The sequence below is a fragment of the Pseudoalteromonas sp. T1lg22 genome, from assembly GCF_002964645.1.
In the GTDB taxonomy this organism is placed as follows: domain Bacteria; phylum Pseudomonadota; class Gammaproteobacteria; order Enterobacterales; family Alteromonadaceae; genus Pseudoalteromonas.
Genome location: NZ_PQBY01000010.1, coordinates 212,545 through 270,215, shown reverse-complemented (window position 1 = coordinate 270,215; position 57,671 = coordinate 212,545). Strand labels below are relative to the sequence as shown.

The 57,671-nt window shown below is 50.9% G+C and carries 48 protein-coding genes, 4 tRNA genes and 2 pseudogenes (2 of these 54 only partly in view); 43 read left to right on the top strand and 11 right to left on the bottom strand.

Annotation, left to right across the window (positions count from 1 at the left end; genetic code table 11):
• The 3 genes in view from C2M24_RS07080 to C2M24_RS07070 are tightly spaced (at most 9 nt apart) and all read left to right on the top strand, a layout consistent with a single transcriptional unit that may run on beyond the window.
• Nucleotides 1–516: the 3' portion of a YdbH domain-containing protein gene (locus C2M24_RS07080; protein ID WP_158683706.1), read on the top strand. It extends 1,920 nt beyond the left edge of the window; 516 of the gene's 2,436 nt are visible here — the last part of the coding sequence; the start codon falls outside the window, past its left edge; its stop codon occupies nucleotides 514–516.
• A gap of 4 nt (nucleotides 517–520) precedes the next feature.
• Nucleotides 521–706, top strand: coding sequence for a YnbE family lipoprotein (locus tag C2M24_RS07075; protein WP_425416044.1), 186 nt, complete (start codon nucleotides 521–523; stop codon nucleotides 704–706).
• Nucleotides 707–715: 9 nt separating this feature from the next.
• Nucleotides 716–1,036, top strand: a complete 321-nt coding sequence (locus C2M24_RS07070; RefSeq protein ID WP_105200832.1) for a YdbL family protein — start codon at nucleotides 716–718, stop codon at nucleotides 1,034–1,036.
• A 272-nt stretch (nucleotides 1,037–1,308) separates the two neighbouring features.
• On the opposite strand, the gene C2M24_RS07065 is transcribed toward C2M24_RS07070, so the two are convergent.
• Complete coding sequence (locus C2M24_RS07065) at nucleotides 1,309–2,265, bottom strand: methylenetetrahydrofolate reductase (RefSeq protein ID WP_105200831.1); 957 nt, start codon at nucleotides 2,263–2,265, stop codon at nucleotides 1,309–1,311.
• A 474-nt stretch (nucleotides 2,266–2,739) separates the two neighbouring features.
• Between C2M24_RS07065 and C2M24_RS07060 the strand changes: the two genes are divergently transcribed.
• On the top strand, nucleotides 2,740–5,613 hold the full coding sequence (locus C2M24_RS07060; protein ID WP_105213762.1) for a M16 family metallopeptidase: 2,874 nt from the start codon (nucleotides 2,740–2,742) through the stop codon (nucleotides 5,611–5,613).
• A gap of 51 nt (nucleotides 5,614–5,664) precedes the next feature.
• Here the strand turns inward: C2M24_RS07060 and srmB are convergent, their stop codons facing one another.
• Entirely contained in the window at nucleotides 5,665–6,897 is a 1,233-nt protein-coding gene (gene srmB / locus C2M24_RS07055; RefSeq protein ID WP_105200870.1) for an ATP-dependent RNA helicase SrmB, read from the bottom strand.
• Between the two features lie 38 nt (nucleotides 6,898–6,935).
• Here srmB and C2M24_RS07050 point away from each other — a divergent pair, with 38 nt between their 5' ends.
• Complete coding sequence (locus C2M24_RS07050) at nucleotides 6,936–7,661, top strand: tRNA1(Val) (adenine(37)-N6)-methyltransferase (RefSeq protein WP_325034810.1); 726 nt, start codon at nucleotides 6,936–6,938, stop codon at nucleotides 7,659–7,661.
• A 21-nt stretch (nucleotides 7,662–7,682) separates the two neighbouring features.
• Here C2M24_RS07050 and fldB read toward each other — a convergent pair.
• A pseudogene (gene fldB / locus C2M24_RS07045) lies at nucleotides 7,683–8,200 on the bottom strand (flavodoxin FldB).
• Between the two features lie 91 nt (nucleotides 8,201–8,291).
• Between fldB and xerD the strand changes: the two are divergent.
• The 19 genes from xerD to C2M24_RS06950 all read left to right on the top strand — a co-directional run bounded on the left by xerD (nucleotide 8,292) and on the right by C2M24_RS06950 (nucleotide 27,233).
• A complete protein-coding gene (xerD, locus tag C2M24_RS07040) occupies nucleotides 8,292–9,206 on the top strand; it encodes a site-specific tyrosine recombinase XerD (protein ID WP_105200828.1) in 915 nt (304 codons plus the stop codon).
• A gap of 112 nt (nucleotides 9,207–9,318) precedes the next feature.
• Entirely contained in the window at nucleotides 9,319–10,056 is a 738-nt protein-coding gene (gene dsbC / locus C2M24_RS07035; RefSeq protein WP_105200827.1) for a bifunctional protein-disulfide isomerase/oxidoreductase DsbC, read from the top strand.
• Nucleotides 10,057–10,310: 254 nt separating this feature from the next.
• Nucleotides 10,311–12,044, top strand: coding sequence for a single-stranded-DNA-specific exonuclease RecJ (gene recJ, locus C2M24_RS07030; RefSeq protein WP_233999510.1), 1,734 nt, complete (start codon nucleotides 10,311–10,313; stop codon nucleotides 12,042–12,044).
• 147 nt (nucleotides 12,045–12,191) lie between these two features.
• Nucleotides 12,192–13,290, top strand: a protein-coding gene (gene prfB, locus C2M24_RS07025) for a peptide chain release factor 2 (protein WP_105200826.1) whose coding sequence is annotated in 2 segments (ribosomal slippage) — nucleotides 12,192–12,266 and nucleotides 12,268–13,290 — 1,098 coding nt in all. Because the reading frame shifts where the segments join, the coding sequence is not laid out codon by codon here.
• 29 nt (nucleotides 13,291–13,319) lie between these two features.
• The gene (gene lysS / locus C2M24_RS07020) at nucleotides 13,320–14,855 is read left to right on the top strand and encodes a lysine--tRNA ligase (RefSeq protein ID WP_105213760.1); all 1,536 of its coding nucleotides are present in this window, start codon (nucleotides 13,320–13,322) and stop codon (nucleotides 14,853–14,855) included.
• A 295-nt stretch (nucleotides 14,856–15,150) separates the two neighbouring features.
• Complete coding sequence (locus C2M24_RS07015; protein WP_105213759.1) at nucleotides 15,151–15,339, top strand: hypothetical protein; 189 nt, start codon at nucleotides 15,151–15,153, stop codon at nucleotides 15,337–15,339.
• Between the two features lie 176 nt (nucleotides 15,340–15,515).
• Nucleotides 15,516–15,608 (top strand) — tRNA-Ser (locus C2M24_RS07010).
• A 37-nt stretch (nucleotides 15,609–15,645) separates the two neighbouring features.
• Nucleotides 15,646–15,722, top strand: a tRNA-Arg gene (locus C2M24_RS07005).
• Between the two features lie 47 nt (nucleotides 15,723–15,769).
• Nucleotides 15,770–15,846 (top strand) — tRNA-Arg (locus tag C2M24_RS07000).
• A 43-nt stretch (nucleotides 15,847–15,889) separates the two neighbouring features.
• Nucleotides 15,890–15,966 (top strand) — tRNA-Arg (locus C2M24_RS06995).
• A gap of 966 nt (nucleotides 15,967–16,932) precedes the next feature.
• Complete coding sequence (locus C2M24_RS06990; protein WP_105213758.1) at nucleotides 16,933–17,916, top strand: competence protein CoiA family protein; 984 nt, start codon at nucleotides 16,933–16,935, stop codon at nucleotides 17,914–17,916.
• Between the two features lie 94 nt (nucleotides 17,917–18,010).
• Nucleotides 18,011–18,709 (top strand): hypothetical protein, encoded by a 699-nt coding sequence (locus C2M24_RS06985; RefSeq protein WP_105213757.1) that lies wholly within the window; start codon nucleotides 18,011–18,013, stop codon nucleotides 18,707–18,709.
• A 588-nt stretch (nucleotides 18,710–19,297) separates the two neighbouring features.
• Entirely contained in the window at nucleotides 19,298–20,713 is a 1,416-nt protein-coding gene (locus C2M24_RS06980; protein WP_105213756.1) for an SH3 domain-containing protein, read from the top strand.
• On the top strand, nucleotides 20,710–21,819 hold the full coding sequence (locus C2M24_RS06975) for a mandelate racemase/muconate lactonizing enzyme family protein (RefSeq protein ID WP_105213755.1): 1,110 nt from the start codon (nucleotides 20,710–20,712) through the stop codon (nucleotides 21,817–21,819). The genes C2M24_RS06980 and C2M24_RS06975 overlap by 4 nt, the downstream gene beginning before the upstream one ends.
• The gene (locus tag C2M24_RS06970; protein WP_233999509.1) at nucleotides 21,816–22,583 is read left to right on the top strand and encodes a L,D-transpeptidase family protein; all 768 of its coding nucleotides are present in this window, start codon (nucleotides 21,816–21,818) and stop codon (nucleotides 22,581–22,583) included. The genes C2M24_RS06975 and C2M24_RS06970 overlap by 4 nt, the downstream gene beginning before the upstream one ends.
• Nucleotides 22,584–22,601: 18 nt before the next feature.
• The gene (locus tag C2M24_RS06965) at nucleotides 22,602–24,260 is read left to right on the top strand and encodes a sodium:solute symporter (RefSeq protein WP_105213775.1); all 1,659 of its coding nucleotides are present in this window, start codon (nucleotides 22,602–22,604) and stop codon (nucleotides 24,258–24,260) included.
• A complete protein-coding gene (locus C2M24_RS06960) occupies nucleotides 24,253–25,113 on the top strand; it encodes a BadF/BadG/BcrA/BcrD ATPase family protein (protein ID WP_158683705.1) in 861 nt (286 codons plus the stop codon). The genes C2M24_RS06965 and C2M24_RS06960 overlap by 8 nt, the downstream gene beginning before the upstream one ends.
• Before the next feature lie 13 nt (nucleotides 25,114–25,126).
• Nucleotides 25,127–26,071, top strand: coding sequence for an N-acetylmuramic acid 6-phosphate etherase (gene murQ / locus C2M24_RS06955; protein WP_105213752.1), 945 nt, complete (start codon nucleotides 25,127–25,129; stop codon nucleotides 26,069–26,071).
• A complete protein-coding gene (locus C2M24_RS06950; RefSeq protein ID WP_105213751.1) occupies nucleotides 26,064–27,233 on the top strand; it encodes an exo-beta-N-acetylmuramidase NamZ family protein in 1,170 nt (389 codons plus the stop codon). The genes murQ and C2M24_RS06950 overlap by 8 nt, the downstream gene beginning before the upstream one ends.
• Nucleotides 27,234–27,285: 52 nt before the next feature.
• Here C2M24_RS06950 and C2M24_RS06945 read toward each other — a convergent pair whose 3' ends face one another.
• Entirely contained in the window at nucleotides 27,286–28,131 is an 846-nt protein-coding gene (locus tag C2M24_RS06945; RefSeq protein ID WP_105200815.1) for a MurR/RpiR family transcriptional regulator, read from the bottom strand.
• A gap of 361 nt (nucleotides 28,132–28,492) precedes the next feature.
• Here C2M24_RS06945 and pbp4b point away from each other — a divergent pair, with 361 nt between their 5' ends.
• Nucleotides 28,493–30,946 carry a penicillin binding protein PBP4B gene (gene pbp4b, locus C2M24_RS06940; RefSeq protein WP_105213750.1) on the top strand — a complete coding sequence of 818 codons (2,454 nt, stop codon included), beginning with the start codon at nucleotides 28,493–28,495 and terminating at the stop codon, nucleotides 30,944–30,946.
• A 196-nt stretch (nucleotides 30,947–31,142) separates the two neighbouring features.
• On the opposite strand, the gene C2M24_RS06935 is transcribed toward pbp4b, so the two are convergent.
• Together C2M24_RS06935 and lysA are read right to left on the bottom strand one after the other, a co-directional pair.
• Nucleotides 31,143–34,160 carry a carboxypeptidase regulatory-like domain-containing protein gene (locus C2M24_RS06935; RefSeq protein ID WP_105213749.1) on the bottom strand — a complete coding sequence of 1,006 codons (3,018 nt, stop codon included), beginning with the start codon at nucleotides 34,158–34,160 and terminating at the stop codon, nucleotides 31,143–31,145.
• A gap of 293 nt (nucleotides 34,161–34,453) precedes the next feature.
• Complete coding sequence (lysA, locus tag C2M24_RS06930; RefSeq protein WP_233999507.1) at nucleotides 34,454–35,677, bottom strand: diaminopimelate decarboxylase; 1,224 nt, start codon at nucleotides 35,675–35,677, stop codon at nucleotides 34,454–34,456.
• 130 nt (nucleotides 35,678–35,807) lie between these two features.
• Here lysA and C2M24_RS06925 point away from each other — a divergent pair, with 130 nt between their 5' ends.
• The 3 genes from C2M24_RS06925 (at nucleotide 35,808) to C2M24_RS06915 (ending at nucleotide 39,156) form a co-directional block, all read left to right on the top strand.
• Nucleotides 35,808–37,187 carry a Na+/H+ antiporter NhaC family protein gene (locus C2M24_RS06925; protein WP_105200811.1) on the top strand — a complete coding sequence of 460 codons (1,380 nt, stop codon included), beginning with the start codon at nucleotides 35,808–35,810 and terminating at the stop codon, nucleotides 37,185–37,187.
• Between the two features lie 94 nt (nucleotides 37,188–37,281).
• Nucleotides 37,282–37,788, top strand: coding sequence for a DUF3087 domain-containing protein (locus C2M24_RS06920; protein WP_105213747.1), 507 nt, complete (start codon nucleotides 37,282–37,284; stop codon nucleotides 37,786–37,788).
• 174 nt (nucleotides 37,789–37,962) lie between these two features.
• Nucleotides 37,963–39,156, top strand: a complete 1,194-nt coding sequence (locus C2M24_RS06915) for an NRAMP family divalent metal transporter (RefSeq protein WP_105213774.1) — start codon at nucleotides 37,963–37,965, stop codon at nucleotides 39,154–39,156.
• Between the two features lie 2 nt (nucleotides 39,157–39,158).
• Here the strand turns inward: C2M24_RS06915 and C2M24_RS06910 are convergent, their stop codons facing one another.
• On the bottom strand, nucleotides 39,159–40,358 hold the full coding sequence (locus C2M24_RS06910; RefSeq protein WP_105213746.1) for a vWA domain-containing protein: 1,200 nt from the start codon (nucleotides 40,356–40,358) through the stop codon (nucleotides 39,159–39,161).
• Nucleotides 40,358–41,202: pseudogene (locus C2M24_RS06905) on the bottom strand (AAA family ATPase). Before C2M24_RS06905 ends, C2M24_RS06910 begins: the two are co-directional and overlap by 1 nt.
• Before the next feature lie 141 nt (nucleotides 41,203–41,343).
• Here C2M24_RS06905 and C2M24_RS06900 point away from each other — a divergent pair.
• The 11 genes from C2M24_RS06900 (at nucleotide 41,344) to rpoS (ending at nucleotide 48,951) form a co-directional block, all read left to right on the top strand.
• Nucleotides 41,344–41,820, top strand: a complete 477-nt coding sequence (locus tag C2M24_RS06900; protein ID WP_105213745.1) for a DUF2947 family protein — start codon at nucleotides 41,344–41,346, stop codon at nucleotides 41,818–41,820.
• A 79-nt stretch (nucleotides 41,821–41,899) separates the two neighbouring features.
• Nucleotides 41,900–42,556 (top strand): hypothetical protein, encoded by a 657-nt coding sequence (locus C2M24_RS06895; protein WP_233999506.1) that lies wholly within the window; start codon nucleotides 41,900–41,902, stop codon nucleotides 42,554–42,556.
• On the top strand, nucleotides 42,556–42,846 hold the full coding sequence (ftsB, locus tag C2M24_RS06890; RefSeq protein ID WP_105200806.1) for a cell division protein FtsB: 291 nt from the start codon (nucleotides 42,556–42,558) through the stop codon (nucleotides 42,844–42,846). The genes C2M24_RS06895 and ftsB overlap by 1 nt, the downstream gene beginning before the upstream one ends.
• Before the next feature lie 17 nt (nucleotides 42,847–42,863).
• Nucleotides 42,864–43,562 (top strand): 2-C-methyl-D-erythritol 4-phosphate cytidylyltransferase, encoded by a 699-nt coding sequence (ispD, locus tag C2M24_RS06885; RefSeq protein WP_105213743.1) that lies wholly within the window; start codon nucleotides 42,864–42,866, stop codon nucleotides 43,560–43,562.
• A complete protein-coding gene (ispF, locus tag C2M24_RS06880) occupies nucleotides 43,559–44,038 on the top strand; it encodes a 2-C-methyl-D-erythritol 2,4-cyclodiphosphate synthase (RefSeq protein ID WP_105200804.1) in 480 nt (159 codons plus the stop codon). The genes ispD and ispF overlap by 4 nt, the downstream gene beginning before the upstream one ends.
• Nucleotides 44,035–45,117 (top strand): tRNA pseudouridine(13) synthase TruD, encoded by a 1,083-nt coding sequence (gene truD, locus C2M24_RS06875; RefSeq protein ID WP_105213742.1) that lies wholly within the window; start codon nucleotides 44,035–44,037, stop codon nucleotides 45,115–45,117. Before ispF ends, truD begins: the two co-directional genes overlap by 4 nt.
• Nucleotides 45,095–45,853, top strand: coding sequence for a 5'/3'-nucleotidase SurE (gene surE, locus C2M24_RS06870; RefSeq protein WP_105200802.1), 759 nt, complete (start codon nucleotides 45,095–45,097; stop codon nucleotides 45,851–45,853). Before truD ends, surE begins: the two co-directional genes overlap by 23 nt.
• Complete coding sequence (locus C2M24_RS06865; protein WP_105200801.1) at nucleotides 45,843–46,481, top strand: protein-L-isoaspartate(D-aspartate) O-methyltransferase; 639 nt, start codon at nucleotides 45,843–45,845, stop codon at nucleotides 46,479–46,481. The genes surE and C2M24_RS06865 overlap by 11 nt, the downstream gene beginning before the upstream one ends.
• 9 nt (nucleotides 46,482–46,490) lie before the next feature.
• Nucleotides 46,491–47,069 carry a YqaA family protein gene (locus C2M24_RS06860; protein ID WP_105213741.1) on the top strand — a complete coding sequence of 193 codons (579 nt, stop codon included), beginning with the start codon at nucleotides 46,491–46,493 and terminating at the stop codon, nucleotides 47,067–47,069.
• An 18-nt stretch (nucleotides 47,070–47,087) separates the two neighbouring features.
• Nucleotides 47,088–47,909 carry a peptidoglycan DD-metalloendopeptidase family protein gene (locus C2M24_RS06855; protein WP_105213740.1) on the top strand — a complete coding sequence of 274 codons (822 nt, stop codon included), beginning with the start codon at nucleotides 47,088–47,090 and terminating at the stop codon, nucleotides 47,907–47,909.
• Nucleotides 47,910–47,973: 64 nt separating this feature from the next.
• A complete protein-coding gene (rpoS, locus tag C2M24_RS06850) occupies nucleotides 47,974–48,951 on the top strand; it encodes an RNA polymerase sigma factor RpoS (protein ID WP_105213739.1) in 978 nt (325 codons plus the stop codon).
• Nucleotides 48,952–49,023: 72 nt separating this feature from the next.
• Here rpoS and mutS read toward each other — a convergent pair whose 3' ends face one another.
• A complete protein-coding gene (gene mutS, locus C2M24_RS06845) occupies nucleotides 49,024–51,618 on the bottom strand; it encodes a DNA mismatch repair protein MutS (protein ID WP_105213738.1) in 2,595 nt (864 codons plus the stop codon).
• 24 nt (nucleotides 51,619–51,642) lie between these two features.
• Here mutS and C2M24_RS06840 point away from each other — a divergent pair, with 24 nt between their 5' ends.
• Nucleotides 51,643–52,149 (top strand): CinA family protein, encoded by a 507-nt coding sequence (locus tag C2M24_RS06840; RefSeq protein ID WP_105213737.1) that lies wholly within the window; start codon nucleotides 51,643–51,645, stop codon nucleotides 52,147–52,149.
• Between the two features lie 93 nt (nucleotides 52,150–52,242).
• Nucleotides 52,243–53,292 carry a recombinase RecA gene (gene recA, locus C2M24_RS06835; RefSeq protein ID WP_105190628.1) on the top strand — a complete coding sequence of 350 codons (1,050 nt, stop codon included), beginning with the start codon at nucleotides 52,243–52,245 and terminating at the stop codon, nucleotides 53,290–53,292.
• Between the two features lie 128 nt (nucleotides 53,293–53,420).
• On the opposite strand, the gene C2M24_RS06830 is transcribed toward recA, so the two are convergent.
• Nucleotides 53,421–54,578: a DcaP family trimeric outer membrane transporter gene (locus tag C2M24_RS06830; RefSeq protein WP_105213736.1), complete on the bottom strand. Its 1,158-nt coding sequence runs from the start codon at nucleotides 54,576–54,578 to the stop codon at nucleotides 53,421–53,423.
• 304 nt (nucleotides 54,579–54,882) lie between these two features.
• On the opposite strand from C2M24_RS06830, the gene acs reads away from it, so the two are divergent.
• The gene (gene acs / locus C2M24_RS06825) at nucleotides 54,883–56,823 is read left to right on the top strand and encodes an acetate--CoA ligase (RefSeq protein ID WP_105213735.1); all 1,941 of its coding nucleotides are present in this window, start codon (nucleotides 54,883–54,885) and stop codon (nucleotides 56,821–56,823) included.
• A 92-nt stretch (nucleotides 56,824–56,915) separates the two neighbouring features.
• On the top strand, nucleotides 56,916–57,569 hold the full coding sequence (locus C2M24_RS06820) for a response regulator transcription factor (RefSeq protein WP_105200794.1): 654 nt from the start codon (nucleotides 56,916–56,918) through the stop codon (nucleotides 57,567–57,569).
• A 70-nt stretch (nucleotides 57,570–57,639) separates the two neighbouring features.
• Here the strand turns inward: C2M24_RS06820 and purU are convergent, their stop codons facing one another.
• Nucleotides 57,640–57,671 carry the 3' portion of a formyltetrahydrofolate deformylase gene (gene purU / locus C2M24_RS06815; protein ID WP_105213734.1) on the bottom strand. It continues 802 nt past the right edge of the window, so only the last 32 of its 834 coding nucleotides appear in the window; its start codon lies off the right edge, out of view; its stop codon occupies nucleotides 57,640–57,642.

Sequence of the window (57,671 nt, the reverse complement as noted above, 5' to 3'; positions counted from 1 at the left end):
CGTTTTGCCTTGGATAAACTCTATTTAACTGGGCTGGAAAAGGAACGCAAACCGGCCCTGCTGCGCCTTGATGGGATCCGTGCCGAAAATGTTTTGGCCCTGGAGCCACAGCAGGGCATTAGTGTGAAAGGGTTGTTGGCCGCAGAGTTGCCGCTGCGTTTTAACGAGCAGGGGGTGAGCATAGAAAATGGCCGTATCTATTCCCAGGCCGCGGGCAAGCTGACCATAGATAACAACGCCGCCTTTAATGCGGTCAAGGAGCAGCAGCAACAGTTAGGGCCCATGTTGGCCATGTTGGAAAACTTGGATATTAACAGTATTAATGCCGATGTTGATTTAACCCATGATGGTTGGTTAACTATGGCGATGCAACTAAAGGGAGAAAATCCCGAGCATCAACAAGAAGTTAATTTTAACTATAATCATCAGGAAAATATCTATACCCTATTCAGAGCGCTGCGCTTAAGTGACGAAATCACCAAAAGAGTAGAGCGAGAGTATCAAGCGAAGGAGTAAAGCAATGAGTACGCGAATGCTGGTGGCCTTGGTCGGCGCGTTAACCTTAATGGGCTGTACCCATAAGGTCGAGGTGGAAAGTAAAGAGCCGATCACCATCAACCTAAATGTTAAAGTGGATCATGAAATCCGCGTTAAAGTAGACAAAGAGCTCGATGAGCTTTTCGGTGACGACAGCGAGCTATTTTAGGAGGCGAATATGAAACTAGTTAAATGGACCATGTTACTCAGTGCGACCATGTTGGCCTTTAGTGCTTGGGCGCTAACCTTAGATCAGGCTAAGGATCAGGGCATAGTCGGTGAAACCAGTACTGGTTACCTAGAGTTGGTGCACACCTCTGCCGAGGCGCAGCAGTTGATCACCGAGATCAATGCTAAGCGAAAGGCCAAATACCTGGCCATGGCCAAGAAAAACGGCATTAGCCTAAGTCAGGTTGAAGCTCTGGCTGGTGCTAAAGCCATTGAAAAGACTGCCGCCGGACACATGGTTAAGGTCGATGGCCAGTGGCGTAAAAAGTAACAACCAAGCACCTATAAAAAAATAAAAAAAAACAGCGCTATGCAGAACATGGCGCTGTTTTTTTATGGGCAAAAGAAGGTTACCAATTCACTTAAATAGCTAATCATTCTAGCGGGCTAAATATCATGCTAACTGTGTTGGAATTTTTCTATGTAGAATAACTACATAAGAAAAATCCCGCCTTGTTATCATATCATTTATCCAGCGCTATCTCTGATCACATACTTAACAGAATTGGTATGATGGGTAAATCGCTAATGTTAGCTTACGGCTTAAGCGATAAGGCGCTCAGCCAGGCTCAGCTCCATGGTTGCTTTAAGCAAACGGTAAAGATTAATCGACGCATCGATCTCTTCTTTACGGTTGGTTAAAGACTCAATATTCAAGCCTAAAGGCACGCCTAAATGGGCACAGCTGCGCAGAATTAAATCCAGGTTCTCGCGGCAAATCCGCACCGATTCACTTAAGGTGTTGTCTGCATCGAGCATACGCCACTTGGTCGCCTCAGGTACGGAAATGCCTAACCACTCCATAAAATCCAAGGTGGTTTCACCGCCGCAGGGCGTAAAGGTGAGAATAATACGTTGCGGTGTCAGACCTTGCTGGCGACAACTGCGGGCATAACTGGTGATCAAATCTATGGTCGCTTGCGCATTGTAGACAGCTTGCGAGATAAAGAACTTACAACCTTGCTCCGTCTTCGTCAGCAGACGCTCGTGTTCATTACCCTTGCTGGCATGGCGCTCGGCTATGGTTACACCACCTAAAAAGAAATCATGGTCGTGTGCATCAATATGGGTATAAGCATCATTTAGGCTTAGTTTAACTTCACCGGTTGAGGATGGGCTGCCGACCAACACCAGGTTATTAAGTTTATATTCCTGATAGGTGGTATCTAACCACTGATTAAACTCACCGGCGCTGCGCTGGGCAACGCTCTTATAAGTGATCACATCGAGTTGCGACAAGCGACGTAGTAAGCCACTGTAATGACGCGGGTCTATGGTCTCTTTAAACGGGAAAGGGCGAGGTACATTGGTGCGACTGCTTTCATCCTGAATGTCATAAACGATAACACCGTCGTACTCGATTTCATGCAAGCGACCCAATAGCTTCTCGGCAATGGCCTGCAGCTTACCATCGTCCGTACCTGTCTTCGGTGGTGTAGTGCCGATAAGGTATACCCCTTGGCGGGGGTCTTCAATTTTCTCTTGCAGTGTTAGCGCCATGATCCTCATTCCCATATGCGGTTAATGGAATCACTATAACAGCCATTTAGACGTCTAAACAGCCTTTTTCTGGTGAAACTTACTCATGAATGTTGAATTTCATTCATGTTGCCTTGTAGGTCGGCCTTCCAGGCCGACAAATATGCACCATTCTCACCTTGTCGGCGCACAGCACTGACCTACAAATGACTTTCTCAACTGCGGTCTCCAAATTAAGATCTTGTCGCGTTGGCGACGGCAACCAAAGAGGGAGTTCATAACCATCGTGCATATAATTCGTCCATGAAGCTGGGTTCCTGTCGGCATCCCTGCCTCCACCTCCGAGCGCTGCGAAGCGGGGCTTCGGTCACTCGTCGCCCCTTTGACACATTTGTTTACAGCAAAATGAGCCGTCGGTTACGCGCATTGGGTGAATTTATTGCATAATGGATTGGATCAATAATCAGATAACAATCAGACTTAAAGGATAGGAAGATGAAACTATCGGTTATTGCCTCGGGCATTGCCTTGGCGCTTGCGCTAGGCGGATGTCAAAGCACGCAGACAACGCAAACAAGTACCGCTGCGGCAACGGCGCAACAGAACAATAAAGTATTTGCCCAGGACTATGTATTAGAAGAGCTAGACAATGGTCTGCGGGTGATGGTGGTAAAAACCGATTATCCCGATGTGGTGTCGCTGCAGATCCCAGTTTCTGTAGGCTCACGTAACGAGGTAGAAGAAGGCAAAACAGGTTTTGCTCACTTCTTCGAGCACATGATGTTTAAGGGCTCGGAAAAATTCCCGGAAGATGTCTACGCCGATATCATGAAAAACTCAGGTGTTGATAACCGCGCTTACACCACCAATGACTACACCAATTACCACCTTAATTTCTCTAAGCAGCATTTAGACAAGGTGCTGGAAATCAAGGCCGATGTCTTTCAAAACCTCAGGTACAGCGAAGAGCAGTTCCGCACCGAGGCGCTGACGGTTAAGGGCGAATACCTCAAGAACAATGCCAGCCCAATTCGCAAACTGTTGGCGGCGGTGCGCAAAGAAGCCTTCGATAAGCACACCTATGAGCACACCACCATGGGCTTCTTTGAAGATATCGAAGCCATGCCGGATCAAAGTGAATACGGCCAAACCTTCTTTAAGCGTTTCTACAAGCCAGAGTATGTGTCTCTAGTTATCGTCGGCGATGTTGACCCTAAAGAAACCATTGCCATGGTGAAAAAGCACTGGGGTAACTGGCAGCGTGGCGACTATCAGGCCGATATTCCGGTGGAGCCAAAGCAAGCAGCACCGCGTTATGTGCATGAGCAGTATGAGGGCTTACCGGGTCACTGGCTGTTGGTTTCTTACAAGGGCACCGAGTGGAACCCCAATACCAAGGACCGCGCCGCATTGGATCTGCTGTCACAGCTTTACTTCTCTGAAAACTCAGAGCTATACCAACAGCTGGTGGTAGAAAAGCAGATTGCTTCGCAAATGTTTACCTACAACCCGGAAACCAAAGATCCGGGCTTATTGCATGTATTCGTTAAGGTGGATGACGAAGAGAACCTGGCAGTGGTGCGTGATGCCATTAATCAAACCTATGCCCAGGCGCGCACCGAGCTGGTAGATGAAGGCAAGTTGGCGGCATTGAAATCAAATGCTAAATACAGCTTTATTAACAGCCTGGACTCATCGCAGGCGATCGCATCAACGCTTGCCAGCTATATGCACTTCGAGCGCGACCCTGAGGTGATCAACGCCCTGTATCAAAGTGCCGACAGTGTCAGTGCTGAAGATATTCGTGCCATTGCTAATCAGTACTTCACCGACAACAACCGCACTACGGTCACCATGTCGGCCAAGGATGCAGTCGCAGGTTTTGACGCCGAAGTGCAACTTGATACCTTGGTAGCTGATATCAACAACAAGCCGACAGAGCAGCTATTTACCGTGCTGGATAAAACCAACAGCTCGCCACTGGTTGACGTAAACTGGTTATTCTACACCGGCGCTGCGGCCGACCCTGAAGGTAAAAAGGGTGTGGCGGCCTTAACTGCGGCCATGCTGGCCAAGGGCGGCAGCCAGTCGATGAGCTACAAGGAAATTCAAAAAGCCCTTTACCCAATTGCCGGCAGCTTTGCTTATCAAATCGATAAGGAAATGATCTCACTGCATGGTCGCATCCACAAGGATAACGCCGAGCAGTGGTATGAGCTGGTCAGCGACCAACTGCTAGACCCGGGCTTCCGTGAAGACGACTTCGCTCGTTTAAAGAAAGAGTTGATCGACGGCATTGAGTCTGGCCTTAAAGCCTCTAACGATGAAGAGTTAGGTAAAGAGGTGCTCTACGCCGAGCTGTATCAGGGGCACCCTTATGGCGCCTACAACTACGGCGACTTGTCTGACTTAGAAGCCTTGACCCTGGATGATGTTAAAGCCTTCTACGCGAAGAACTTCACTCAGCGTAATCTGCATCTGGGTCTTATCGGTGCCGTGCCTGAAAAGGTGAAAGCGCAGATGATGAGTGACCTGCAGGGGTTGCCAGCCGGTGATCAAGCCCGCCTAGATATCCCGGATGCGCCTGCACTGAGCGGCCATCATGCCACCATTATTGAAAAGAGTGCTAAGTCGACCGCCGTGTCTTTTGGTTTCCCAATTGAGACTACGCGTTCAAGCAAAGACTGGACGGCGTTGTGGTTGGTTCGTTCCTTCCTGGGTGAGCACCGTAACTCAAATGCCAAGCTGTATGAGCGTATTCGCCAGGTGCGTGGTATGAACTATGGTGACTACGCCTACATCGAGTACTTCCCGCGCGGCATGTTCCAAACCAAGCCGGATGCTAACCTGGGTCGCTCCGAGCAGATCTTCCAGGTCTGGTTGCGTCCGCTGCGCTCAAATAACGATGCCCACTTTGCTACCCGTACCGCACTGCGCGAGCTGGATAAGCTGATCAGCCAGGGTATGAGCGAGGCAGACTTTAACGCTACCCGTAACTTCCTGACTAACTTTTTGCCGCAGTTGGTGGCAAGCCAAAACCGTCAGCTAGGTTACGCCTTAGACAGCCAGTTCTATGGCACTGATAACTTCGCCGACTATGTACGCTCACAGCTGGAAACACTCACGGTAGCGGATGTGAACCGAGTTATTCGCGAGAACCTGCAAACAGATAATATTCATTATGTGTTTGTCAGTGGTGATGGTGAAGATATGAAGGCGCGTTTAGCGAACGAGCAGGTTTCACCGCTTAAATACAACACCGAAAAACCAGCGGAACTAGTGGCCGAAGACAAACAAATCGAAAGCTACAAGCTGGCTATTCCAAGCAAAAACATCAAGGTTGTGCCTTTGGAAGAAGTGTTCAAGTAAGTAGAACCGAGACAGCAAAAAGCCGCTCAATCGAGCGGCTTTTTTAATGGGTTATTTCTTTTTTGCCTTGGATTTGGCTTTTTTGCGTTTGGCCTTCATCTTTTCCGGATCTTTTTTCTTCTTCGGCGGCAGCTTGGCTTCTTTGTGCTGCGGCTCCAGACCTTTGATCTTACGACGCTTTAGCACCTGATCCGTGTAGCGTTCGATTTTACCTAACATGGCCACTTCATGGGCTTCAACCAAGGAGATGGCGGTGCCTTTTTTACCTGCGCGGGCAGTACGGCCAATGCGGTGTACATAGACATCGGCGCTGCGTGGCATATCGAAGTTGAACACATGGCTGATGTCGTTAACATCAATACCACGGGCGGCAACATCTGTGGCAATCAAGATCTTGGTGCGACCGCTGTGGAAGCTGGCCATGGCCGCCATACGTTTATCCTGTGGCATTTCACCGCGCAACCAGGTGGTCTTGATATCATGAGTGAATAACTCGCCAACCAGCTTTTCCAGGCGCTCACGGGTTTTCACAAAGACAATGGCTTTTTCAACACTCTCTTGCTGTAGCAAGTTCACCAAGAGCTTGAGTTTATGGTCGTAATCATCGGCCAGGTGCACCCATTGCAAAATCTTACCGCGCTCAGAACGTGAAGGCGATGCCTCCAGTTGTGCCGGCTCGTTTAAGATGCGCTCGGAGAACTTGGCGACGCTGTCACCTTCAAGGGTGGCAGAGAAAAGCATACATTGACGGCGGTTTTTCGCTTCTTCACAAATGCGCAGCATTTCCTTACGAAAACCCATGTCCAGCATGCGGTCCGCTTCGTCCAAAATCAGCAGCTCTACATCTTCGGCGTGGAAGTTTTCTGTGTCCAGATATTCCATCAGGCGCCCCGGTGTGGCGATCAGGATATCGTTATTCTTTTCAAAGATTTCTTTATGCGTGCCGTAGTTGATACCGCCGGTAACCACACCGATTTTTAAATGTGTGTCTGCCGCCAGCTTTTCGCATTGCTCATGTACCTGGTAGGCCAGCTCACGGGTTGGGGTCATGATCAAGACGCGGGCGAAACCTGGGTTACGACGCGGATGGTCCAACAGGTACTGAATGGCGGGGATCAAAAACGCCGCGGTTTTGCCGGTGCCGGTTGGGGCGCAGGCAAGGACATCACGGCCTTCCAGCGCTTCTGGAATAGCCAGTTGCTGAATGCTGGTGGGCTTAGTAAAACCTAGGCTGTCAATGGCGTTGAGTAGCGCGGTATCAAGATCAAAATCGGCAAATTGCATAAAGGAGTCAAAATGATGGACAATTAAGGCAATTATACGTGGCACATGCTCAAACACAAAGGTCTAAAGTGGCAGGTTTTCAGTTTAAACAGTTTTCTATCGCGCAATGCAGCACCGCCATGAAGGTTTCCACCGACGGTATTATGCTCGGAGCCTGGGCGGAGCTGGGCTCGGCGCAGCAAATATTGGATGTAGGCACGGGCACCGGATTGCTGGCATTAATGTGTAAGCAGCGTGCGCCCCACTCTGATGTGCGAGCCCTGGATATAGAGCCGGATGCCTGCGCCCAGGCAAGGAGTAATGTGGCGGCAAGTCCCTGGCCGGAGATAGAAATAACGCAGGGCGATGCGCAGCATTTTGACAGTGAGCGCAAGTTTGATTTGCTGATCAGTAATCCGCCTTATTTTGATAACGCCTTAAAGACACAAGACGATAAGCGTAATCTGGCGCGTCATACCGACAGTCTGCCGTTTTCGGCGCTGATAGACCTATGGCAAAGGGTGGGCCATGTAAACACTGAGCTGGCGGTGATCCTTCCTCGTGAGCAAGGACAACAGCTAGTACATTTAGCCGAGCAGGCGGGCGGGTATTTACGGCGCCTGTGCGAAGTAAAAAGCACCGAGCGCAAAGAAGTCAGTCGTTGGCTAATGCAATTTAGCTGGCAAGCGGGGGAGTGTGAAAAGCAGCAGCTGGTGATCCACGCAGGCGACGATTACAGTGAGGACTATCGCCGCCTGTGCCGTGAATTTTATTTACGCTTCTAAAGGTTACAAAGCCTAAGTAGCTTACAGCTCGGCGTATTCGGTCATGATCTGCTCCACCCAGGTGGCAATACGATCATCGCTTTTTTCGTACTGGCTGTCTTCATCAAGGGCCAGACCGACAAAGCGTGAGCCATCTTCTGTCAGCGCCTTAGAGGCTTCAAACTCATACTCATCGCTGTTGGGCCAGTAACCGATAAATTGCACCCCTTGTGGCGCGATTTCATCATGGAGCATGCCCAGCGCATCCTGGAACCACTGGCCATAGCCTTGTTGGTCCCCCATACCGAGCAGGGCTACCACCTTGCCCGCCAGGTTTACATCCTTGATATCATCCCAGTGCGACTCCCAGTCTTCCTGAATTTCGCCGAAGTCCCAGGTGGAAATACCAAAAATGACAAAATCATAATTTTCGGCTGTTTTCAGCGGTTCATCTTTAATATTAAAGAGATCAACAACGTCTGCACCGATAATGTCGCGGATTTTTCCGCCGCTATTTCTGTGTAGCAGGTGGTCGAACCGTAAAATAAACCAATCTTCATTGTTTTCACATCGCTTGTCATTGATAGGGCGAAGTCTAACGTATCGTGCCCCGAGTATCTATCTGATATGATGCAATTAACCTAAATCTGCATGGCCATTGATGTGAGTAAGCAGCCGCCAAACCCGGATAACCTAGAGCATATTGAGCAATTTTTGGATGCCTTGTTTCTTGAAAGCGGCGCCAGCGACAACACCTTGTCCGCCTATCGCACCGATTTAAAAAAATTCAGCGACTTTATCGCCCCCCAAGCCTTGCTTGATGTAGATACGCAAGAGGTGGAGCAATATCTGGCCTATCGGGTTGATCTCGGCTTAAGCCCGCGCAGTACGGCGCGCAGTATCAGTGCCTTAAAGCGCTTTTATCAACATCAGATCACCGACAAGCGTTTGACGCGCTCGCCGTTGGAAACCATTAGCCGCCCTAAGGCCATGCAATCCTTACCAAAAACCCTGAGCGAGGAAGATGTGGAGGCGCTACTGGCAGCCCCCGATTGCGAGGATGCCATGGGCCTGCGCGACAGAGCCATGTTAGAGCTGCTTTATGCCACAGGGCTGCGTGTCAGCGAACTGATCGGCCTGAGATTAGAGCATGTAAACCAGAATCAGGCGGTGGTCTTTGTAAAGGGTAAGGGCGGTAAAGAGCGTCTAGTGCCCATGGGTGAAGAAGCGCTCGATTGGCTGGCGCGCTATTTGAAATTTTCCCGCCCGGCATTGATAAAACATGCCACGGATTTTGTCTTTGTCTCCAAGCGCGGTATCGGTATGACAAGGCAAACCTTTTGGCATCGCATTAAACACTATGCTATGTTGGCGAACATTAAATCAGATCTGTCGCCGCACACCCTGCGTCATGCCTTTGCAACTCACTTGCTTAATCATGGTGCCGACCTGCGAGTAGTGCAGATGATGCTGGGTCACAGCGATTTGTCGACCACACAGATATATACGCATGTGGCCAACGAACGACTAAAATTAGTGCATCAAACTCATCACCCTCGGGCTTAGGTCACGGGCTTAGCTAGTTGGCTTAGGTTGAGGGCATAACGCGTAGGGCGTGAATTTTATCGCTGATTCACGGTCTAGGTAGTATGACTAGAAGTTTTTAGAGACATATATTATGAAAAAAGTATTTATCGCACTGGCCCTGGCCGGTGTTAGTGCGGCAACCAGCGTCAGTGTTTCGGCGGCGCAATCGGTGGCTGAAGGTAACAGTGCAGTGAAAGCTCAGTTTGCACAATTGGGTCTGAACGCCAAGAAAGTAAATACCACGCCTCTGGACGGTGTGGTTGAAGTGATCACCAACCGCGGCGTATTTTATGCCAGTGACGACGGCCGTTACCTGTTGCAGGGCACCCTGATTGATGTCAAAAACAAAGAAAATCTGACCGAGGCGGCGCTAAGCGGTGTGCGTCTTGAAGGGGTGGAGCAATATAAAGATTCGATGATCGTCTACAAGGCCGACAAAGAAAAAGGCAAGATCACCGTATTTACCGATATCACCTGTGGTTACTGCCGTAAGCTGCATCGTGAGTTAGAGGATTACCTTGAAGCCGGTATTACGGTTCAGTATCTGGGCTTCCCTCGTGGCGGCATGGGTTCACAAGGCTATAAAGATCTTATGAATGTCTGGTGTGCCGAGGATCAGCAAAAAGCCCTGACCGAGGCTAAAGCCGGTGCGAAACCGGAAGAAGTGAAGCAGTGTAATGCCCCAGTGGCGGAGCACTACCAGCTAGGACAAAGCTTTGGTATCAGTGGTACGCCGGCAATTATCCTGTCTGACGGCAGTATGATCCCTGGCTATCAACCGGCTGCCGCCATCAGTGTTGCCATTGACCAGATAAAATCTAAATCCTAATAAGAGCATTACTGGGTCTGCTTAGCTAGAGCGCACTAGTTGCTTTAGCGGCAGGCCTGTTTTTTTGTCTTTATAGTAATTCAGTTAAGTATGTGAGCAGATATAGCGCTGGATAAATGATGTGCTAACAAGGCGGAATTTTTCTTATGTAGCTATTCTGCATGGAAATATTCTAACGCAGTGAGCATGATATTTAGCCCGCTAGAATGCTTAGCTAGGTAACAGCATTGCTATTAAAAATATGGAGTCGAGCCTTGCAGGCGCAAACTACCATTACCGCCCGTCAGCGCGTTGATGATTCTCATCTTAGCGCTCAATTACACCCAGTTATTCGTCAACTCTATGCGGCACGGGGAGTCAGCGACCCGGCGCAGATAGATAACAGCGTCACCACCTTGCATGACTTTCGCTTATTTCGCGATATAGACAAAGCCGCAGAGCTGCTGTTTACAAGTCTGCAAAAGCAGGAAAAGGTACTCATTGTCGGCGACTTCGATGCCGATGGCGCCACCAGTACCGTGACCCTGATGCAGGGCTTACAGATGTTTGGCTTTACCCGGCTTGATTACCTGGTGCCCGACCGCTTTAACTTTGGTTATGGTCTGAGTGTTGAGCTGGCGGAGCATATTATTACCCTGGCGCCGGATCTGGTGATCACGGTCGACAGCGGTATTTCCTGCATCAACGGCATAGCCCGGGTCAAAGAAGCGGGTATCAAGGTACTGGTTACCGACCACCACTTGCAGGGTGAGCGCCTCCCCAATGCCGATGCCATTGTGAACCCTAATCGTCACGACTGTCAGTTTCCATCCAAGTCCATTGCCGGCGTGGGTGTCGCCTTTTATCTCTTAATTGCCTTTCGCCATGCCCTGCGTGAAGCGAATTGGTATGAACAACAAGGACAGGCAGAGCCGAATTTAGGTAATTTGTTGGACCTGGTAGCGCTGGGTACGGTCGCTGATGTGGTGGCGCTCGATGCCAATAACCGCACCTTAGTGTATCAGGGGTTGGCGCGCATTCGCAGCGGTCGTACCCGCCCGGGTATCGATGCCCTGATTGAAGTGGCCAGACGCAACCGCGCTCGTTTAAGCGCCAGCGATTTTGGTTTTGCCCTGGCGCCGCGTTTGAATGCCGCCGGGCGCTTGGATGATATGAGTTTGGGTATCGCCTGTTTATTGGCACCTGAGCTCAATCAGGCCCGGCGTATTGCCGGTGAACTCGATGCCCTGAACGCCGAGCGTAAGGAAATCGAGCAGGGTATGCAGCAAGAAGCGCAGGCAGCGCTGAGCAAGCTTTCTTTGGGCACGAATCAGGCTCCCGATGCCCTGTGTTTGTATCAACAGGACTGGCACCAAGGGGTGATAGGCATTCTTGCCGGGCGCTTAAAAGAGCAGCACCACAGACCTACCGCCATCTTTGCCGCTGGAGACAATGGTCAGCTTAAGGGCTCATGTCGCTCTATTGACGGCGTGCATATGCGCGATGTGCTGGCCCATATCGATGCCCAGCATCCGGGTTTGATCATCAAGTTTGGCGGTCATGCTATGGCCGCGGGCTTAAGTATAGAAGAAGCCCGCTTTAGCGAGTTCCAGCAGGCTTTTGTTGCCGAGGTGGCCAAAGAGCTTACCGAGGAAGCCAAGGAGTGCGTCTTGCTTACCGATGGTGAATTGCCGGCGGATTGCTTCTCACTCGATTTTGCCGAACTGCTGCGCCAGGCCGGCCCTTTCGGCCAGCATTTTCCCGAACCGGTGTTTGAGCACACCTTTGAGCTCTTGCAACAAAGGATCGTCGGGGAGAAGCACCTGAAGCTGGTGTTGCGCCATCAAAGTGGTCGGGTTGTCGATGCCATTGCCTTTAATATCGATGTGCGTGCCTGGCCCGATACTCAGGTGCGTTATGTACATCTGGCTTATCAGCTCGATATCAATGAGTTTCGTGGTCAGTTCTCGCTGCAATTAATAGTGCGGGAAATGCAAAAACGCGGCTGATCACACGGCCCTAACCAGGGCCAATAAAATTGTACTAATTCGTATAAAAGCGCTAATAAATTCGACAATTATTTGTTAAAATCGAGCGCTTTTATCGACGCGCCAATTTTAAGCGGGCGTGAGTCTATTTTTTGCGGAGTAACATGCATGTTTGAAGTGAATCCTGTGATTAACCAAATCAAGGAAATTCGCGAACGTACTGAGCTTCTTCGGGGGTATCTTTGACTATGCTCACAAGAAAGAGCGTTTAGAAGAAGTTAATGCCGAACTTGAAGATCCAGCGGTGTGGAATGAGCCAGAGCGCGCTCAGGGCCTAGGTAAAGAAAAATCGAGCCTGGAAGCCATTGTTGAGACCATAGAGAAACTCGAAACTGGTACCGACGATGTTGAAGGTCTTGTTGAGCTGGCGGTTGAAGCCGAAGACGAGGAAACCTTTGCCGAGGCGCAAAGCGAGCTTGAAGACCTCAACGCCCACCTGGAACAGCTTGAATTCCGCCGCATGTTTAGCGGTGACCAGGACAGCAATGATGCGTATCTGGATCTGCAGGCAGGCTCAGGCGGCACCGAGGCGCAAGACTGGTGCAACATGTTGCTGCGTATGTACTTACGCTGGGCCGAAGCGAAAGGCTTTAAGGCCGAGATCGTGGAAGCAACCGACGGTGATGTGGCCGGTATCAAGGGCGCCACGGTGAAGATCAGTGGTGAATATGCCTATGGCTGGCTGCGCACAGAGACAGGCGTACACCGTTTAGTGCGTAAGAGTCCGTTCGATTCGGGTGGTCGTCGTCATACTTCGTTTGCCTCGGCATTCGTTTATCCCGAGATCGATGACAACATTGAAATCGATATTAACCCGGCCGATTTGCGTATCGATGTATACCGTGCATCGGGAGCCGGTGGTCAGCACGTTAACCGTACCGAATCTGCGGTACGTATTACGCACTTGCCGACCAATACCGTGGTGCAGTGTCAGAATGACCGCTCGCAGCACAAAAACAAAGACCAGGCGATGAAACAGCTTAAAGCCAAGCTGTTTGAGCTTGAGTTGCAAAAGCAAAATGCCGAGAAGCAAGCGCAGGAAGATGCCAAATCAGACATTGGCTGGGGCTCACAGATTCGCTCTTATGTCCTTGATGATTCGCGTATTAAAGACCTGCGCACCGGAGTTGAGAACCGTAATACCCAAGCCGTATTAGACGGTGACCTCGACAAGTTTATTGAAGCAAGCCTGAAATCAGGGCTGTAATTTAACGCCAAATTTAATAGAGCTAGAAAATGACAGATCAAATCCAAGACGAAAACAAATTAATTGCAGAGCGTCGCGCCAAGCTCGACGCTATTCGCGAAAATTGTAGTGCAAACGGCCACCCGAATACTTTCCGCCGAAAACACGACACAGCTGATCTTCAAGCAGAATTTGGTGATAAATCGAAAGAAGAACTGGTAGAGCTAGATCATCAAGTTGCCGTTGCCGGTCGTCTTCTTGCCAAGCGTGGTCCTTTCCTTGTTCTTCAGGATATGAAAGGCCGCATTCAGGCATATGCTTCAAAAGACGTACAAAAAGATCTGAAAGAAAAATACGGTCAGCTTGATATCGGCGACATCATTGGCGTGTCTGGTCCATTGCATAAATCGGGTAAAGGCGACCTTTACGTTGATATGCAGGAGTATGAACTACTGACCAAGTCACTGCGTCCATTGCCAGAGAAGTTCCACGGCCTGTCGGATCAGGAAACCAAATACCGTCAGCGTTATGTGGATCTGATCACCAACATGGATACTCGTGAGACCTTCCGTATTCGTTCTAAGGTAATTGAAGGTATTCGTCGTTTCCTTGCCGATCGTGACTTTATGGAAGTGGAAACGCCTATGCTTCAGGTTATCCCTGGCGGTGCATCGGCACGTCCATTCGTAACCCACCATAATGCCCTGGACATTGATATGTATCTGCGTATCGCCCCAGAGCTTTACTTGAAGCGTTTAGTGGTAGGCGGTTTTGACCGTGTATTCGAGATCAACCGCAACTTCCGTAACGAAGGTCTGTCAACGCGCCACAACCCAGAATTCACCATGATTGAATTCTACCAAGCGTACGCGGATTACAATGACCTGATGAACATCACGGAAGACATGCTACGTACAGTGGCACAAGATGTGTTGGGCACAACAACGATTGTAAACACCACGAAGAATGCCGATGGCGAAGTGGTTGATAGCGTAGAATACGATTTCGGTCAGCCGTTCACGCGCTTGAGCATGGCCGATGCCATCATGAAGTACAATCCAGAGTTCGATGCGGCGGTATTTGCCGACCCTGAGAACCACATGGAACAGCTGATTGCGTACGCTAAGCAAGTACACGTGAAGATCCCTGAAAACTGCGTATGGGGTGCGGGCAAGTACATGTGTGAAATCTTCGAAGAGACGGCTGAGCACATGCTTATTCAACCTACCTTCATCACAGAATACCCGTGGGAAGTATCACCACTGGCCCGTCGTAACGACGACAACCCATTCGTGACCGACCGTTTCGAGTTCTTCGTCGGTGGTCGTGAACTTGCCAATGGTTTCTCTGAGTTGAACGATGCCGAAGATCAGGCTGCACGTTTTGCCCGTCAGGTAGAAGAAAAAGATGCCGGTGATGATGAAGCCATGCACTTCGATGAAGACTATATCCGCGCCCTTGAATTCGGTTTACCACCGACGGCGGGTGAGGGTATTGGTATCGACCGTCTAGTGATGCTATTCACCGACTCACCAACGATTAAAGACGTGATCTTGTTCCCGCATATGCGCCCAGAGCAAGACTAATTAATAACGTCTAACTCTTAAAAACGCGGCTAAGGCCGCGTTTTTGGATCTTACTTGTGCGATATATCGCAAAAACCAACTTGTTAAGGCCTAAAAACACTGTCATAGACTATCAAAATGGTTTTATCTATTTGATTTTCAATAGCTTTGTTTTTATCTTGGTAAAAACAAGCTTTTATTCCTACTGTGCGCCTAAAGTAAATGCACTACAATTTTCTGCTAGTACCTAGAGCCCTTTAGCGCTGTAAGAGAAGTCGGTCAAAAAGTGCGTAATAACGACAATAGGAATAATGTAATGGATTACGAAGAGTTTTTGCCGGAAATACCCAAGGACGACAAGCGCGCCGCTTACTATCGCGCCTGCATTATCGAGTTTGAACGTCAGGGTTACTGCGATCAGATTTTACGCGAGCTGGACAACGACTTGGACGACAAGGCAAAAACACAGGGCATTCCTTTATTGGTAGTGGGTAACGGCGCTTAATCTTCCAAGCCTGTTTGGGGCGGGCAAAAGAATAAAAGTAGCGAGATAATGGCCCATTAAGGCCATTTTTTATGCCATAAATAGCCAGCTGCGCAATCTCTGAGCAGATAGGCTGATTTTCATAGAAAAGTGTTTGACATATTTGCTCAAGCCTTTATTATACGCCCCACAAAGACGGAGAGGTGGCCGAGTGGCTGAAGGCGCGCCCCTGCTAAGGGTGTATAGGGTTTGTAGCCCTATCGAGGGTTCGAATCCCTCCTTCTCCGCCATTTATTTTTAAATGGTGTTGTTTTTGTATTTAGATATGGACGCATAGCTCAGCTGGATAGAGTACCTGGCTACGAACCAGGCGGTCGGAGGTTCGAATCCTCCTGCGTCCGCCATCTTTCTTCAAGATGGTCTATTATCTAAAGTCACTTTTTTATGAAACGGACGCATAGCTCAGCTGGATAGAGTACCTGGCTACGAACCAGGCGGTCGGAGGTTCGAATCCTCCTGCGTCCGCCATAATTCAAGTGACAAATTAGAACCTAAGGTTCAAGAACATAACGGACGCATAGCTCAGCTGGATAGAGTACCTGGCTACGAACCAGGCGGTCGGAGGTTCGAATCCTCCTGCGTCCGCCACTTCTTTCTTAAGAAGTGAGAAGAAACCAACGAAAGTTGGTTTTTTTATGCCTAAATTTCAGTGAACGCATGCGGCTGCGAACCTCCGAGGTTCGTTGATTTCCAATCTAGACCACACCTCTCTTATCTCAAAGCTTCCCACAGCCTCGTTGTTTGAAACAGGAATTTTAGGTCAGACTTCAGTCTGACAACTCGCAATCTTTTGTTGTAATTCAGGTTTTTATATTTGGTTGGTACCTGTTTTCAATTTGAGATCTTGTCGCGTTGGGCGACGAGTGACCGAAGCATCGCTTCGCAGCGCGAGGAGGTGGAGGCATGGATGCCGACAGGAAGACAGCTTCAGGGATGAATTCCCTTGCACTGAGGGTTGTTCTGTCGCGTTGGGTGAGCGCGTTAAGAAAATAGTCCGGTGGACTATTTTTAGCAAGCGAACGCCTTGAGCCAGCGAGGGGCCGGAGACGACAACCAAAGAGGGAGTGATTCGACTCCCTCTTTGGAAACTCCCCGAACCCGTGATTCGCTAATGCTTACGAACTCAGCATTTTGTTAAACGTTCCGTTTAGTCATTGAGGCGATTTAACAGCACATCCCTGTGCTGATAAATCTAGCTCGGCGATCCCGCTCCTCACAGAGTTCATCGCCTTCAAGCGGCGCGAATGAAACTATTCACTCGCTTATTTCCGCTTTCAGCCTGCCTCGGTAAACCTAACTGCGCATCCATGCTCTGTTGTCTCAAGCACGCTCCGCAACAAAATCTGATTTCTCCAGCGCGAATCTAAACGGGAAGTGGCGGTCCCTGTGAGTTTGGCTTCCTTCTTGATTGCTCGCGAGAAAAACACCTGATAACTTATTGCTATCATTAAATAAAAATATACTAGTGCAAAGATAAGGTTATAGATAACTTCCTTAATCGAGAATCCGCACTAATTTAGCTATTAGAGCTCAAAACTCAGCGTCGGAGTAATTATGGAAAATTTAAAAATACTATACGGATTGAATGAAGCCGGTGAGCTGATTTCTGCAGAGCTGGCCGGTAAGGACACGGGTTACAGTTGCCCTTGCTGCGGAATAAAACTGGTTCTTCGATCAGGAGAAGTGAGAGTAAAGCATTTTGCTCATCCTCCCTCTTCAGGCTGTAGTTTAGAGTCGGTGCTACATATTACGGCCAAAAAATTGATTCGGACCACAATTGATAAAAATGCTAAAGGTGAGCAGGAAATTAGCCTTGAAAATCATTGTCAAAATTGTGGAGTGGTTTTCTCAATCAGCCTACCAATGAAAACTTTTTCAAGTGCTGGTTTAGAAGTCAAGGTAGGTGATTACATTTGTGATGTAGTTGGTTACCGAGGTGATTCAATTGGGCTGGCAATTGAGATACTTAATACCCATGAAGTTGACGCCATAAAAGCAGCAAACCTTCAAGCATTTTGGGTAGAACTCAAGGCAGAGGATGTGCTTAAAAATCCGGAAAAGTGGGTTCCTACACAGGCAAATTTAAAAGATTCCTATTGCGCTGGTTGTAAGAAACATATTAATCACGTACTGGAAGTCGCAGATAAGTTTGGCGTTGATAGGTCACTATACACTCCATTAAAGAACCCAGCCAAAGCAACGTATATAGCTGACATCGAAACTTGCTTCAAATGCAAACAGGAAATTCCAGTATTTTGGTGGCGAGGAGTTCCATTTTGTGAAGTCGAACCACCAAACCCAAAACCAAAAACAATAAAATTCAGAAATTCAAAACAGTACGGAGGCTCTTATTGGGCAAACACCTGTGCAAACTGCAATATGATTCAAGGCGATAACTATCTTTATATCTTCGATAATGCACCATTTAAAGGTTTACCCCTTTCAACGGATGCCCAAGCGAGCCAAGGTGGTGTAAGGGTTGCTTCCAGTAAATCAGCCGTATCGGAATTCATGAAGGTAATAAACCGTAATTTCTAAAAGCTCTAATAAATGGGCGGCTAGGGGCAGCATTACGCTGCGCTTCATGCAACCGCAGAGCTAGGCGTTAGATGATTCAAAGTTAGGAGAGCAAATGAAACGGATTGTACTATTTTTACTTATTTTAAATTCACAATTAGCAAACGCTGAAACTCGTGCTGTAACAGACATAAAAGCATATAACTTCCCTCCTCCTGCTAGTTCCGTGCACAAGGTTATATATCAGTATAAAAAAGGTGAGTCACTAAAGCTTAAGTATGGAGCATGTGTTTCATCACATTGCCAAGTTATTACTCCGAGCGGGGAAGTCGCATGGATATTGGAGTTTCAAACAACTAGCAATTCTGATTTAGAGCAAGCACATCAAGATTATCTCAAGGCAGGTTTCGAGCAATGGGACGAAATATATATTTCTGTGTGGTATTCAGTTAAAGATAATAAAAACAAACTTGACAGCTGTGCCTTAAAATTGGCACATGAAGTTAAATTTGATTCTTCCAGAGATTGGCCAGCTTTTTGTAATACCTTTAAAAATACAAATCAAGTTCAAGAGAGAGTTGAATTCATTGAAAATACTATTGCTAACTTACACTTAACTCCAAATGAGTTGGAAAAAGTGAAATCTGGCAAAGTATGGATAGGAGCCAGCGACAAAGCTGTCCTGGTGTCTTGGGGTAGTCCAGAGGATATAAATTCCACTATCACTTCACATGGTAGAAGAGAGCAATGGGTTTACGGTCGTGGGACTTATGTCTATTTAACTAACGGATTTGTTAGTGCAATTCAAAATTGACCCAAAAACACCTAACAAGGCGCTATTGGACAGACGTGCAAAGTTCTCTTCGCTGCGCTTAGGACAGGCCTAGGACTTGCTTCCGCTCGGCATAAAGCTGGCATTAAAGTCCGCTTGGTCTTAGCTGAATAACAGCTTTCGACCACCTTGATTTAGAACTGTGATGCATCAGCCTGGGCCCCGTGCATTTGCGCTGAGCAGGGCGGGGTTGGCAGCACAACTTGACCTTGGACGGTCAAGTTAGGCGAATCGAGGCAGGGATAGCCGAGTTTCGCCGGGTGCGTTGGCAACACCGGCAGGCGAAGCATTAAGCAAATGCTGGGGTACGGGGGGATTTAAAAGGGGGAATCGTATCATTCCCCCTTTTAGTGTCGTCGCCACAGCGACAAGATCTTACCTTAAGCACAATCATCGTTTCAGAAATTCAACTCCCAAACGCAATAAAAACATGCCGCGCTGTAAGCGCTCTATGTTTTTAATAAAATATTCCTAACAAATATCCCCCTTGAAATATTTGTTTCCCCTGCGACTATAAAGTAATCTCATGTATTAAAACCTGCGACTTAACGCCGAAGGGGAGAGATAACAATGAACAACAAAGCCCAATCTATTCTCAGTGCTGCCATTGCGGCGGCCTTGCTGCTGTCCAGTCATGGTCTGGCTTACGCTCAGCAAACGGCGCCCTTTGTCAGCGATGTGCCCTTGGTTCAGCCGGCCATGCTCTCTCCCGCTTTTTGGTTAAAACAGCAGGCGGATAACGCGCCGCTGATGAGCGAGCGGCAAATTCAGGCCTTTAACCGCAAGCTGATTGCCAATAATCCCTATGTTACAGATCCGCTCACCTATGCGGATGAGCTCTCCCGTGACGAGCTGATCCAACACCTGGAAAAAGCCAGTTCAACACCTTCCAGCCCAAGGTTTTATACCGATGGCCGCCAGCTGACGGACGAGGACTTTGCGCGCTATCACGGTAACACCAATAAGACCCAGGTGCAGGACAAGAATCAGGTGCGCTTTGGCATGGTGGTTGAGCGCACGTCGTTACGCACCTTTCCCACCGATGATCGCGTGCTAAATGCGGAAATGGATGCGGATTTGGATCGCTTCCAGGAAAGCGGCGCCTTCCCGGGTGAGGCGGTGGCTGTGCTGCATGAAAGCGCGGATGGGCTCTGGTATCTGGTGGCCACCTACAACTACACCGCCTGGGTGAAAAAGTCGGCCATCGCCGTGGGGGATAAAGACACCATTGTTGATTATATGCGGGCCAAGGATTTCATCATTGTCAGCGGTGATAAGGTGGACACCAGCTTTGTGCCTAATAAACCACGGGTTTCCGAGGTCCAACTGGATATGGGGGTGCGCCTGGCGCTGATGCCACAAGAGCAAATTGAGCACCTCACTCACGGCCAAAACAGCTTTGCCAGCTATATCGTCAAGCTGCCGGTGCGCAATGAGGACGGCTCTTTGGCCTTTGAAAAGGCGTTATTGCCGCGCTCCAGCGATGTGAGTCTGGGTTATTTGCCGCTTACCCGGCATAACCTCATTGCTCAGGGGTTTAAGTTTTTAGGCGAGCGTTATGGCTGGGGGCACGATTACAATGCCCGGGATTGCACCGGCTTTGTCGGCGAGATTTATAAAACCTTTGGCGTAATGATGCCGCGTAATTCTTCATGGCAGGGCAAGGGGGAGTACGGCTATAACTGGCGCTTTGATGACGAAGCCACGCTGGAGCAAAAGCGGCAGGTGCTGGCACAGATGCAGGTGGGCGACCTAATCTATATTCCCGGCCATGTGATGATGTATATCGGCGATTATCAAGGCCAGCCCTATGTGATCCATGACGTAAAAGGGCTTGGCTACTTAAAAGGCGATGGCGGTTTTTACGATGGCGAGCTCAATGGCGTATCTGTGACGCCCTTGCTACCCCTGTATTTAAATGCCGATACCTCCTATTTAGATAAAACCTATGCCATTAAGCGTATCGCTCCGGGCGGTGCACTATGATCATTAAGTCGGTACGCTTTGCCCGTTTGTCGGTGCCTTTGCACACCCCGTTTAAAACAGCGCTGCGCACGGTTTCCAGCATAGAAGACCTGGTGGTCATAATCGACACCCAGTGTGGCAAAAGGGGTTATGGCAGCGCACCGAGCACGCCGGTGATCACCGGCGACACCCACCAATCCATAATAAGCATTATCAACACAGTCCTTGCGCCTCAGCTTATCAATCAGGATGTGCGCAATATCAATGCCCTGTGCGATCGTTTGGCCGCTGCCGTAGTGGCCAACTCCAGTGCCAAAGCGGCGCTGGAAATTGCCTTGTATGATCTGTGGGCGCAAGGTTTGGGCGTGCCCTTGTATCGCGCCTTGGGCGGTGATCAAGGCGAGCTTAAAACCGATGTCACCATCAGCGTAGATGCCATAGATAAAATGCTGAGCGATTGTGATATCGCCTTGGCTAAAGGCTTTGATGTGCTGAAAATCAAAATAGGCAATGACCTTGAGCAGGATATTCAACGGGTGCGCGCTATCGCCCGGCATGTGGGCAACAAGGCGGCGCTGCGCCTGGATGTGAATCAGGGCTGGGATGCCAAGCAAGCGGTGCGCGCACTGCGGGCTATAGAAAGCGAAGGCATAGTCCTGGAGCTGGTGGAGCAGCCGGTAAAAGCCAATGACGTTGACGGCCTTGAGTATATTAGTGCGCGGGTCCAGTCTAAGATCATGGCCGATGAAAGTGCCTTCTCACCCAGGCAGGTGATCACCCTGCTGGAGCGTGGCGCCGTGGACATTATCAATATTAAGCTGATGAAAAGCGGCGGTATCAGTCGTGCCTTGCGGATTGCCGATATCGCCGCCACCTATGAGCGCCCTTGTATGATCGGTTGTATGCTGGAAGGCAGTATTGCCGTTGCCGCGGCGGCACATCTGGCGGCGGCCAAGGCCAAGCAAATCGGCCTGATAGATTTAGACGGTCCAGCTCTTGGCCAGTACGACCCAGTGCAAGGCGGAACCCGCTTTTGCGGGCCCGCTATCACCCTAAATACTGGTCCTGGCCTGGGAATTACCGGCATCGAGGGTCTTATCGAACTACCCAATGGAGTATGGCAATGAATAACACACTAACCAGCCTGATTATGCTGATCGCCAGTGCCTGTAGCGGCCCGGCCTGGGCCAAGGGTGAGCCCGAGCCCATTCAAGGTGACAACCGCCAACTGGCGGTGGTGGTAACCGAATCCTGGACAGATATTCAAGGTGAAATGACCTTGTTTGAGCGCGGCGATGATAACCAGTGGCACGCCATGGGGGAGTCCAGCGCCGTGGTGATTGGTCGCACCGGCCTGGCCTGGGGCATTGGCTTACATGAGCTCCAGCAAGGTCAGCAGAAGGTGGAAGGAGACGGCAAGGCGCCCGCTGGAGTATTTCGTTTGGGGAATGCCTTTGGTTATTTGGATGCGCTTACCACCGGCCTAGATTATCACCCCATGGATGCGGGGGATTACTGCATCGATGTGAACGGCTCGCCCTATTACAACCAGTTGGTGAATACCAAGGTGGTGGGTGAAAAGGCGGTAGAAGGCTCATCCGAGGCCATGCGCCGCGATATTCACAGCCAGGACGATTTATACAAAAAGGGTATTATCGTTGCCCATAACCCGGAGAATATCAGCGGTGCCGGCAGCTGTATTTTTATGCATTTATGGCGCGCCGCGGATAAGCCTACGGCGGGGTGTACGGCCATGGCCGAGGCGGATATGGATGCCCTGTTGCGCTGGCTGGATAAAGACAAACACCCCCTGATGGTGATATTGCCGCGCATGGAATATGCGCTAAAGCAAACACTCTGGCGCTTGCCGCCCTTAGGGCCACAAAAATAATAACAAGGCGGGTTGATGATAAACGCACATTATGAAGCGCTCGACTGGCTGGTATTCGGCGCCTATGCCTTGCTCATCGCGCTGACGGCCTGGTGGTTTAACCGCCAAAAGGCTAACACCTCGGCGGAGTATTTTCTCGGTGGTAATGCCATGCCGACCTGGATGGTGGCGGTGTCTGTGCTGGCCACCTCGCAATCGGCGGCCACCTTTATCGGTGGCCCGGATCAAGGCTATCAAGGAGATTTGTCCTATTTGGCCACCAATATAGGCGCCTTTATTGCGGCCCTGGTGGTGGCTCAGGTGCTTATTCCACGCTTTTATCAATATCGTGTTTATACCGTTTATGAGCTGCTGGAGCAGCAGGTGGGCCCCAAGGCCAAGCGCCGCGCCGGCCTGATGTATTTGTTCGGGCGGGTGTTTGCCAGCGGTGCGCGCCTGTATATGGCCGCCATTGCCGTGGCCATGATCCTCTATGGCAACATTGCCGCCAGCAGCGTCATTATGGCCACCCTGGTGCTGGTGATCATAGGTCTTGCCTACAGTATTTTTGGCGGTATTCGCACCGTCATCTATTCCGATGTGATCCAGTGCTTGGTGTACACCAGTGCCGCCGTGTGCGTGATTGTCAGTTTATGGCTGGCGATCCCCGCCGATTTCTCAACCATTATCGAGGCGTTGCAAAACCCGGGGCCGGAGCAGGGCTCCAAGCTGGCCTTGTTTAAGTTTGACCTGGATTTTTCCGCTGCCGGGGTGTTTAACATGGCGTCGGTACTGACCGGCTTTGTGCTCTTAAACATTGCCGCCTTCGGTCTGGATCAGGACATGACGCAGCGGGTGTTGACCTGTAAAGACGCGCGCTCCGGCAGTCGCGCCATTATGCTGTCCATCGCCATGGTGATCCCTGTGATGTTCTTGTTTATCGTCATTGGCCTGCTGTTGTTTGTGTTTTATCAGCGCCCCGACATCATGCTGGGGGCCACCGAACGGGCTGTCCATGGAGCCAATGTCGGGCAATTCCAGGGTGAGAAGATCACCGTCTTTATGCACTATGTTCTTAATGAAATTCCCGCCGGAGTAAAGGGCCTGGTGACCATAGGCATTATCGCCGCCGCCATTTCCACCCTGAACTCAGGGCTCAGCTCTATGGCCTCCGTGGTGGTGCAGGATATCTACCGGCCTTGGCATGAAAAGCGTCAGCGCCAGCAGGGCGACGCACAAAAAGAAGATCATCATTATGTGCTGGTGGGGCGCTTTGCCATGTTGGGAGTGTCACTGGCGCTCGGCTCCATGGCCATTCTTTGTTACTTCTGGCAGCAATATTCGCAAATGCCGCTGCTGAAATTTGCCCTGAGTGTCATGGTGTTTTCGTACTCTGGCCTGTTGGGCGTGTACTTCACTAGTCTTTTCCTCGGACGCGGCAGCGAAGCGTCCGTGCTCGCAGCCCTGATAGTCGGCTTTGTGGCCACCTTGTTGATGCAACCCTATGTGCAAGAGATGCTGTTGCCGAGCCAGTGGCAGTTTAATCTAGGTTTTACCTGGCAGCTGTGTATCGGCACCGCGTTAGCCACCCTGGTCTGTGCCTTTGGTCGCAAGCCCGAAGCGGCAGGCCAGGCAGTGAGCGCGGCGACTAATCAATCAAGCAATAATCCCATCAATCATGAGGTGCGTCATGGCTAACTGGGTACTGGCCATAGATGGTGGCGGCACAAAAACGGCGCTGCGCCTGTATGACTCGGATGGTCAGGTGGTGCAAGAGCATAGAGGGCCGGGCTCATCACTGGGTCATGACTTGCAATTGGGCTGTGATACCCTGTGTGCTCAGGTGGCAAGCATACTTCACGATGCGGCCATATTGCCGAGTCAGGTCAATTGCGTCGCCGGTGTTGCCGGCGCCGGGAATCCGTATAATCAAGCGCAATTACGCAGCCGCTTACAGGCACTTGGCTTTGCCGAGGTAAAGGTGGTCAGCGACGCTATTACCTCCGCCTATGGCGCCAATTTGGGTGCCCCGGTGGCTTGTGTTGCCCTTGGCACCGGCAGTGTCGGCACCCGTTTGCAGGCCGATGGCAGCACACATCTGGTGGGAGGCTGGGGCTTTACCCTCGGCGATGAAGGCGGCGGTGCCCGTTTGGGAGCCATGTTGGTGCAGGCCCTGATGCAGGCGTTTGACAGACAACAAGCGCTTACCCCCTTGCTCGAGGTGCTGGCGCAAAGAGTCGGTCACAGCCGCGAGGCGCTGAGTCAGTGGCTAAGCGGTGCTAAGGTAGGGGACTATGCAGGCCTGAGTGAGTTGGTGTGGCCTTATCAAGGGCGCTGCGACATGGCCGCAGAAATACTGCAACGTCATGCCCGGGCGGTTGAGCAACTTATCCGCGCTACCCGCGGGGAATATGATTTGCCTGTGGTATTGTTGGGCGGTTTAGCCGACAATACGGCCCCATTATTGGCACCCTGGTATCAGACCCTGGTGCAGCGCGCGCGGGGCTCGGCTCTGGATGGCGCCTATTTGCTGGCATTAAAGAATTTATAACTGGAATAAGTACATGAGTTTACCAAGTGACCATAGCTCTGAGTTATTGCGAGAGTTAAATACCATAGTTTCTGAGGGGCAAAACCCGCAAACCCTGGATATTGACCTCTTACCCAGCGAGGCCATTCTTCGTAAACTGAATGATGAAGATCAAAAGGTTGCCCCGGCGATCAGGGAAATTATCCCGGCTATCGCCAAGGCGGTCGACGCCATAGTTGATGCCTTCGCTAAGGGCGGCCGCCTTATCTATATCGGCGCCGGAACCAGTGGCCGTTTAGGGGTGCTCGACGCCGCCGAATGTCCTCCCACCTTTAGCGTTGAACCCGGCCAGGTAGTGGGCATTATCGCCGGTGGCGAGCGGGCGATTCAAAAGGCGGTGGAAGGGGCAGAAGACAATGCGGCCATGGCAATTGAAGACTTACAAAACCAACAGCTAAAAAGTGACGATGTTGTGGTGGGCATTGCAGCCAGTGGTCGCACGCCTTATGTGGTATCGGCGCTCAATTATGCCCGTGAACAGGGCTGTGTCACCGTGGGGATCAGTTGTTCACCTAACTCAGCGGTCCTCAATGCCGCAGATATCCAGCTGGCCGCCGTGGTCGGCCCAGAAGCGCTGACCGGCTCAACGCGCATGAAATCCGGTACGGCGCAGAAGCTGGTGCTTAATATGCTCAGCACCGCCAGTATGATCCGCTCCGGCAAGGTCTATCGCAACCTGATGGTGGATGTGAATGCCAGCAACGATAAGCTCAAGGCCCGTGCCGTGCGTATCGTAATGCAGGCCACCGAATGCACCGAGCAGGAGGCGGTCGAGGCACTGGCGCAGAGCGAGCATAGTGCCAAGTTAGCGATTTTAATGCTGTTGACCGGCAAAACCGCGAGTGAGGGCAAGGCCTTGCTGGATAACAACAAGGGTTTTTTACGCTCGGCGGTGCAAGAGGTTGAAGGCGATGATTAAGCGCCTGTTGGCAGCCTTTGCCCTATTGATTTTACTTAGCAGTGCCTGTGCTCAGGCCGACCAGCAAGATATCCAGGTTGGCGCCAGTCGCTTTGAGCACTACCTGCCTTTACTCAAGGGGAAGCGGGTTGGCCTGGTGGTTAACCAAACTTCTACCTTGGGGGACACCCACCTGGTGGATGCCTTGCTGGCCAAGCAGGTTAAGATCACCACTATTTTTGCTCCAGAGCACGGCTTCCGCGGTGATCAGGATGCCGGCGCCCATATAGATTCGGGCATAGATACCAAAACCGGCCTGCCCATCATTTCTATTTATGGTAAGAACAAGCAGCCCAGCGCAGAGGCGATGAGCCAGGTCGATGTGGTGCTGTTCGATATTCAAGACGTGGGTGTGCGCTTTTATACTTATATCAGCTCCATGCACTATATGATGCAGGCGAGCGCCGCGGCCAAGGCCGAGTTTATCGTGCTCGACAGGCCCAACCCCAATATCGCCTATATTGACGGGCCGATACTGGAGTCGGAGTTTCGCTCCTTTGTTGGCATGCACCCGATACCCGTTTTGCATGGCATGACGGTGGGTGAGCTGGCGCAAATGATAGTGGGTGAAAACTGGCTTGATGAGGGCACAAACCCGACTCTGACGGTTATCCCCGTGGCGAATTACGCTCGTGATAGGGGTTATTCTTTGCCGATAAAACCCAGCCCCAACCTGCCCAACGATCAGGCCATAGGTTTATATCCGTCGCTGTGTTTCTTTGAGGCGACGCCGGTCAGCATCGGCCGCGGTACGGACTTCCCGTTTCAGGTGTTAGGCCATGATAAGGTGGTTCTAGGCGAATTTACTTTTTCCCCACGTTCCATTGTTGGTGCTGCCAGCTCCCCTAAACTGGAAGGTCTGGTGGCCAAGGGCTTAGATCTACGCCAAAGCCAGGTCAGGGGCCTGGATTTGGGTTGGCTGATTGCCGCCCATAAGCGTTTTGCGGAGCAGGGCGAGGTGTTCTTTAGTAGTGCCGGGTTTATGGATAAGCTCGCCGGTACGGATGCCCTGCGTTTGGCGATAGAGTCTGGTCAAAGCGAGGCCGAGATAAGAAAGAGCTGGCAAGCTGGCCTTGATGCCTTTAAAGCGGCGCGGAAAAAATACCTGCTGTATCCAGAGTGAGTAGTTGGAGATAACAAAAAAGGCCCAGTTGGGCCTTTTTTGTTTCTGTGTTTTAACCTTCACGGAATGCTTTTACCACATCGTTGGAATGCTCCAACAACTTACGCCCCGGGCGCGTCGCCTGAGTAAGGGCGATAAAGAGAATATCGATCACAAAGTCCTGCGCCGTGCGCGCCAGAATAGAACTCAGACGAATCGACTCTTCCTCGGCCACAGAATAGAGGTTCACCGAAGCGCAATCTGCCACCGGGCTGGAGCCAAACTTGGTCACCGCAATCACGGGGCAATTATTCTGTTGAGCCTGATGCGCAGCTTCTGCCACTTCCCGGGTTTTACCCGACTCACTGATGGCGATAACCAGGTCGTCCTTGCCCAGGGTCGACACATAGGCCAACTGGGCGTGACCGTCCGCTTCGGCGATGGCGGCTATGCCTAACTTTTGCAGCTTATAGGCAAAGTCTTTGGCCACCAAAGCCGAACCACCGAGACCGCAAATGGCGACGCGACGGGCATTTTTAAGTAAGACCACCGCCAGCTCTACGGACTGGGCTTCATTGAGGTTCTTGGTTTCGGTTAATACCGCCATCTTGCTGCTTAACAGCTTTTCGGCAATCTGCTCTAGGCTATCATTAAGGGTGATCTTACCGTGCAGCTTAGGGGCAGGAGACTCTGAGTTGAGGGCGTCAATAACCGCCAGCTTAAAGGCGGGGAAGCCCTTATACCCGAGCTTTTGGGCAAACTTAACCACGCTCGATTGGCTTACGCCCACCACCTTGGCCAACTCAATGGAGGAGAGGTCACGAATAGCATTCGCACTGTTCAGCGTAAAATCGGCCAGTTTGGCTTCGCTACTGGAAAAAGACTTACGCAGTGCTTTAATTTTTACAAATGTCGACATAAGAAGTTACTTAGTATTGTTAGGTTTCTCTGTCTTATGGATACCTTTGAACGCTTGGTACACATGTTAACAACGACGTAATGGCAAAGTGTAACTCAATATTCCAAATAAAAGGAATAAAAAATTTTTATAAGAAGGCCCAAAGAGGCCGAGTAAAAAAGCCTTGTTCTAAGCCTTGGTTCATATTTTCTAGGCTATTTTTATTACCTTTTAAGCACAGGGGAAGTTAAGTTCAAGAATATATATTCCATCTATTTTAAATTGAAAGAAATAAAATATTATTATACGGTTAGAGGGTTGTTGTTGCGTTTATAAGTTCAAGACACTGTGCTTAAGCATAGTTTTTTCGCTATAGGTTGGTATGGATAAAGAATCTTTGCAGATGCGCTGTAAGAGTCTGCTGTCGTTGCCCTTGTTATTTTTACTGAGCAGTTGCAGTTCAGGCTACGATTTCAAGCAGTCACATAATTATTCCAAGCGCATTAAATTTTTGGTGATGCACTACACAGCGATTGATTATGAAAAGTCTGAGCGCGTGTTGGTGGAAAAAGGCGGTTTAAGCGCCCATTACCTGGTGCCCGAAAGTCAGGATCCCAGCTATGGTGAGCGCGATCTGCAAGTTCTGCAGCTGGTGAAAGAGCAGGACAGAGCCTGGCATGCGGGGAATAGTTATTGGCAGGGGCGCACCGATCTTAATGACCACTCCATCGGCATTGAGGTGGTGAATGTTCCCAGTTGCAGCGACAGGGCGCCGAGTATGGAGCCGGAGATTTCCACCATTGAATATGGTGCTGAGCCGTTTTGTGTGTTCCCCGATTATGATCCCAAACAAATCGAATTATTAATCGCCCTTAGTCAGGATATTCTCGCTCGTAATCCGGATATTGGCCCGACCCAGGTTGTCGGGCATGCGGACATAGCACCGGGACGCAAACTCGACCCGGGTCCACGTTTCCCTTGGTATCAGCTTTATAAGGCGGGCATAGGTGCCTGGTATCAACAGCAGGATGTGGAATATTACTGGCGCCATTTTAGCGCCGCGCCGCCTTCTGTGGCCGTGATACAGCAAGCGCTGGCGGATTATGGCTATGGGATTGCGGTGACCGCCCGGCTCGATCAGCAAACACTGGATGTACTTAAGGCATTTCAAACACACTTTTTGCCCTGGCAGGTAAATGCCCAGGCGGATTCGAAAACGGCGGCGGTATTGTTCGCTCTGCTCAAACGTTATAAGTCGAAAAAGGCGGATAAAAACTTTGCACTTTACCAGGAGTTGGCCGAGCAACCACAGGAGTTTGCCGCCTTGGGTCATGAGCAGCTTTATATCCAGTATCCACAGCCGGATGTCAGCTCGCGGGTCGATGTAAACAACAAATACCAGTTTAAGTCCTATCGCCGCCGCGGTGAGATCATCATAGACAACATCAGCGCCGAACGCGCCGAAATCCTGATTAATGGCGAAACCATTAATATCGCTCGGCCCTTAAAGGCCGGGCACAGCTACCGCTATTCGCTGGCAAGGCGCACCCGCGATGGGGTCAATACCCTGCATATTAAGTCGGTCTTTCCCGAGGATGCAAAGTTGAGTATTCGCCTTCCTGCGCCCAAGCTTTGGCCTAATCCCGGGGCAATTGACTTCGCCGCTGTGGATACCTTGATTGCACAAGAAGTGGATCAGGGCTTTCCCGGCGCCGTGCTTGGGGTGGTGTATAAGGGCGAGCTGGTTAAGCTCAGCGCCTATGGTTATGCCCGTGCGCACCACGGCAAAGAATCTGTAGCCGCACAGCCCATGGCAGTCGATACCCTGTTTGATCTTGCCTCTAATACCAAGATGTTTGCCACCAATCTGGCATTGATGCATTTGGTGTCGCAGGGACGCCTGGATGTTAATAAGCCCATTAGCCATTACCTGGCGGAATATACCGGGCAGGGACGCGAGGTACGGCTAGTAAAAGACCTGCTTACTCACAGCGCAGGTTACCCGGCGGTGGTGGACTTTCATCGCGTCGATAATCACCTCGGCAAGCCATTTTATTCCCTTAATAGCGAGCGCACCAAACAGCTGTTAATCCGTGGCGTGCCCTTTGAGATGATGCGGGCTCAGCGTCACCTCTACAGTGATGTTGACTATATGCTGCTCGGTATTTTGATTGAACGTATTACCAACATGCCCCTTGATGCCTATGTGGAAAGCCGCTTGTTTGCCCCCTTGGGGCTCAATACCCTGGCATTTAATCCGCTGCAAAAGGGCTTTATGCCTTCGCAGATAGCGGCTACCGAGATTGAAGGCAATACCCGCGGTGGCCGGGTGAATTTCGAGGGCGTGCGGGATTATGTGCTCCAAGGCGAGGTGCATGATGAAAAGGCGTTTTACTCCCTGGCCGGGGTGGCCGGACATGCGGGCCTGTTTGCCGATGTGCAAAGTGTGGCAAAACTCACACAATTGTTGCTAAACCGGGGTAGTTATGGTGAAGTGCAGTTAATCAGGCCCGAGGTGGTCGATCAGTTTATTAAGCCCACGGCAACGGATGAAAGCTATGGCCTGGGCTGGCGTCGCGCCGGCAATGGCGCGCGCATATGGCATTTTGGTCCCTACGCCAGCCCAAGGGCATACGGACACACGGGCTGGACCGGCACGGTAACTGTAATTGACCCGGAATATGATCTGGCCATAGTGCTGTTTACCAATGCCCGCCATAGCGAAGTGACCGGCTCGCAAAGCGACTATAGATTTAAAGGCAAAGAATTTGAAACGGGGAAATACGGTTCGGTGATCACCCGTGTCTATGAAGCCATTTTGGCTCATGGCAAGTAACGACTAACACAGGATACCCCTGCCCGGGTATCGCCCAAAACGGCATCTTTTGATGCCGTTTTTTTATGGCTAAAAGAAGTGCATAGGCAAAGGATGCCGGGGACATGGTTTTGATGTTTGTTACAGGGTTAGGAAGTGCGCAGAAAATAAAAAGCGCCCCGAAGGGCGCTGGTCTATCTTAGGTTGTTATCTTAGCTTAGAACGCAAATTTCAATGACAGTTGCACTCGGCGCGGACTGTAATAGTCACGGGGCTCGCCAAAGGTACTGTTAACAAAATAAGGGTCGTTGTTATAACCGGTTTGACGGTCGAACAGGTTAAAGATATCGGCGCGGAATTGCAGCGCATAATCGCCATAGACGGTGAAGTCCTGGGTATAGTTTAGATCCAATTGCCAGTGGCTTGCGCTGCGGCGGCTACCCGCCGGCTCCGCATAGCGGCTGGTGTGGCTGGAGCTGCTGCCATAGAGATTACCATCCCATTTCTCCCAAGGGCGACCTGACTGGAAGACAAAATAGGCGCCGATATTGGCTTCCCAGGGAGTGGTGTAGTAGCCGTATACCTTGAGCTTATGTGGCTTATCGCCAGAGAGGGTGCCATAGCGGTAATCCCAAGGATAGCGGCCTATGCCGTCACCATACCAGGAGGAGCCGACAAAGGTGTTGGCATCGTTATCGGCCGTGGTGTTGTCCTGGTCGAAGTTGCCATAGTAGTGGCTCCATACATAGGAGGCATTTACATAGGTGTTATCGCCCATGTACTCGGCCTCAAAGCTGGCTTCCCAATACTTGGTCTCGCCACCATCCACCTCGGCTATGACATAGGATGAGCCGCCGATTTCATTACGAATATCCTGCAGGTTCTCTATGTATAAACCCTGAGCGGCAATGTCTGCCGGTACACCCGGGGCATCGATGCCATCATAGTTGGTGAGGCGGGCGCTATTGGGCATATCTTCCCAAAAGTGCAGGCCCTTACGGTGACGTACATGCGCCCGCAGCACCAGATCTTCACCCACGTATTTGGTGGTTCCCAGGGTGATTTCATTAATGCGACGCGGCTTCATGCCTTCCTGAAACAGCTTACCTGAAGAGGAGGCACGAGGCTCGGCATAGATAACATTGCCATCGGCATCGAATTCAACGTCAATGGCACTGCGGTTGTTCCTGTCCCAGGAGGCGGCACGAGCCAAGGAGCTGGTTTCCGGGTTGTAGATGGCGAAGTTGGCAAAGACGTCATCTTCGTCGGCATAATTCCATTTCACGCCCAGGCGCGGCTGTATCATATCGCTCCAGTCGGTTTCATACATCTTGTACTTATGTCCCGGGGCCAATTCATAGCCGGAGATGGTGCCGGATTTAGGGCGCAGGCCCTGACCATAATAGGTATCGCGACTGACTAACACACCTATATTGTAAGTCCAATCGCCATATTCTATGGTGTCGTTAATCTCGAAGTTCAGAGTCTTGGTTTCTGAGGTGATGGCCGGTGCCAAATCGCCGCTGCCTACTAGGCTCATTTGTTGCACCAGGGCACGATAAATAACCGGGGTGTCATTGCCTGCTTGCTGGCTCAGATCCAAGCCGCCGACATAGTTAATCCGTCCCCAGCCATTGGAAAAGCGTGTAAGTACCTCCTTACCCTCTGACCATTGCCCGCCAAAGTGCAAGGTGTGATAAGTATCGCCCCAGCTAAACTCATGATCGAGTTCGAGCTCAAATGAATCGCGGTAAAAATCCTGGTCGTCGTACTGTAAATAGGCACCGACGCCACCGCCGCCCATTTTCATGCCGTTTTCCGTGTAACCGAACTGCTCGATCAGCGCCGCCGCACCGGCATTGTAGGCGGCGATTTGCTCTGGGGTATAGTTGTCACTTGGGCCGCGCAGTTCGGGCACATTAAAGTAACCCATTTGATCTAGGTTATCGACATCCAGGGTGCCGCTCAGCGACGGCTGGAAATTAAGCTCTGTATCCGGGCGCGAGCTGCTTTGTAGATCAAAGGTGCTGTACTGAAACGATAAGGTGGTGTTTGAATCTATCAGCCAGGAGCCGTCCAGGGTGAAAATATCCTGATCCGTCTCGCCGCCAACGGACACACTGTCGGTTTCGTATTCACCAATGGAGGCACCTTCCTCGGTTTTATCGGAAATACGCTGGGAAATATTGAATAACAGATCGTCACGGGGCGCCCAGGTAAGCTTGCCAAAGAACTCATCGCGCTCGCTCTTATAGTTTTTCACATCGCCGTAGGCCGTATCCTTGTTGCTGCGTTTTTCCTCGGGACGGTAATAGGAGGTGTAGAAATACAGGGTATCCTCAATCAGCGGGCCGCCCAGGTTAGCTGTTATCCAACTCTTATCCGTTTCATAACTTTCCTGACCAACGGGAGAGGCAACCAGGCTTTTGGGCTGAACCTTGTATTCCACCGAGCCGGTAAACTCGTCTGTGCCAGACTTGGATACTGTGTTGATGGCAAAGCCGCCGGAGCGGTTAAAGTCAACGGCCTTAGCTCCGCCTCTGTCCATGGTGACATAGGCAACATCGTGGGTGGAAGGCTCGGATGCCAGGTTACCAAACATGGGCAAGGAAACATTAACACCATCAAAGCCATAGGAGTTATCCACCCCGGAGCCACCGGCCGACGGGCCGAGGACTGAGTTTTCAGACAGCTCGACGCCAGGCACCAGTTTAAGTAGGTCGCGATAGTCTTGGCCTATGGGCACCCCTTCGATGGCTTTTTCTCCTAAGGAGTTGGTGAGCGAGGAGTTACCCTGGCGATATAAGCGACTGCCGGTAATAGTGATCACCTCGGTCTTGTTGCCGGTCAGGCTCAGTTCCACATCAACCTTAGAAGTCTGCTCTAACAATACCTGCACCGTCAGAGTTTGACTGGCGCCGTCTTTATTGGTGAAGGTGAGCTCGTAGGTACCAGGCTTTAACTGTGGCAGATCGAAGCTCCCATCGGCTCCGGTGACCACTGTACGGGCCTTAGGCATAACGCTTGAGCGTGCGGTGACCGTTACCCCGGCCATGGACTGTTCGGTTTGCTCGGCGATAACCGTGCCCTTGATGCCGCCGGTCAAGGCCGCCAGTGCCGGAGCACTGATAAAGGCCGCGGCAATCAGGGTGGAAGTGATCGCTGTTTTAGGTGCCCGCATCGCGCGGCAGCTAGCCTGCGCCAATGCGCTGAGGTTGAAGTGAGTTGGTTTCATTATATCCCCATCCTTATAATAATTTATTTATCGGTTGGACCTTAACCCTGTGATTTCCCCTGTTTTATTAGTGCTAACCTTCCTTTTGTTGCATATATATTAAACAATTGTTACCAGAATTAATCAAGAATATTTTTTTCATGTTATTCTTATTATTGAAAATAAAATATGAATATAACGACGCGAAATGAGCACCATACAGCGGGCGAATTCTTGCTTGCAGGTATGGGGTAAGGCTAAGTATCTATATGAAAGGAATAGTAAAGGTTGGCCAAGAGGAGTTGGCCAACCTATCAAAGCCAGGCTGGCAGGGTGTCCATGGCAAGCAGGGCATCAAAGTCGATGCGCTCGCGAATAATACTGTATTGGCTGCCTTTCACCAGTACCTCGGGGGCATTAAGGCGGGAGTTGTAATGTGACGCCATCACGGCGCCGTAGGCTCCGGCGCCCATAATGGCGACCAGATCGCCTTGTTCACATTCGCCGAGGGAGCGGTTTTTGGCGAAGGTGTCGCCGGTTTCGCATACCGGGCCGACTATGTCATAAACCGCTTGGCAGGGCTTTTGATCTACGGTAGCAATATGGTGGTAGGCGTCGTACATGCTCGGGCGGATCAAGTCATTCATGGCCGCATCGAGGATCAAGAAGGTGCGCTCTTGCCCGGTTTTCACGTATTCCACCCGAGAGACCAGGACGCCGGCATTGCCGACCATGGAACGCCCAGGCTCGACTATGATTTTGCAACCAAGGTGGCCAAGGTGCTGTTTGGCATGCTCGGCATAGGTGCGGATATCCGGCTCATCGCTGTGCTCGCCATAATTAATGCCTAAACCACCACCTATATCTATGATTTTAATGATGATACCTTGTGCTTTTAGGGTGCTTACTAGCTCCGCAACCTTGGCAAAGGCGGCGGCAAAGGGCTCCAGGTTAATCAGCTGGGAGCCGATATGCACATCCACACCTGTCACTTCTATACCCGGTAAAGAGGCCGCTTTAAGATAAAGCTCGGGCGCCAAATCGATATTAATGCCGAACTTATTCTCCGCCAGACCCGTGGTGATCTTGGCATGGGTTTTGGCCTCAACGTCCGGATTCACGCGAATGGAGATGCGTGCTGTGGTATTCATTTCCACCGCAAGGGCACTGATGCGCTCTAATTCCGGCTCGGACTCAACATTAAACTGCAAAATGCCCTGGGCCAGGGCATAGCGGATTTCCTGCTCGCTTTTACCCACACCGGCGAAGACGATTTTCTCCGCCTTAATGCCGGCGGCCAGCGCGCGGCGGATCTCGCCTTCGGAAACAGTATCGGCACCGGCACCCAATTGCGCCAAGGTGGCTAAAATTGCCTGATTGGAGTTGGCTTTTACGGCATAACAAATTAAGCTATCCAGTCCTGCAAACGCATCGCTGTAGCGCTGATAATTACTGGCAATAGCCGCAGCCGAGTAACAGTAAAATGGGGTGGGGATGTGTTTGGCAAGCTCGCCGATGGTAACATCTTCAACCTGCATGTGCTGATCCACATAAGGAAAGTAGGGAAGTGGCTGCATAACTAAAAAATTACAGTTGAATGAAAACTAATTGAATAATCTATGCTCATTTGCAAGACTATTCAAGCTTTATAATAACAAGGATAACACCATGTCTTGGTATTCCATTTTGCCGCCGCTGGTAGCAATTGCAATCGTCTTTTGGCGTAAAGAAGTGATCATGGCCCTGCTCTTGGCCGTGGCAACATCCGAGTTCTTACTGGCGATAAGTGGCGAGGGTAATACCTTATTCTATACCTTTATCAATACCATAGAGCGCGTGGTCGCGACTGCATCCTCGCCGGGTAACAGCCGTGTCATTCTCTTTAGCGTGCTTATTGGTGCGCTGCTCGCCTATATTCGCGAGTCCGGCGGCGTGGCCGCAACCGTGAACATGTTAATCGGCAAGGGCGTGGCCAAGTCAAAGCGCCAGGTGGGTTTTTTAACCATGTTCTCCGGCATTGCCGTGTTTATCGAGTCTAACCTCAGTGTGTTGACCGCGGGTATTCTTTCGCGCGGTCTATTCGATAAGTTTAAAATGAGCCGCGCCCGTCTGGCCTATATTATCGACAGTACCAGTGCTCCTGTATGTATCCTGATTCTGCTTAATGGTTGGGGCGCCTATGTGCTCGGGCTGTTGAGCAACTATGAATTGGAGCAATCGGCGGTCAGTATTTTATGGGGCAGTGTTGCCTATAACTTTTATGCCATTATCGCCTTGCTGATCGTCGCCTACACCATCGCCTTTGATAAGGTGCATGGTCCTATGAAGGAAGCGGAGCAAAAGCTGGAACGTTTGGAAGTGAATGTGCCTACCGAGGCCGACAAGGGCACCAAGGCCCGCTTTATGCTGGTGCCTTTATTGACCCTGGTGGTGTCCATGGTCGGCTTTATGTTCTGGACCGGCAATGGCGATATCGCCTCCGGCAGTGGCTCTAAGTCGGTGCTTTACGCCACCATCTTATCCTGTGTTGTGGCCTATTTCCTGCTGAGTGCCAGCAAGCTTTTCAGCCACCACAAATTGGTTGAAATGGGCTTTAAGGGCATGGGGGAGTTATTGCCTCTGGTGGCCATAGTCTTGTTATCCATGACCTTGGGCGCCAGCCTGAAAGAGCTGGGAACCGGAGTTTTTGTGGCCTCCCTGGTGGGTGATTACTTACCTATCACCTTGGTGGTGCCCATGCTGTTTTTAACCGGTGCGGTGATCTCCTTTACCACGGGTACCTCCTGGGGCACCTTTGCTATTTTGATCCCCATTGGTGTGCCCTTAATTCAGGCCCTGGGGTTACCACCTGCGCTGGTGCTCGGTGCTATTTTGGGTGGCGGCGTATTCGGCGATCACTGCTCGCCAATCTCAGATACCAGTGCTGTGTCGGCCATTGCCTCCGGCTGTGACTTGCTTACCCATGTTAAAACCCAGATGCCTTATGCCCTGGTGGGCGGTGCTTTAACCCTGGTTGCCTACTTCCTGGTGAGCCTGGCAATACTTTAAGAGACAGGCTAAGTCGGCGTTGACATAGCGCTATTTATTGCCAACAGGCGGGGGTATAATGCCCCCGTTTTTTATTTTCATTAGGGTGCTCAGCATGACCTTGGAACAGATAGATAAAACCCGCTACCGCAAACATCTTAATATAGTGATAGTCGCCTGTATCGCAGCCTTAGTAGTGGGGAGTTTGGGTATCGCCCGGTTGTTGATCCTTGCCCTGCCAAGCGACAGTGGCAGCCATTTCCATTGGAACCTGCTGGGTGTTGTGGTCAGCTGTATCGCCATAGGTTTTGCTCTTAAACGTGTCGAGCATCATCCCTTTATGACCGAGGTGGTGTATGTATGGCGCTTGAAGCAGGCGCTTAATCAGATCACCCGCAAGCTGCGCAAGATTAAGGCGGCGGCGGAGCAGGGCGATGTGCAGGCCATGCATGCGCTGCAATTTAATTACGCCGGTTCAAGGCAGTTATGGCAGCTTGATGATAACACCATCACCATGGATGAATTGGCCATCTCCCAGGCGCAACTCGATACCCTGGCCGAGCGTTACAATGTCGAAGCCGACGCCAGCCGTTATCAGAGCGAGTACCTTAAACAGCTGTAATCCACATATAAGGGTAGAGTGCGCCTGTACAGACGGGCGCCTTGCCTAAGGCGCGCAATAAGGCGGTTGAAAACACCCGCCATCTCCCCTAGTCTGGGGCTCAATATAACAATTATAAAGAGTGTTCCAGTGCAGTATTGGCAGTATCTCAAGGCCTTAGGGCCAGGCATTTTAATGGCGACCGCAGCAATCGGCGGTTCGCATCTGGTGGCTTCAACTCAGGCCGGAGCCTTATTCGGCTGGCAAATGATAGGGCTTATCCTGGCCGTAAACCTGTTGAAGTATCCGTTTTTCCGCTTCGGCGTTGAATACACATTGGTCACAGGCAATAACCTGGTGTCCGGCTATAAAAGCCAGGGGCCCTGGTATTTTTACTGCTTTTTTGCCCTCAATATTATCGCCGCCATAGTCAATACCGCCGGGGTGCTGCTGCTGACTGCGGCGCTGTTGCATTATGTGGTCGGTGGTGCTCTTAGCATGACGGTGCTGTGCATCATTATTCTGCTGTTTTGCCTGACCCTCTTGGTGCTTGGGCATTATCAGGCCCTCGACAGTGCTGCCAAGTGGATTATGGCGGTGCTCGCCATCAGTACCATAGCCGCACTGGTGATAGCTTTGCTTAAAAGCGGTGGTGTGCCCATGAATGCGGCCGCTGATTTCACCCCGCCCGACCTGCTGTCGCTGACGGCCTTAAGTTTTATTGTGGTCTTGATGGGCTGGATGCCGGCACCGATTGAAATTTCCGTGGCGAGCTCTTTGTGGTTGCAGGCAAAACGACAACAAACCGAGGTGCCAGTAAAGGCGGGGCTGTTTGATTTTAACTTCGGCTTTATCGTCACCGCATTACTGGCACTGGTGTTTTGCTCCCTGGGTGTGCTCATCCAGTATGGCGGCAATACGCAAATAGCCCTAGCCGGGGTGGCCTTTGCCCAGCAGCTGATAGATATGTACACCAATACCATGGGCGAGTGGTCGCGTTGGCTTATCGCGACCGTGGCCTTTTTGTGTATGTTGGGGACCACCTTAACCGTACTCGATGGCTATGCGCGGACCTTGTACACAGGCACCAAGCTGATGCCAAACTGGTCGTTGCCAAAGCATTTAAATACCTGGCTGATCATGCAGGCGGTGGCGGGGATGGCGGTGATCCTGTTTTTCAAAAGCAATTTAAAGGAGATGCTGACCTTTGCCATGACCCTGGCGTTTTTAACCACGCCGGTATTTGCCTGGTTGAATATGCGCCTGGTGCGCCAAACCAAGATTAAACAGCCGCTGTGGTTGCGGCTGTTAACCTGGTTGGGATTGATATACCTAGTCGGCTTTAGCCTTGGGTTTATCGGCCTGCAGATTTGGCAGCGCTGGGGATAAATCTAGGTCAGCATTTTTATTGCTGCGCTGATGCCATCCAGGGTCAGGGGAAACATACGGCTTTGTTCGCCCTTGGCCATTAACTGGTCGATCATTTCGATGGAATGATAGTAGCGCCAATGGGTTTGCGGCTGCGGATTCAGCCATACCACCTTATCGAAATGCTGGGTGATGCGCTGCAGCCAGGCGGCGCCGGGCTCCTCATTCCAATGCTCCACACTGCCACCGGGGTAGGCGACTTCATAAGGCCCCATGGTGGCATCGCCGACAAAGATAACCTTGTAATCGCGGCCAAAACGCTGCATCAGGCTGTGGGTGTCAATCTTCTTGTCATAGCGGCGGGCATTATCCTGCCACACCTGCTCGTAAACACAGTTATGGAAATAGAAAAACTCCAGGTGTTTAAACTCGCCATGGGCGGCACTAAATAACTGCTCGCACAGTTGAATATGGTCGTCCATGGAGCCACCGATATCGAACAACATGATCACATTGACGGCATTATGGCGCTCCGGTGCCATTTTCACATCCAGCATACCTCCTTGTTTGGCGGTGGCGGCAATGGTGGCGCCCAAGTCCAGGGTATCGCTGGCTCCGGTGCGGGCAAAGCGGCGCAGTTTTTTCAGTGCCAGTTTCATGGTCCGCGAGCTGATATCGGCCTCGCCGTCGAGGTTACGGTACTGGCGTTTATCCCACACCTTAACGGCGCGGCGCTGGCGCGAGCCGGGTTGACCGATGCGCACCCCCTCCGGGTTATAGCCATAGGCGCCAAAGGGCGAGGTACCGCCTGTGCCTATCCATTTATTGCCGCCGGCATGGCGTTTTTGTTGCTCTTCGAAGCGCTTTCTAAGTTCTTCCATCAGCTTGTCGAGGCCGCCCATGGCCTCGAGTTGGCGTTTCTCTTCGGCGCTCAGGAGTTTTTCAAACTCCTTGCGCATCCAGTCCTCGGGGAGCTGGTATTGCGCCTTTAAGGCGTCAAGCAGGTCGATATCCTCAATGCCACAAAAGTAATCGGCGAAGGCCTTGTCGAAGCGGTCAAAATGAGTTTCATCCTTCACCATTATGGTACGGGCGAGATGATAAAAGGCTTCGCTGTCGGCAAACACCACCCCGGCCTGTAATGCACCAATGAGGTCGAGCAACTCTCGCAGGCTTACCGGCAGGCGGTATTTTCTTAAGGTGAAGAAAAACTCGATGAGCATTAGCGGCGACTCATAAAGGCCAGTTTTTCAATCAAGGAAACGTCTTGCTCGTTTTTCAATAGAGCACCAAAGAGCGGCATAAGTCCGCCTTTAGTGGCGCTGCCATGTAAAACCTCGGGCGCTATGTCTTCGGCCATCAAGAGCTTAAGCCAGTCCAGCAGCTCGCTGGTGGAGGGCTTTTTCTTCAGTCCGTCGACCTGACGCAAACCAAAGAAGACCTCTAAGGCTTCACGCAACAGCTTTTGTTTGATATCCGGGTAGTGAACGGCGACGATTTTGTGCATTTCCTCGGCGCTGGGGAAGTCGATGTAATGGAAGAAACAGCGGCGCAAAAAGGCATCCGGCAGTTCTTTTTCGTTGTTTGAGGTAATGATCACAATCGGACGCTGCTCGGCACGGACGCGCTCACCGGTCTCATAAACGAAGAACTCCATTTTATCGAGCTCTAGCAAGAGGTCGTTGGGGAATTCGATATCGGCCTTGTCTATTTCGTCTATCAGCAGCACCGGACGCGGCTCGTTCTCCTTGGCGCCAAAGGCCTGCCCAGCTTGCCTTTAACTATGTAATTGCCGATATCATGCACGCGCTCGTCGCCCAGTTGTGAGTCGCGCAGGCGCGATACCGCATCGTACTCATACAGGCCTTGCTGGGCTTTGGTGGTGGACTTGATATGCCATTGGATCAATTCGCTGCCTATACTTTTCGCCAGCTCTTCCGCCAACAGGGTTTTCCCCGTGCCCGGTTCACCTTTTATCAAAAGCGGTTTTTCTAAGGCGATGGCGGCATTGACCGCCTGTTTCAGGGCGCTACTGGCAATATAATGGTCGGTTGAATCAAAATGCACGTGGAAATTCCTAACACTGGTCAGACATCGAATTAGCCTAGTCTGCCATAGTTGGCATTTACTACCAAGTCGGCTTGTGACAGCGCCGCATGAGATGCGTATAATGCTCCCATTAAACGAGTGCAGCAGGCATAAGCACGAATGAACTATCTTCCTTTGGATGACTACGCCAAGGCGTGGGTGTTTCGACACCAAGAACTTTTAATTCCGGCGCCACAATTGGCGCAGATCAAACCCATGACCGCCACCCGTGCGGCGGTGTTGTGGACCACTTTTATCAGCCGAGACAAAGATCACCCGGACTTTTTCACCGACGCCGATTGGGTCAAACAGGCGCAGCACTGGCCCCATGAAGACGTGTTTTGGGAACGGGCGTTTGAAGCCGGTGACGCTATTCCCGAGGGGATCCTGGCTCACCTGGACTGGCAGGATAACACTACCGTGTATTTCTGTATTAGTCGTGACGAGGTCATCGAAACTCGTTTCGATGTGTTTAAGCAACACTGGCAGAACTTTATGTTCTTAGCCGATGGCAGCTTTTTAATTGGTAAAAAACGCCCGCAGGTGGTGCAGTTTTTAGAGTCGGGCTTTGCCCGCCTAGGCCAACAGCCAGGGTAATTTATAGAGCCTCCCCATTGCGCTTCTCAAATTTTGCGCAACTATGGTATAAACTTAAGCACAACCAGTGGGAGGCAATGTGCGGCAACAACCATCGCAGCAAGCAGATTTATTTGCACTCGATCAACAGCGAGTGCTGTATGCCGAATTGTGCAATGCCTTCTACGCTCGCGAGTTGCACCGCATAAGTCAGCAATTAACGCATCAAGGCGATGGCACCCGTTTGGCCCGTTTGCTCGACAGCCTGCCTTATTACGTGGAACGCGCCGCCTTTCATATAGTTCATGGTCATTGCCCGTTAACCTTGGATGGGCAAAATGGCAGTTGGATAGCCAAACAGGCGAGTAAACCGCCACAAAGCGATAAATCGGCTAATTTAGCCTTTTTTAGCGCTTATGCCGAAGTCGGTATTTTAGTACCATTACTGGTTACGCAGGGGCGATTGCAATTTGTGATGCTCGACACCCTAGATCAAGTTAGCAGCAACCGCTTGCATTGTAATCAGGCGGGCTGGTTTGATCTTGACGGCCAATATCGCGACACGCGATTAAGCTCGGCCCAGGACGTGCAGTTACTGGTACCCAGTAAAAAACATTTTACCCCGGCTTGTTGTGGTCATCGTTGGCAACAATTTAAGGTGACCTCACCACGGACTTTGAGTCTAAGAGAAATGCTATTAACAACACGAATTAACTGGAAAAACTTTAAGCAACCACTGCCGATGAAGGAAAGCTAATGCGATTATTCCAATTAGGTTTGTTGGCATTGTTGCTGTATCTGCAATACTTGTTGTGGTTTGGTCACAACGGCATCGAAGACTATAGCCGTTTAACCAAGGCGGTGGCCAATCATGAGCAAACGAATCAGCAATTAAATAAGCGTAACAAGTTACTCGAAGCCGATATACAAGATTTAAAACTGGACTTGGAAGGGGTGGAAGAGCGTGCCCGTCATGAGCTGGGTATGATCAAGCCCGGAGAAGTGTTTTATCGGGTGTTACCGAGTAAACAATCTGAGTCAAAATAATAACGCAAAGTAGTTATATGAGTGAAAATCACGGCATTATAGCCATAGTGCCCGCCGCCGGAGTTGGCGCGCGGATGCAATCTCAACGCCCTAAGCAGTACTTGCAATTACAGGGCAAAACCGTGCTGGAGCACAGCCTGAATAAGCTCGCCCAGGTGGCGGCGGTAAAGAGTATCACCGTGGCCATAGGCGCCAATGACGAGTATTTCGCCGAGCTGCCTATAGACTCCCAATTTGTGCATACCGTAATTGGTGGCAAAGAGCGCGCCGATTCCGTGCTTGCCGCCCTTGATGCCCTTGAAGCAAATCCACCCCAGTGGGTGCTAGTGCATGACGCCGCTAGGCCCTTGGTGAGCCCCGCCGATATCGAACGTTTAATAAATGAGTGCCAGCACCATGGCGAGGGCGGCATACTGGCCGCCAAGGTACGCGACACTATAAAGCGCGGTGACAGTCATGTGCAGCAAACCATAGAACGCGAGCATCTTTATCAGGCGCTGACCCCTCAGTTTTTCCCTTATGCCCAATTACGCCAGGCATTGCATGATGCTTTAGCCTGTGGCGCTACCATTACCGATGAAGCATCGGCGATGGAATGGGCCGGGCACCCGGTGCGTTTAATCGCCGGTCGCAGCGACAATTTTAAGTTGACCACCCCAGAAGATCTGCAACTTGCCGACTTCCTGTTAGGGCAACAAATGACGGAGATTTTATGATTCGAATAGGCCATGGTTTTGACGTACATAGTTTTGGCGGTCATGGGCCGCTTACTATCGGCGGCGTAAAGGTCGATTATGAACAAGGCTTTATCGCCCACTCAGATGGTGATGTGGCTATTCATGCCTTGTGTGATGCCTTGCTTGGCGCCATGGCAATGGGCGATATAGGCAAGCATTTTCCCGATACCAGCGAAGAATTTGCCGGCATCGACAGCCGTATTCTGCTGCGCCGAGTCATGGCCGAGGTGCATGATCGCGCCTTTGTAGTGGCGAATGTCGACCTTACCATAGTGGCGCAAGCGCCAAAAATGCGCCCGCATATTGATGCCATGCGCGCTTGCCTGGCGGCGGATCTGGCGGTCAGTTTAGATCAGGTAAATGTCAAAGCCACCACCACTGAAAAGCTAGGGTTTACCGGACGCAAAGAGGGTATTGCCGCCCACGCGGTAGCGCTTTTGGTGCAGCAACCATGAAGCAAGAGCCTTCAGCACCTAGGCAAAAAGAGCCATTAGCCTCGCTGCAGTATTTATACGGCAAGCCTACCGCCAAGGCGGTATTTAAGCGCCTGCCGGAAGACTTTATGGTTGATGAAGAGCTGGGCTTTGAGCTTGATGGCAGTGGCGAGCACGTGTGTTTGCATGTGATCAAGCGCGGTATCAATACCGTCAATGTAGCCAAGAAAATCGCGAAATTTGCCAAGGTAGCGCCGCGTGAGGTCAGCTACGCCGGACAAAAAGACCGCCAAGGTGTGTGTTCACAATGGTTTAGCGTGCCCGTGCCCATTAAACAGGAGCTCGACTTTAGCGCCCTCAACGACGAGCAAATTTTTGTTGCCAAGCAAGTGCGCCATGGTCGCAAGCTGCGTACCGGATGCCATAAGGGCAACCGTTTTACCATAGTGCTGCGTGAGGTGAGCGAGCCACTGGCTGTGCTCAGTCGTATCAATGCGGTGCGCCAAGGAGTGCCTAATTACTTTGGCGAGCAACGCTTTGGTCACGATGGCCATAACCTGGTGATGGCAGAGCGTATGTTTGCCGGCGAGCAAATCCGCGATCGTAAACTAAGGTCTATGGTGATCTCTGCCGCCCGCTCTTATATTTTTAACCAGATAGTCAGCCTGCGCGTGGCCGAGCATGGGCTTGCCAAAACCCTGCAACATGAAGTCTTTATGCTCAGTGGCAGCAACGCATTTTTTACCGATGCCATCACCCCACAAAACATTACCCGATTAGTGGAAGGTGACATCGAGTTGTCGGCGCCCCTGGTGGGTAAGGGCGATAAGGGCCTGGTTGAGGAAGAGCAACATTGGTTGCAGCCTTATCATGACTGGTGTCAGGGTTTGGCGGAGATAGGTTTAAAAACCGAGCGCCGCATGTTGCGCTTATATCCCGAGAATTTACAGGTGAAAATGCCCACGAGCGATTCGATTGAGTTGAGCTTTTCACTGAAAAAAGGGTGTTTTGCGACTGCGTTGTTACGAGAATTGGTGGATTACCGCCAGTGCGAAAACAGTATTGCAAGGAGTCATGATGAAGATATTGCTGAGCAATGATGATGGCGTACATGCCAAGGGCATAGCGGCCCTGCATCGGGCCTTAAAGGAGATTGCCAGCGTCGATGTGGTTGCCCCGGATCGCAATTGCAGCGGCGCCAGTAACTCGCTCACATTAATGAATCCATTACGGGCGCAAAAATTAGAGAATGGCTTTATCAGTGTCAATGGTACCCCCACTGATTGCGTTCATGTGGCCCTCAATGCGCTCTTGCCTGAGCAGCCGGATCTGGTGGTGGCCGGCATTAATCATGGTGCCAATTTAGGGGATGATACCCTGTATTCGGGCACGGTAGCCGCCGCCACCGAAGGGCGCCATATGGGTCTGCCCGCCATCGCCGTGTCCCTGGTCGGCCATGATTGCAAACACTTTGAAACTGCCGCTAAGGTGACGGTGGATATAATCACCAAGTTGAGAAGTCACCCCTTACCCAATGACCAAATCATCAACATCAATGTTCCCGATGTCCCTTACGACGAACTCAAGGGCGTTAAGGTCACCCGCTTGGGCGCCAGACATAAGGCCGAAACCATGACAGTACAGCGTGACCCTTGGGGTCGTGTCGTGTATTGGTATGGTTCTCTTGGGCCTGAGCTTGATGCCGGTGAGGGCACGGATTTTGCGGCCATTCGCCAAGGCTATGCCTCGGTTACGCCCTTGAGCGTAGACATGACAGCTAAAGAAAGCATTGCCCCTTTACAGCATTGGTTAGCGGAGCTGGAAAATGATCACTAATTATCAGCGTAGCGCCGGCTCTTTGGTCAAGCTGCTGGCTCAGGAAGGCATTAGCGATGAGCAAGTGTTAGAGGCGATGGCAAAAACGCCGCGCCATTTGTTTATCGATGATGTATTGCAACATAAGGCCTATCAAAATACCGCCCTACCTATCGGCCAGGGGCAAACCATTTCTCAGCCTTATATTGTGGCGCTGATGACTCAGGTATTACGCCAGCACGGGGTGCGCGATAAGGTACTGGAAATTGGCACCGGCTCGGGCTATCAAAGCGCCATATTGGCGCAGTTGTTCGATAAGGTGTACTCGGTTGAGCGCATCAAGGCCCTGCAATGGCAGGCGAAACGACGCTTACATCAGCTCGACTTGTATAATGTGACCATGAAACATGGCGATGGCTGGAAAGGCTGGGCCTCGCAAGCGCCGTTTCAGGGTATTATCGTCACCGCCGCGGCGAAAAGCGTGCCGCAGCAGTTGCTGGAGCAGCTCGATGAAGGCGGGGTCATGATAATTCCCATTGGCGATGCAGAGCAAAAATTGATGCTGTATACTCGCTGCGAAAATGAGTTTAAACAACAAGTCATAGCCCATGTACGTTTCGTACCCTTGGTGCCTGGCGATATAATTTAAGGATATTCTTTGCGCCTCTTTACTGCTTTGTACGACGCCGCGCTGCGTTGGGCAAGACATCGCCATGCTGAGCGTTATCTTGCCGGAATGAGTTTTGCCGAATCTGTTATTTTCCCCGTCCCACCGGATGTTATGTTGGCCCCCATGTGCTTGGCCAAACCTGGTTCGGCCTGGCGCTTTGCTTTGTTGACTACCTTGGCGTCAGTGATCGGTGGCATCCTAGGGTATGCCCTGGGATATTGGCTTTTTGAGCCTGTGGTTGAGCCCTTGATTGCTTCCATGGGTTGGCAGGATAAGTTTGATCATGCCCTGGCCTGGTTTAAGGAATACGGCATCTGGGTGGTGTTTATCGCCGGTTTCTCGCCCATTCCCTATAAGGTCTTTACCATAGGCGCAGGCCTGTTGCAGATGGCATTTTTGCCTTTTTTACTGGCCTCGGCCATAGGTCGTGGAGCGCGTTTCTTCCTGGTGGCAGCGCTGATGAAATGGGGCGGCGCACGCATGGAAGAAAAGTTGCGCCAGTATGTGGAAGTTCTAGGCTGGCTTGTCGTGGGCCTGGCAATCGTTTTATATTTAGTGCTCCGCTAGCTAATGGAAGGGCGCTGCATGAGTTTCAAAAACACCAGTTTATTACTGCTGGTTTCTTTTGTTATCAGCGCCTGCACCTCCCGTACCGGGCCGGCACCAGTTTCCTCCCTGGAAACTGGTCAGGCCAAAGTGACACGTAAAATTCATATAACCGGTGAGCATTACCGGGTGCAAAAAGGCGATACCCTCTACTCTATTGCGTTTAGTGCAAAAAAGGACGTTCGCGAAGTCGCGCAAATAAACGGCATTAAACCTCCTTATACCATTTATCCCAATCAACTCATTTACCTAGAATCACAGTGGCTAAAAAAGAAAAAGCGGGAAAGATACCTTAATTCGAGTAAAAAGCCTAGAGAAACAAGACAAAAAACAGGCGGAAATTTCAAGAAAGAGGTTGCTAAGCCAGTGCAACGGGAGTATGTTCAAAATGCAACTAGTAAAAAAAATGTTAGCAAATCATCAGGAATTGCTAACAAACTAAAGTGGAAATGGCCCACCCAGGGGAAAGTAACGCAAGGTTTCTCCAACCGTGAGAATGGCTTCAAGGGATTGCAAATAGCGAACAAAACAGGAACGGCTATCTCGGCAGCGGCAGACGGTGTGGTTGTTTACGCTGGGGACGCGCTCAGGGGATACGGTAATTTAATCATAGTGAAACATAATGATGATTATCTTAGCGCCTATGCGCACAACTCGCGTTTACTAGTAAAAGAAAAACAGGATGTCAAAGCTGGGCAAAAAATAGCGGAAATGGGCAGTACTGAATCTTCTATCACTGCACTTAGGTTTGAAATACGGTATAGAGGTAAGGCGGTCAATCCGGCAAATTTTTTACCCTAGCGCGACGGGCAATAAGAGTAATTTAGTGTAAGGATATATCTGAATTACACGGGAGGGTATTCTGATGGGTCAAACTGTAAAACTAGAAAGTACGCATGACAATAGCAATGATTCGGACGTTCTTGATGAGCCAAAAGAGGAGCTTCTTGAGGAGGTTGAGGACGATAGTGACGATGAATTGTTTGCCAAAGACGACAATGTCAAAAACCTCGACGCCACGCAATTATATTTAGGTGAAATTGGCTTCTCGCCGCTGCTAAGCGCCGAAGAAGAAGTCTATTTTGCCCGCAAGGCGCTGCGCGGTTGTGAAGCATCACGCAAACGCATGATCGAAAGTAACCTGAGGCTGGTAGTAAAAATCGCCCGCCGTTACAACAATCGCGGCCTGGCATTACTGGATCTGATTGAAGAGGGTAACCTGGGTCTGATCCGAGCGGTGGAAAAGTTTGACCCAGAACGGGGTTTTCGCTTTTCAACCTATGCCACCTGGTGGATACGCCAAACCATAGAGCGGGCTATCATGAACCAAACCCGCACCATACGCCTACCTATTCACGTAGTTAAAGAACTTAACGTTTACTTACGCACCGCCCGCGAGTTAACGCAGCAATTGGACCACGAGCCCACCGCCGAAGAAATAGCCGAGCGTTTGGATAAACCGGTGGAAGACGTAACTAAGATGTTGCGTTTGAACGAAAAAATTTCTTCCGTCGACACCCCGATAGGGGGCGATAATGACAAGGCATTGCTCGATATAATTGCCGATGAAAAGGGCCGCGGCCCAGAAGGGGAAGTGCAGAATAACGACATTAACAGCCATATTGTGCACTGGCTCGATGAGCTAAACCCGAAGCAAAGGGAAGTGTTAGCACGTCGCTTCGGTTTACTGGGCTATGAGCCTCCTACATTAGAAGATGTAGGCCGTGAAATTGGCCTGACCCGTGAGCGGGTACGGCAAATTCAGGTAGAAGCGCTGCGCCGTCTTAAAGACATGCTGCAACATGAAGGGCTGAATACCGAAAGCTTGTTCGAACAGATATAACTTCCCTAAGTTATTAAGATAAGAAAAAACGCCGCTAAATTAGCGGCGTTTTTGTGTTTTTAGATGGTCACTTTACAGCGACTTTAAATGATACAGGGCATCTAACGCCTGACGAGGAGTAAGCTCATCGGGATTGATCTCACCAAGCGCCACTTCGAGGGCGCTGGGCTCGGGCTCAGAGGGTAAGAGCTCAAGTTGATTTGCACCATTGCCGTTTGCTTGGCCATTGCCATTAGCGTTTAAGGCCGGCTGCTGCTCCAGCTGTTTAAGCTTGCGTTTGGCGTTGGTGATCACCGCCTTAGGCACACCGGCTAAAGCCGCCACCTGCAGGCCGAAGCTCTTACTGGCCGGCCCTTCCAATACCTTGTGCATAAAGGCTATGGTGTCGTTGTGCTCAATGGCATCTAGGTGCACATTGACCAGTCCCGACTCCTGCTCCGCCAGTTCGGTGAGCTCAAAATAATGGGTTGCGAACAAGGTTTTGGCATTGATCTTATGCGCCAGGTAATCCGCCGTGGCATAGGCCAGGGAGAGTCCGTCATAGGTGCTGGTACCGCGGCCAATTTCATCCATTAATACCAGAGAATGCTGACTGGCATTATTTAAAATGGTGGCGGTTTCCGTCATCTCCACCATAAAGGTTGAGCGTCCGGAGGCCAGATCATCACTGGCGCCGATACGGGTAAATATACGGTCTACTGTGCCTATATTAGCGCTCGCCGCTGGCACATAACAGCCGATATGAGCCATCAGCACGATCAAAGCAGTTTGGCGCATATAGGTTGATTTACCACCCATGTTTGGGCCAGTTATCATCAACATGCGACGCTGATTATTAAGTTCTATGGGGTTGGCGATAAAGGGGTCGCGCATCACCTGCTCGACCACAGGGTGGCGACCTTCGCTTATGCTGATGGCATCGCCTTCATCAAGCGCCGGCTTGCAATAGTTCAGGGTCAGCGCCCGCTCGGCAAAGTTATTGAGTACATCGAGCTCACTTAGGGATGCCGCTAAACGCTGTAAGCGCTCCAAGTGTGGGGCGATTAGTGTGAATAACTCTTCATAAAGCTGCTTTTCCAGCGCCAGGGCCTGAGACTGACTGCCTAACACCTTGTCCTCATGCTCTTTAAGCTCGGGAATAATATAGCGCTCGTTGTTTTTCAGGGTTTGACGGCGAATATAATGCGCCGGCACCAGGTGCGAGTTGGCGCGGCTAATATCGATATAAAAGCCATGCACCTTGTTGTAGCCGATTTTTAAGGTGCTGATCCCAGTGACTTCGCGCTCACGCTCTTCCATGGCTTCGAGTACATCGGTGGCACCTTGGGAGAGGTTGCGCCAATGGTCGAGCTCTTGGTTATAGCCTTCGGCAATCACGCCGCCGTCGCGAATAAGCACCGGCGGGTTATCGATAATGGCGCGCTCAAGCAAGTGCAAAAGCTCATCGTTGGGCTCACAGGCGTTGGCGATTTGTGCCAGACGTCGTTGCGAGGCGGTGCCGAGCAGATCCTTTAATTCGGGCAACTGTTGCAGCGCCGAGCGTAAACGGGACAGATCTCTGGGTCTGGCGTTGCCCAATGCTAAGCGAGCTACGATACGCTCGATATCGCCGACATTGCGCAGCAAGGGATGGAGCTCAAGGTGCCAGCCCTGGTCGATCAGGGTTTCGATGGCATCAAGGCGTTGGCTCAACTCGTCGCGGCAGCGTATCGGGTTATGAATACGGCGCTTAAGCAGGCGCGAGCCCATGGGTGTGGCGGTTTTATCCAAAACGGCCGCCAGGGTGTTTTCAATGCCACCGCCAAGGTTTTGGGTGAGCTCGAGGTTTTTTCGGGTGGCGCTGTCGAGCACCACGGCTTGACTGTCTTGCTCCAGACTGATGGCATTGATATGGGGCAATGCGGTGCGCTGGGTGTCTTTTACGTATTGCAGCAAGCAACCGGCCGCCACTAATCCCAGCTTGGCATCATTAACGCCAAAACCAATCAGGTCTTGGGTGCCAAACTGCTGGCACAGGGAAGTGATGGCGGTGTCCAGGTCGAACTCCCATTCCGGGCGACGGCGCATGCCCTTGATATGCTCAATAAGCCTGATATCGCTGAAGCCTTCCGAATACAGCAGCTCAGCGGGGTTAAGGCGTTGCAGGGTCGATTTAAAGGCGTCGGCGTCGGCACACTCGACGATATTAAAACGTCCGGAATTAATATCCAGATAGGCCACCCCAAAATAGTCGCCAGTGCCTTGGCACACACTGACCAGCAAGTTGTCCTGACGCTCGTTAAGCAGGGCTTCGTCGGTTACCGTGCCCGGGGTGACGATACGCACTACCTTGCGTTCAACCGGGCCCTTGCTGGTGGCCGGATCGCCAACCTGCTCGCAAATGGCCACGGATTCGCCAAGCTGTACCAGGCGTGCCAGATAGTTTTCTACCGCATGATAGGGCACACCCGCCATAGGGATTGGATCGCCACCGGCTTTGCCTCGGTAAGTCTGCGAAATATCTAATAATTCTGCTGCGCGAATGGCATCATCGAAAAACACTTCATAGAAGTCCCCCATGCGATAAAAAAGTAAAATATCGGCATGTTGTGCCTTAATGCGCAAGTATTGCTGCATCATGGGGGTTTGTTGTTTTATATTATCTTCACTATAGAGATTTGCCGACATGCACTCACTCGAATAAGGATGGTTATGAACTTACAACAAAGGTTTACTGCCAATACACAAACCCTTGCCGCGCAACTGGGCGTTATTTTAACGGATAAGCAGATGATGATCACTACCGCTGAGTCTTGCACCGGCGGTGGCATTGCCTATGCCATTACAGATACTCCGGGGAGCTCACGCTATTTTGCTGAAGCCGCGGTGACCTATAGCAATGAAGCCAAGCAGGAGCGTCTCGGTGTATCAGCGCAAACCCTAACCCAATTCGGTGCCGTAAGCGAGCAAACGGTAATCGAAATGGCCCGCGGCGCAGCCCATGCGGCGCAAGCGGATGTGGCCGTGGTCACCTCGGGCATCGCTGGTCCGGATGGCGGCAGCGATGATAAGCCGGTGGGGTTAGTATGGTTTGCCGTGTACTTTGATCAGCAGGTCTATACCGAAGAGCGCTATTTTATGGGGGATCGCGCCTATGTACGCGAGCAGGCTATCAGTCATGCCCTGAGCATGGTGGTAAAAATTTTAGAATCTGCTTGATACTGTAATTTCATACAGTATACTAAGGTTCATTAAGTCAAGCGTTAATACCAAGCATTATGAGCTTGGCGGTCAATGATTTTGGAGAAAATAATGAACGATAACAAGCAAAAAGCCTTAAGCGCTGCGCTTTCACAAATTGAGCGCCAATTTGGTAAAGGCTCAATCATGAAGCTAGGCGACAGCCAGGCTTTGGACGTTGAAGCCATTTCTACCGGTTCACTGGGTATTGATATTGCCTTGGGTATTGGCGGCCTGCCTACCGGCCGTGTAGTGGAAATTTATGGTCCGGAATCATCGGGTAAAACCACATTGACCTTGCAGGTTGTTGCTCAAGCCCAGCGCCAGGGTAAAACTTGTGCCTTCGTTGACGCCGAGCACGCCCTTGACCCGGTTTATGCCGAGAAGCTAGGCGTAAATGTTGATGAGCTACTTGTTTCTCAGCCGGACACGGGTGAGCAGGCGCTGGAAATTTGTGACATGCTGGTACGTTCGGGCGCCGTTGATGTAGTGATCGTCGACTCGGTAGCCGCACTAACACCAAAAGCAGAAATTGAAGGTGAAATGGGTGACAGTCACGTTGGTTTGCAGGCCCGTTTGATGTCACAGGCATTGCGTAAGCTCACCGGTAATATTAAGCGTTCAAACACCTTGTGTATCTTCATCAACCAAATCCGTATGAAGATAGGTGTGATGTTCGGCAACCCGGAAACCACCACAGGTGGTAACGCGCTGAAGTTTTATTCATCGGTTCGCCTTGATATTCGTCGCATCGGCTCGGTAAAAGACGGTGACGAAGTAGTAGGTAACGAAACCCGCGTTAAGGTAGTGAAGAACAAGGTAGCACCGCCGTTTAAGCAAGCCGAATTTATCATCATGTATGGTGAGGGTATCTCTAAAGAAGGTGAGCTTATCGACCTAGGCGTGAAGCACAAGTTGATTGAAAAATCAGGTGCCTGGTATAGCTACAATGGCTCGAAAGTAGGCCAGGGTAAGTCGAACTCGATTAAGTTCTTAAAAGAGAATGTCGAGATTGCCAATGAGATCGAAGGCAAGCTACGTGAAATGCTGTTGCTAAAGGCCACCATTAAGCCGGAAGAGGGTGAAGTAAACTCGCTTGCCGAAGAGGTGGATGCCGAGTAAGGCATAAAGAATAAGAGTAAGTAAAACCAGCCCCAGGGCTGGTTTTTTTATGCCTGTTCTATGACGTTACAAAATAAAAAAGCCGCCTCCCTTATAAAGGAATGGCGGCTTCTCTATGCTGAACGCAGTTAAAATGCGTACTTGGCGGAGAACTGCAGACGGTCTAAGTCGCCATCTGCACCACTTTCGGTTTCGCGCTCGGCATGCTTAAACTCGACCCCGAAGGTGAGTTTTTTCACCGGTGAGTACAGCAGGTTAGCACTGTAGCTTACGCTGCTTTCGGTGGGGTCGCCGCTATACGCGAGTAGGTGGGTATTGTTATCGGCACTAAAGAAAGAATACAGGAAGGTAGAGCGCAGTTGCTCGTTCCAGTGGTGCTGATAGCCGATAAAGCCTGAGGTAGAGTCTATGGCATCCAAGCCATCACCATCGTAAACGGCGCCATGGGCCACGTTTAAGCCAATATAGCGACCCAGACCCTTACCATGGGTCAGCATAAATTTAATGCTGTCTTGACCCAGGTTATAGCGCCCGGAAACACTGACACCATAAGAGGTTTCATCTTCGTCGGCGCCGCCTTGCTTGTAAGTGAGCTGGCGAGCCAAGCCGGTAACAACGATTTGGCCCCAATCGGCGTTATGGTTATAACGGGCGGTGAAATCCGGTAGGCTGGCATCGTCAGTTTCGACACGGGCGCCGTTAACCGTAATGGTGCTTTCCGGGTTTTCAACGGAGAAGGCCCAGTTACCGATACTGTAGCGTGCCTGCGCCTGACGTACGAACACGGTACCTTCAGCCGGGCCAACAAAATCCAGGGTTTCCGGTAGGGCAGAAACGTTTTGGAAGTTTGACCAAGCCTGACCAAAGAGCCAGCCATCATAAGTGATATAGGCCTGGCGGATACGCGGAGAGTAAGAGTTGGTAACGCGTTCGTTACCGCCAATAGAGGCAATAAAATCCAGCTCTATTTTGGTATCTATGTTCTTGCCGTTGTCTAGTTTGGTGCTGGTACCAAAGTTAAATCGGGATTGGCGCGCATGCATATCAAATACCGCATCGCTGCCATCATCATCGCCAACCGGCGTGGTGCTGGGCACATAAAAGTCGCGGCCAATGCTGTCGCCGGAAATGGTTCCAGCCGAGTAGTCGCTCCACATGGCATCAAGCTTAATATAGCCGCCGTAGCTGACTTCTGTATTGCCTATGGTGGCAGCCTGGGCACTGCCAATTGCCGTACATACCGCAAGTGCAGTCAGTGTTTTCATCATTAATTTTTGTGTTGTCATCATCTTATCCTGTTGCAAGCTAGCTCAGAAAAAATGGTCCTTGATGGCTTTTTAGGCAATTATCTATTGGTCGTACGACTAAGGTATAGCGAGCGAAAAAGGTGAAGTTTTTCCTAAGAGAAGCGGAGACTAAGAACGCCTCTGCGGGCTAATTTGGCTAAGTATTTCGCGCCATTTTTAGCAGGCGTTTTGGCGAAAAAAGTGCTGTTTATAAAGATTTTATACTAAGGTCTAATACTGCAAGACGTGGCCCTGGGTAATGCTGTGGGCAGGCCTAAAGGCAACAAAAAATATGGAGACGGTTATGTCACAGAGCATTTATCCGGTTTTTGAAAACATCAAAAACAACGCATTAGTCGATAACGAAAAATACCAAGCTATGTATCAGCAATCCATCGACGACCCAGAAGCATTTTGGGCCGAGCACGGCCAGCGTCTAGATTGGATCACCCCTTACTCAAAAGTTAAAAATACCTCTTTCGATAAAGGCCATATCAGCATCAAATGGTTTGAAGACGGGCAACTAAACGCTTCTTACAACTGTATTGACCGCCATCTAAAAGATAAAGCCGATAAAACCGCGCTGATTTGGGAAGGGGATGACCCTAGCCAAAGCGAGCACATCAGCTATCAACAAGTTCATGACGAGGTGTGTAAACTGGCTAATGGCCTGCGCAAGCTCGGCGTACAAAAGGGCGACCGCGTTGCCATCTATATGCCGATGACACCACAAGCAGTCTACGCCATGCAGGCCTGTGCCCGCATTGGTGCGGTGCATTCCGTGGTGTTTGGTGGCTTCTCACCTTCGGCCATTGCCGATCGTATTAAAGACAGTGGCGCCAAGGTAGTGATCACTTCCGACGAAGGTCGCCGCGGCGGCAATTGTGTTCCGCTTAAAGCCAATGTTGATGAAGCAGTGAGCCAAGCCGGCGTCACTACGGTAGAGCATGTGATTGTGCATCAGCTGACCGGTGGTGAGGTGCAGTGGAATGATGTTGATATCTGGTGGCATGACCTGGTTGCAGACTTACCAAGCACATGCGAGCCGGAAGTGATGAATGCCGAAGACCCGCTCTTTATCCTTTATACCTCGGGCTCGACGGGTCAACCTAAAGGTGTTGTACACAGCACAGGTGGTTACCTGGTTTACAGCTCCATGACGCACGAATATGTGTTCGACCTGCATGAGGACGATATCTACTGGTGCAGCGCCGATGTGGGTTGGATCACAGGTCACAGCTATATTGCCTACGGCCCTATGGTGAATGGTTGTACTCAGGTTATTTTTGAAGGCGTGCCTACTTACCCAAGTGCTGGCCGCATGGGTGAAATCGTCGATAAACATCAGGTTACTATTTTATATACCGCCCCGACTGCCATTCGTGCGCTTATGGCTAAGGGCGACGAGCCTACCGCCAGCTCAACGCGTACCAGTTTGCGTGTATTGGGCTCTGTGGGTGAGCCAATCAACCCCGAAGCCTGGGCCTGGTATTATGAGCGTATTGGTAACAACCGGTGTCCTATCGTCGATACCTGGTGGCAAACGGAAACCGGCGGCATCATGATCACGCCATTGCCGGGCGCTACCGATATGAAGCCGGGCTCGGCAACCAGACCTTTCTTTGGTATCGCCCCGGCGCTATTTGACGCCGAAGGCAATACCCTTGAGGGAGCCGTGGATGGCAACCTGGTTATTCTTGATAGCTGGCCGTCGCAGGCACGTACCGTATATGGCGACCATGAGCGCTTTGAGCAAACTTATTTCTCTACTTATCCGGGTGTGTACTTTACCGGTGACGGTTGTCGCCGCGATGAAGACGGTTATTACTGGATCACAGGTCGTGTTGACGATGTACTGAACGTGTCTGGCCACCGCCTAGGTACGGCGGAAATTGAAAGTGCACTGGTTGCCCATGAGGCCGTGGCCGAAGCGGCTGTGGTGGGTTATCCGCACGATATCAAAGGCCAGGGTATTTATGTGTATATCACCCCTAACGAGGGTGTGGTGGTGAGCGACGAGCTGACCAAAGAGGTGCGTAATTGGGTTCGTAAAGAGCTTAGCCCTATTGCCTCGCCGGATATGATCCAATGGTCACCGGGTCTGCCGAAAACGCGCTCGGGTAAGATTATGCGCCGTATTTTACGTAAGATCGCCGCAAATGAGCACCAGCAGCTGGGAGATACCTCAACTCTGGCCGATCCAAGTGTGGTTGATGAGCTTATTGAAAACCGCTTGAATCGTTAATTAATCGTTAAGAGCTTGATTAAAGAATGATTCTAAACGTAGACTATCGGCTATTACCTTAGGTAATGGCCGATTTTTTTTAGGAGCGCAGCATGAGTCAGTTTTTAATAGCGGACGATCACCCATTATTTAGAGAAGCCCTGAAAGGCGCGCTGACCAAGCAATTTGAGCCCTTGGAAGTGTTAGAGTCGGATACCTTCGACACCACCTTGGCGGTGCTTGATAAGCATGACGACCTGGATATCTTGCTGCTGGATTTGCATATGCCGGGCAATGGCGACTTGTACGGCCTTATCCGTATTCGTGAAGATTATCCCGATTTACCCATAGCCGTGGTCTCTGGCAGTGAGGACTTGCAGGTAGTGTCTAAGGTCATGGGTTATGGCGCCATGGGCTTTATTCCCAAGTCGTCATCGGCTCAGGAAATCGCCGACGCCATCAATGAAATCCTCGAAGGTGAGGTGTGGTTGCCTGCTGATATCAAAGACAAGGTGGAAGCCATCAGTGGTGAAGACAAGCAGCTTGCGGCCCAGGTTGCATCATTAACGCCACAGCAGTATAGAGTTTTAAGTTATTTACACGAAGGTTTGCTCAATAAGCAAATCGCCTATGAGCTGAATATTTCCGAAGCCACGGTGAAGGCGCATATTACCGCCATCTTCCGTAAACTCGGGGTGTATAACCGCACTCAGGCGGTACTTATTGCCTCCAAGTTGCAGCTTGAGGCCATGGAAAGCCAACAATAAAGAAAAATAAGGCTAACAGGCAAGGCTAGGAGTGCCTTGCCAGCAAGTGCAGCTCTAATCAAAAACCGCTCTAGTCAAAAACCACGGTGCGGTTGTCATTAA

What these genes read in the sequence shown, in the direction of transcription:
- xerD (WP_105200828.1), top strand. Translation starts at nt 8,292, where the DNA reads ATGGCCATTGATGTGAGTAAGCAGCCGCCAAACCCGGATAACCTAGAG.
- C2M24_RS06920 (WP_105213747.1), top strand. Translation starts at nt 37,282, where the DNA reads ATGACCTTGGAACAGATAGATAAAACCCGCTACCGCAAACATCTTAAT.
- lysS (WP_105213760.1), top strand. Translation starts at nt 13,320, where the DNA reads ATGACAGATCAAATCCAAGACGAAAACAAATTAATTGCAGAGCGTCGC.
- C2M24_RS06840 (WP_105213737.1), top strand. Translation starts at nt 51,643, where the DNA reads ATGAACTTACAACAAAGGTTTACTGCCAATACACAAACCCTTGCCGCG.
- lysA (WP_233999507.1), bottom strand. Translation starts at nt 35,677, where the DNA reads ATGCAGGTTGAAGATGTTACCATCGGCGAGCTTGCCAAACACATCCCC.
- C2M24_RS06990 (WP_105213758.1), top strand. Translation starts at nt 16,933, where the DNA reads ATGGAAAATTTAAAAATACTATACGGATTGAATGAAGCCGGTGAGCTG.
- C2M24_RS07070 (WP_105200832.1), top strand. Translation starts at nt 716, where the DNA reads ATGAAACTAGTTAAATGGACCATGTTACTCAGTGCGACCATGTTGGCC.
- C2M24_RS07075 (WP_425416044.1), top strand. Translation starts at nt 521, where the DNA reads ATGAGTACGCGAATGCTGGTGGCCTTGGTCGGCGCGTTAACCTTAATG.
- recA (WP_105190628.1), top strand. Translation starts at nt 52,243, where the DNA reads ATGAACGATAACAAGCAAAAAGCCTTAAGCGCTGCGCTTTCACAAATT.
- C2M24_RS06910 (WP_105213746.1), bottom strand. Translation starts at nt 40,358, where the DNA reads ATGCTCATCGAGTTTTTCTTCACCTTAAGAAAATACCGCCTGCCGGTA.
- C2M24_RS06945 (WP_105200815.1), bottom strand. Translation starts at nt 28,131, where the DNA reads ATGTCGACATTTGTAAAAATTAAAGCACTGCGTAAGTCTTTTTCCAGT.
- C2M24_RS06830 (WP_105213736.1), bottom strand. Translation starts at nt 54,578, where the DNA reads ATGACAACACAAAAATTAATGATGAAAACACTGACTGCACTTGCGGTA.
- C2M24_RS06900 (WP_105213745.1), top strand. Translation starts at nt 41,344, where the DNA reads ATGAACTATCTTCCTTTGGATGACTACGCCAAGGCGTGGGTGTTTCGA.
- C2M24_RS07065 (WP_105200831.1), bottom strand. Translation starts at nt 2,265, where the DNA reads ATGGCGCTAACACTGCAAGAGAAAATTGAAGACCCCCGCCAAGGGGTA.
- C2M24_RS06950 (WP_105213751.1), top strand. Translation starts at nt 26,064, where the DNA reads ATGATTAAGCGCCTGTTGGCAGCCTTTGCCCTATTGATTTTACTTAGC.
- mutS (WP_105213738.1), bottom strand. Translation starts at nt 51,618, where the DNA reads ATGTCGGCAAATCTCTATAGTGAAGATAATATAAAACAACAAACCCCC.
- dsbC (WP_105200827.1), top strand. Translation starts at nt 9,319, where the DNA reads ATGAAAAAAGTATTTATCGCACTGGCCCTGGCCGGTGTTAGTGCGGCA.
- C2M24_RS07015 (WP_105213759.1), top strand. Translation starts at nt 15,151, where the DNA reads ATGGATTACGAAGAGTTTTTGCCGGAAATACCCAAGGACGACAAGCGC.
- C2M24_RS06975 (WP_105213755.1), top strand. Translation starts at nt 20,710, where the DNA reads ATGATCATTAAGTCGGTACGCTTTGCCCGTTTGTCGGTGCCTTTGCAC.
- C2M24_RS06915 (WP_105213774.1), top strand. Translation starts at nt 37,963, where the DNA reads ATGGCGACCGCAGCAATCGGCGGTTCGCATCTGGTGGCTTCAACTCAG.
- surE (WP_105200802.1), top strand. Translation starts at nt 45,095, where the DNA reads ATGAAGATATTGCTGAGCAATGATGATGGCGTACATGCCAAGGGCATA.
- pbp4b (WP_105213750.1), top strand. Translation starts at nt 28,493, where the DNA reads ATGGATAAAGAATCTTTGCAGATGCGCTGTAAGAGTCTGCTGTCGTTG.
- srmB (WP_105200870.1), bottom strand. Translation starts at nt 6,897, where the DNA reads ATGCAATTTGCCGATTTTGATCTTGATACCGCGCTACTCAACGCCATT.
- C2M24_RS06865 (WP_105200801.1), top strand. Translation starts at nt 45,843, where the DNA reads ATGATCACTAATTATCAGCGTAGCGCCGGCTCTTTGGTCAAGCTGCTG.
- rpoS (WP_105213739.1), top strand. Translation starts at nt 47,974, where the DNA reads ATGGGTCAAACTGTAAAACTAGAAAGTACGCATGACAATAGCAATGAT.
- C2M24_RS06970 (WP_233999509.1), top strand. Translation starts at nt 21,816, where the DNA reads ATGAATAACACACTAACCAGCCTGATTATGCTGATCGCCAGTGCCTGT.
- C2M24_RS06855 (WP_105213740.1), top strand. Translation starts at nt 47,088, where the DNA reads ATGAGTTTCAAAAACACCAGTTTATTACTGCTGGTTTCTTTTGTTATC.
- ispD (WP_105213743.1), top strand. Translation starts at nt 42,864, where the DNA reads ATGAGTGAAAATCACGGCATTATAGCCATAGTGCCCGCCGCCGGAGTT.
- C2M24_RS06980 (WP_105213756.1), top strand. Translation starts at nt 19,298, where the DNA reads ATGAACAACAAAGCCCAATCTATTCTCAGTGCTGCCATTGCGGCGGCC.
- C2M24_RS06925 (WP_105200811.1), top strand. Translation starts at nt 35,808, where the DNA reads ATGTCTTGGTATTCCATTTTGCCGCCGCTGGTAGCAATTGCAATCGTC.
- acs (WP_105213735.1), top strand. Translation starts at nt 54,883, where the DNA reads ATGTCACAGAGCATTTATCCGGTTTTTGAAAACATCAAAAACAACGCA.
- ftsB (WP_105200806.1), top strand. Translation starts at nt 42,556, where the DNA reads ATGCGATTATTCCAATTAGGTTTGTTGGCATTGTTGCTGTATCTGCAA.
- truD (WP_105213742.1), top strand. Translation starts at nt 44,035, where the DNA reads ATGAAGCAAGAGCCTTCAGCACCTAGGCAAAAAGAGCCATTAGCCTCG.
- C2M24_RS06820 (WP_105200794.1), top strand. Translation starts at nt 56,916, where the DNA reads ATGAGTCAGTTTTTAATAGCGGACGATCACCCATTATTTAGAGAAGCC.
- C2M24_RS06960 (WP_158683705.1), top strand. Translation starts at nt 24,253, where the DNA reads ATGGCTAACTGGGTACTGGCCATAGATGGTGGCGGCACAAAAACGGCG.
- C2M24_RS06935 (WP_105213749.1), bottom strand. Translation starts at nt 34,160, where the DNA reads ATGAAACCAACTCACTTCAACCTCAGCGCATTGGCGCAGGCTAGCTGC.
- C2M24_RS06985 (WP_105213757.1), top strand. Translation starts at nt 18,011, where the DNA reads ATGAAACGGATTGTACTATTTTTACTTATTTTAAATTCACAATTAGCA.
- C2M24_RS07060 (WP_105213762.1), top strand. Translation starts at nt 2,740, where the DNA reads ATGAAACTATCGGTTATTGCCTCGGGCATTGCCTTGGCGCTTGCGCTA.
- murQ (WP_105213752.1), top strand. Translation starts at nt 25,127, where the DNA reads ATGAGTTTACCAAGTGACCATAGCTCTGAGTTATTGCGAGAGTTAAAT.
- ispF (WP_105200804.1), top strand. Translation starts at nt 43,559, where the DNA reads ATGATTCGAATAGGCCATGGTTTTGACGTACATAGTTTTGGCGGTCAT.